This is a genomic window from Peribacillus sp. CSMR9, assembly GCF_033141925.1.
Taxonomy (GTDB): Bacteria; Bacillota; Bacilli; order Bacillales; family DSM-1321; genus Peribacillus; species Peribacillus simplex_A.
The window spans coordinates 1-57,671 of sequence record NZ_JAOPHO010000025.1 but is presented as its reverse complement, the minus strand read 5'-3'; the positions used below and the strand labels follow the sequence as shown (position 1 = coordinate 57,671).

General features: G+C 42.1%; 56 protein-coding genes, 1 tRNA gene, 3 pseudogenes and 1 riboswitch (1 of these 61 running past the window's edge). Of the genes and pseudogenes, 41 read left to right on the top strand and 19 right to left on the bottom strand.

What is annotated here, in order from left to right; translation table 11 throughout:
- The 4 genes from N9I19_RS13250 to N9I19_RS13235 all read left to right on the top strand — a co-directional run.
- Nucleotides 1–625 carry the 3' portion of an ABC transporter ATP-binding protein gene (locus tag N9I19_RS13250; protein WP_317778040.1) on the top strand. Its footprint begins 116 nt before the window's first position, so only the last 625 of its 741 coding nucleotides appear in the window; its start codon lies off the left edge, out of view; the stop codon is at nt 623–625.
- Nucleotides 552–1,742, top strand: a complete 1,191-nt coding sequence (locus N9I19_RS13245; RefSeq protein WP_317778039.1) for an ABC transporter permease — start codon at nt 552–554, stop codon at nt 1,740–1,742. The genes N9I19_RS13250 and N9I19_RS13245 overlap by 74 nt, the downstream gene beginning before the upstream one ends.
- Before the next feature lie 108 nt (nt 1,743–1,850).
- The gene (locus N9I19_RS13240) at nt 1,851–2,522 is read left to right on the top strand and encodes a response regulator transcription factor (protein WP_061465875.1); all 672 of its coding nucleotides are present in this window, start codon (nt 1,851–1,853) and stop codon (nt 2,520–2,522) included.
- A gap of 10 nt (nt 2,523–2,532) precedes the next feature.
- Nucleotides 2,533–3,771, top strand: a complete 1,239-nt coding sequence (locus N9I19_RS13235) for a sensor histidine kinase (protein ID WP_125159947.1) — start codon at nt 2,533–2,535, stop codon at nt 3,769–3,771.
- A 19-nt stretch (nt 3,772–3,790) separates the two neighbouring features.
- On the opposite strand, the pseudogene N9I19_RS13230 reads toward N9I19_RS13235, so the two are convergent.
- Nucleotides 3,791–4,219 (bottom strand): annotated as a pseudogene (locus N9I19_RS13230) (IS5/IS1182 family transposase); the annotation flags it as partial.
- A 545-nt stretch (nt 4,220–4,764) separates the two neighbouring features.
- Here N9I19_RS13230 and N9I19_RS13225 point away from each other — a divergent pair.
- The 3 genes and pseudogenes from N9I19_RS13225 to N9I19_RS13215 form a co-directional block, all read left to right on the top strand.
- On the top strand, nt 4,765–5,949 hold the full coding sequence (locus N9I19_RS13225; RefSeq protein ID WP_317778038.1) for a NupC/NupG family nucleoside CNT transporter: 1,185 nt from the start codon (nt 4,765–4,767) through the stop codon (nt 5,947–5,949).
- A 187-nt stretch (nt 5,950–6,136) separates the two neighbouring features.
- Nucleotides 6,137–7,096, top strand: coding sequence for a peptide-methionine (R)-S-oxide reductase MsrB (gene msrB / locus N9I19_RS13220; RefSeq protein WP_317778037.1), 960 nt, complete (start codon nt 6,137–6,139; stop codon nt 7,094–7,096).
- A 144-nt stretch (nt 7,097–7,240) separates the two neighbouring features.
- Nucleotides 7,241–7,481: pseudogene (locus N9I19_RS13215) on the top strand (STAS domain-containing protein); the annotation flags it as partial.
- 63 nt (nt 7,482–7,544) lie between these two features.
- Here the strand turns inward: N9I19_RS13215 and N9I19_RS13210 are convergent.
- From N9I19_RS13210 to N9I19_RS13195, 4 genes are all read right to left on the bottom strand, one after another.
- Nucleotides 7,545–9,197: a glutamine--tRNA ligase/YqeY domain fusion protein gene (locus tag N9I19_RS13210; RefSeq protein ID WP_317778036.1), complete on the bottom strand. Its 1,653-nt coding sequence runs from the start codon at nt 9,195–9,197 to the stop codon at nt 7,545–7,547.
- A gap of 334 nt (nt 9,198–9,531) precedes the next feature.
- Nucleotides 9,532–10,272 (bottom strand): amino acid ABC transporter ATP-binding protein, encoded by a 741-nt coding sequence (locus N9I19_RS13205; protein ID WP_061465868.1) that lies wholly within the window; start codon nt 10,270–10,272, stop codon nt 9,532–9,534.
- An 11-nt stretch (nt 10,273–10,283) separates the two neighbouring features.
- On the bottom strand, nt 10,284–10,949 hold the full coding sequence (locus N9I19_RS13200) for an amino acid ABC transporter permease (protein ID WP_061465866.1): 666 nt from the start codon (nt 10,947–10,949) through the stop codon (nt 10,284–10,286).
- A 26-nt stretch (nt 10,950–10,975) separates the two neighbouring features.
- Entirely contained in the window at nt 10,976–11,755 is a 780-nt protein-coding gene (locus N9I19_RS13195; protein ID WP_317778035.1) for a transporter substrate-binding domain-containing protein, read from the bottom strand.
- A gap of 496 nt (nt 11,756–12,251) precedes the next feature.
- Between N9I19_RS13195 and purU the strand changes: the two genes are divergently transcribed.
- Complete coding sequence (gene purU / locus N9I19_RS13190) at nt 12,252–13,154, top strand: formyltetrahydrofolate deformylase (protein WP_061465863.1); 903 nt, start codon at nt 12,252–12,254, stop codon at nt 13,152–13,154.
- A 60-nt stretch (nt 13,155–13,214) separates the two neighbouring features.
- Here the strand turns inward: purU and N9I19_RS13185 are convergent, their stop codons facing one another.
- The 3 genes from N9I19_RS13185 to N9I19_RS13175 all read right to left on the bottom strand — a co-directional run bounded on the left by N9I19_RS13185 (nt 13,215) and on the right by N9I19_RS13175 (nt 15,880).
- Nucleotides 13,215–13,874: an SIMPL domain-containing protein gene (locus tag N9I19_RS13185; protein ID WP_125159941.1), complete on the bottom strand. Its 660-nt coding sequence runs from the start codon at nt 13,872–13,874 to the stop codon at nt 13,215–13,217.
- A 187-nt stretch (nt 13,875–14,061) separates the two neighbouring features.
- Complete coding sequence (locus N9I19_RS13180; protein ID WP_061465859.1) at nt 14,062–14,256, bottom strand: YwbE family protein; 195 nt, start codon at nt 14,254–14,256, stop codon at nt 14,062–14,064.
- A gap of 103 nt (nt 14,257–14,359) precedes the next feature.
- Complete coding sequence (locus tag N9I19_RS13175; RefSeq protein ID WP_317778034.1) at nt 14,360–15,880, bottom strand: FAD-dependent oxidoreductase; 1,521 nt, start codon at nt 15,878–15,880, stop codon at nt 14,360–14,362.
- Between the two features lie 1,232 nt (nt 15,881–17,112).
- Here N9I19_RS13175 and N9I19_RS13170 point away from each other — a divergent pair.
- Both N9I19_RS13170 and N9I19_RS13165 read left to right on the top strand, forming a co-directional pair.
- Nucleotides 17,113–18,306: a ParM/StbA family protein gene (locus N9I19_RS13170; protein ID WP_284469144.1), complete on the top strand. Its 1,194-nt coding sequence runs from the start codon at nt 17,113–17,115 to the stop codon at nt 18,304–18,306.
- Nucleotides 18,307–18,314: 8 nt separating this feature from the next.
- Entirely contained in the window at nt 18,315–18,854 is a 540-nt protein-coding gene (locus N9I19_RS13165; protein WP_061465853.1) for a hypothetical protein, read from the top strand.
- 96 nt (nt 18,855–18,950) lie between these two features.
- Here the strand turns inward: N9I19_RS13165 and N9I19_RS13160 are convergent, their stop codons facing one another.
- On the bottom strand, nt 18,951–20,243 hold the full coding sequence (locus tag N9I19_RS13160) for an NCS2 family permease (protein ID WP_061465852.1): 1,293 nt from the start codon (nt 20,241–20,243) through the stop codon (nt 18,951–18,953).
- 305 nt (nt 20,244–20,548) lie between these two features.
- Between N9I19_RS13160 and N9I19_RS13155 the strand changes: the two genes are divergently transcribed.
- The 3 genes from N9I19_RS13155 to N9I19_RS13145 are packed head-to-tail and all read left to right on the top strand — an operon-like array spanning nt 20,549 to nt 24,346.
- Nucleotides 20,549–22,201 (top strand): DEAD/DEAH box helicase, encoded by a 1,653-nt coding sequence (locus tag N9I19_RS13155; RefSeq protein ID WP_317778033.1) that lies wholly within the window; start codon nt 20,549–20,551, stop codon nt 22,199–22,201.
- A gap of 15 nt (nt 22,202–22,216) precedes the next feature.
- Nucleotides 22,217–23,125 (top strand): phosphotransferase, encoded by a 909-nt coding sequence (locus N9I19_RS13150; RefSeq protein ID WP_317778032.1) that lies wholly within the window; start codon nt 22,217–22,219, stop codon nt 23,123–23,125.
- A gap of 33 nt (nt 23,126–23,158) precedes the next feature.
- Nucleotides 23,159–24,346, top strand: a complete 1,188-nt coding sequence (locus N9I19_RS13145; protein ID WP_317778031.1) for a class I SAM-dependent methyltransferase — start codon at nt 23,159–23,161, stop codon at nt 24,344–24,346.
- A 107-nt stretch (nt 24,347–24,453) separates the two neighbouring features.
- On the opposite strand, the gene N9I19_RS13140 is transcribed toward N9I19_RS13145, so the two are convergent.
- Nucleotides 24,454–26,004 carry an ABC-F family ATP-binding cassette domain-containing protein gene (locus N9I19_RS13140; protein WP_061465848.1) on the bottom strand — a complete coding sequence of 517 codons (1,551 nt, stop codon included), beginning with the start codon at nt 26,002–26,004 and terminating at the stop codon, nt 24,454–24,456.
- Nucleotides 26,005–26,265: 261 nt separating this feature from the next.
- On the opposite strand from N9I19_RS13140, the gene N9I19_RS13135 reads away from it, so the two are divergent.
- The gene (locus N9I19_RS13135; protein ID WP_317778030.1) at nt 26,266–28,458 is read left to right on the top strand and encodes a DNA topoisomerase III; all 2,193 of its coding nucleotides are present in this window, start codon (nt 26,266–26,268) and stop codon (nt 28,456–28,458) included.
- Between the two features lie 221 nt (nt 28,459–28,679).
- On the opposite strand, the gene N9I19_RS13130 is transcribed toward N9I19_RS13135, so the two are convergent.
- Together N9I19_RS13130 and N9I19_RS13125 are read right to left on the bottom strand one after the other, a co-directional pair.
- Entirely contained in the window at nt 28,680–28,847 is a 168-nt protein-coding gene (locus N9I19_RS13130) for a hypothetical protein (protein ID WP_284469149.1), read from the bottom strand.
- Nucleotides 28,848–29,155: 308 nt separating this feature from the next.
- Nucleotides 29,156–29,632 (bottom strand): GNAT family N-acetyltransferase, encoded by a 477-nt coding sequence (locus tag N9I19_RS13125; protein ID WP_317778029.1) that lies wholly within the window; start codon nt 29,630–29,632, stop codon nt 29,156–29,158.
- 411 nt (nt 29,633–30,043) lie between these two features.
- On the opposite strand from N9I19_RS13125, the gene N9I19_RS13120 reads away from it, so the two are divergent.
- Nucleotides 30,044–30,382, top strand: a complete 339-nt coding sequence (locus N9I19_RS13120) for a hypothetical protein (RefSeq protein WP_284469151.1) — start codon at nt 30,044–30,046, stop codon at nt 30,380–30,382.
- A 337-nt stretch (nt 30,383–30,719) separates the two neighbouring features.
- On the opposite strand, the gene N9I19_RS13115 is transcribed toward N9I19_RS13120, so the two are convergent.
- Nucleotides 30,720–30,950 (bottom strand): hypothetical protein, encoded by a 231-nt coding sequence (locus N9I19_RS13115; RefSeq protein ID WP_317778028.1) that lies wholly within the window; start codon nt 30,948–30,950, stop codon nt 30,720–30,722.
- Between the two features lie 175 nt (nt 30,951–31,125).
- Nucleotides 31,126–31,199: transfer RNA gene (locus tag N9I19_RS13110), tRNA-Arg, on the bottom strand.
- A 197-nt stretch (nt 31,200–31,396) separates the two neighbouring features.
- Between N9I19_RS13110 and N9I19_RS13105 the strand changes: the two genes are divergently transcribed.
- From N9I19_RS13105 to N9I19_RS13000, 22 genes and pseudogenes are all read left to right on the top strand, one after another.
- The gene (locus N9I19_RS13105) at nt 31,397–32,290 is read left to right on the top strand and encodes a polysaccharide deacetylase family protein (RefSeq protein ID WP_411730436.1); all 894 of its coding nucleotides are present in this window, start codon (nt 31,397–31,399) and stop codon (nt 32,288–32,290) included.
- A gap of 86 nt (nt 32,291–32,376) precedes the next feature.
- Nucleotides 32,377–32,552: riboswitch (cobalamin riboswitch) on the top strand.
- 162 nt (nt 32,553–32,714) lie between these two features.
- Nucleotides 32,715–33,680, top strand: coding sequence for a helical backbone metal receptor (locus tag N9I19_RS13100; RefSeq protein WP_317778043.1), 966 nt, complete (start codon nt 32,715–32,717; stop codon nt 33,678–33,680).
- A complete protein-coding gene (locus N9I19_RS13095) occupies nt 33,643–34,698 on the top strand; it encodes a FecCD family ABC transporter permease (RefSeq protein ID WP_317778026.1) in 1,056 nt (351 codons plus the stop codon). The genes N9I19_RS13100 and N9I19_RS13095 overlap by 38 nt, the downstream gene beginning before the upstream one ends.
- Nucleotides 34,699–34,704: 6 nt before the next feature.
- Entirely contained in the window at nt 34,705–36,177 is a 1,473-nt protein-coding gene (locus N9I19_RS13090) for a heme ABC transporter ATP-binding protein (RefSeq protein ID WP_317778025.1), read from the top strand.
- Nucleotides 36,174–37,139: an adenosylcobinamide-phosphate synthase CbiB gene (gene cbiB / locus N9I19_RS13085; protein WP_317778024.1), complete on the top strand. Its 966-nt coding sequence runs from the start codon at nt 36,174–36,176 to the stop codon at nt 37,137–37,139. Before N9I19_RS13090 ends, cbiB begins: the two co-directional genes overlap by 4 nt.
- Complete coding sequence (gene cobD / locus N9I19_RS13080) at nt 37,114–38,187, top strand: threonine-phosphate decarboxylase CobD (protein WP_317778023.1); 1,074 nt, start codon at nt 37,114–37,116, stop codon at nt 38,185–38,187. The genes cbiB and cobD overlap by 26 nt, the downstream gene beginning before the upstream one ends.
- Nucleotides 38,160–38,735 (top strand): bifunctional adenosylcobinamide kinase/adenosylcobinamide-phosphate guanylyltransferase, encoded by a 576-nt coding sequence (locus N9I19_RS13075; RefSeq protein WP_061465832.1) that lies wholly within the window; start codon nt 38,160–38,162, stop codon nt 38,733–38,735. Before cobD ends, N9I19_RS13075 begins: the two co-directional genes overlap by 28 nt.
- Nucleotides 38,732–39,523: an adenosylcobinamide-GDP ribazoletransferase gene (gene cobS, locus N9I19_RS13070; protein WP_089362064.1), complete on the top strand. Its 792-nt coding sequence runs from the start codon at nt 38,732–38,734 to the stop codon at nt 39,521–39,523. The genes N9I19_RS13075 and cobS overlap by 4 nt, the downstream gene beginning before the upstream one ends.
- Nucleotides 39,481–40,098, top strand: coding sequence for a histidine phosphatase family protein (locus N9I19_RS13065; protein ID WP_317778022.1), 618 nt, complete (start codon nt 39,481–39,483; stop codon nt 40,096–40,098). The genes cobS and N9I19_RS13065 overlap by 43 nt, the downstream gene beginning before the upstream one ends.
- Nucleotides 40,050–40,478 (top strand): bifunctional adenosylcobinamide kinase/adenosylcobinamide-phosphate guanylyltransferase, encoded by a 429-nt coding sequence (locus tag N9I19_RS13060; RefSeq protein ID WP_061465826.1) that lies wholly within the window; start codon nt 40,050–40,052, stop codon nt 40,476–40,478. Before N9I19_RS13065 ends, N9I19_RS13060 begins: the two co-directional genes overlap by 49 nt.
- Before the next feature lie 14 nt (nt 40,479–40,492).
- A complete protein-coding gene (locus N9I19_RS13055; protein ID WP_317778021.1) occupies nt 40,493–41,077 on the top strand; it encodes a cob(I)yrinic acid a,c-diamide adenosyltransferase in 585 nt (194 codons plus the stop codon).
- Between the two features lie 2 nt (nt 41,078–41,079).
- A complete protein-coding gene (locus N9I19_RS13050; RefSeq protein ID WP_317778020.1) occupies nt 41,080–41,574 on the top strand; it encodes an ECF transporter S component in 495 nt (164 codons plus the stop codon).
- Nucleotides 41,571–42,269, top strand: coding sequence for an ATP-binding protein (locus N9I19_RS13045; RefSeq protein WP_317778019.1), 699 nt, complete (start codon nt 41,571–41,573; stop codon nt 42,267–42,269). The genes N9I19_RS13050 and N9I19_RS13045 overlap by 4 nt, the downstream gene beginning before the upstream one ends.
- A gap of 498 nt (nt 42,270–42,767) precedes the next feature.
- The gene (locus N9I19_RS13040; RefSeq protein WP_317778018.1) at nt 42,768–42,968 is read left to right on the top strand and encodes a GntT/GntP/DsdX family permease; all 201 of its coding nucleotides are present in this window, start codon (nt 42,768–42,770) and stop codon (nt 42,966–42,968) included.
- A gap of 2 nt (nt 42,969–42,970) precedes the next feature.
- A pseudogene (locus N9I19_RS13035) lies at nt 42,971–43,326 on the top strand (GntT/GntP/DsdX family permease).
- A gap of 22 nt (nt 43,327–43,348) precedes the next feature.
- Entirely contained in the window at nt 43,349–44,893 is a 1,545-nt protein-coding gene (gene gntK / locus N9I19_RS13030) for a gluconokinase (protein WP_317778017.1), read from the top strand.
- A gap of 98 nt (nt 44,894–44,991) precedes the next feature.
- A complete protein-coding gene (gene ybaK / locus N9I19_RS13025) occupies nt 44,992–45,468 on the top strand; it encodes a Cys-tRNA(Pro) deacylase (protein WP_089362056.1) in 477 nt (158 codons plus the stop codon).
- Between the two features lie 89 nt (nt 45,469–45,557).
- A complete protein-coding gene (locus tag N9I19_RS13020) occupies nt 45,558–46,676 on the top strand; it encodes a PRK06851 family protein (RefSeq protein WP_317778016.1) in 1,119 nt (372 codons plus the stop codon).
- Between the two features lie 167 nt (nt 46,677–46,843).
- Nucleotides 46,844–47,710 (top strand): Cof-type HAD-IIB family hydrolase, encoded by an 867-nt coding sequence (locus tag N9I19_RS13015; RefSeq protein WP_317778015.1) that lies wholly within the window; start codon nt 46,844–46,846, stop codon nt 47,708–47,710.
- Nucleotides 47,711–47,737: 27 nt separating this feature from the next.
- Complete coding sequence (locus N9I19_RS13010) at nt 47,738–48,850, top strand: PQQ-dependent sugar dehydrogenase (protein WP_317778014.1); 1,113 nt, start codon at nt 47,738–47,740, stop codon at nt 48,848–48,850.
- A 98-nt stretch (nt 48,851–48,948) separates the two neighbouring features.
- Nucleotides 48,949–49,368, top strand: a complete 420-nt coding sequence (locus N9I19_RS13005; protein WP_317778013.1) for a MarR family winged helix-turn-helix transcriptional regulator — start codon at nt 48,949–48,951, stop codon at nt 49,366–49,368.
- Nucleotides 49,369–49,386: 18 nt separating this feature from the next.
- Nucleotides 49,387–50,592 (top strand): MFS transporter, encoded by a 1,206-nt coding sequence (locus N9I19_RS13000; protein WP_317778012.1) that lies wholly within the window; start codon nt 49,387–49,389, stop codon nt 50,590–50,592.
- A 146-nt stretch (nt 50,593–50,738) separates the two neighbouring features.
- Here the strand turns inward: N9I19_RS13000 and bshB2 are convergent, their stop codons facing one another.
- The 3 genes from bshB2 to pdxK form a co-directional block, all read right to left on the bottom strand.
- Entirely contained in the window at nt 50,739–51,404 is a 666-nt protein-coding gene (gene bshB2, locus N9I19_RS12995; RefSeq protein ID WP_061465804.1) for a bacillithiol biosynthesis deacetylase BshB2, read from the bottom strand.
- A 95-nt stretch (nt 51,405–51,499) separates the two neighbouring features.
- Nucleotides 51,500–51,847 carry a YojF family protein gene (locus N9I19_RS12990; protein WP_317778011.1) on the bottom strand — a complete coding sequence of 116 codons (348 nt, stop codon included), beginning with the start codon at nt 51,845–51,847 and terminating at the stop codon, nt 51,500–51,502.
- A gap of 122 nt (nt 51,848–51,969) precedes the next feature.
- Entirely contained in the window at nt 51,970–52,797 is an 828-nt protein-coding gene (gene pdxK, locus N9I19_RS12985) for a pyridoxine/pyridoxal/pyridoxamine kinase (protein WP_176431819.1), read from the bottom strand.
- Nucleotides 52,798–53,123: 326 nt separating this feature from the next.
- Here pdxK and mobA point away from each other — a divergent pair, with 326 nt between their 5' ends.
- Genes mobA through N9I19_RS12965 form a run of 4 tightly spaced genes read left to right on the top strand, consistent with a single transcriptional unit; the run spans nt 53,124 to nt 55,483 of the window.
- Nucleotides 53,124–53,759 (top strand): molybdenum cofactor guanylyltransferase, encoded by a 636-nt coding sequence (gene mobA, locus N9I19_RS12980; protein WP_317778010.1) that lies wholly within the window; start codon nt 53,124–53,126, stop codon nt 53,757–53,759.
- Entirely contained in the window at nt 53,749–54,213 is a 465-nt protein-coding gene (locus N9I19_RS12975) for a molybdenum cofactor biosynthesis protein MoaE (protein ID WP_061465799.1), read from the top strand. Before mobA ends, N9I19_RS12975 begins: the two co-directional genes overlap by 11 nt.
- Entirely contained in the window at nt 54,206–54,439 is a 234-nt protein-coding gene (gene moaD, locus N9I19_RS12970; protein ID WP_061465797.1) for a molybdopterin converting factor subunit 1, read from the top strand. Before N9I19_RS12975 ends, moaD begins: the two co-directional genes overlap by 8 nt.
- 24 nt (nt 54,440–54,463) lie before the next feature.
- Nucleotides 54,464–55,483 (top strand): MoeB/ThiF family adenylyltransferase, encoded by a 1,020-nt coding sequence (locus tag N9I19_RS12965; RefSeq protein ID WP_317778009.1) that lies wholly within the window; start codon nt 54,464–54,466, stop codon nt 55,481–55,483.
- A 74-nt stretch (nt 55,484–55,557) separates the two neighbouring features.
- On the opposite strand, the gene N9I19_RS12960 is transcribed toward N9I19_RS12965, so the two are convergent.
- Together N9I19_RS12960 and N9I19_RS12955 are read right to left on the bottom strand one after the other, a co-directional pair.
- A complete protein-coding gene (locus N9I19_RS12960; protein ID WP_061465792.1) occupies nt 55,558–55,905 on the bottom strand; it encodes a YflT domain-containing protein in 348 nt (115 codons plus the stop codon).
- Nucleotides 55,906–56,044: 139 nt separating this feature from the next.
- Nucleotides 56,045–57,478, bottom strand: coding sequence for a phospholipase D family protein (locus tag N9I19_RS12955; RefSeq protein ID WP_317778008.1), 1,434 nt, complete (start codon nt 57,476–57,478; stop codon nt 56,045–56,047).
- Between the last annotated feature and the right edge of the window lie 193 nt (nt 57,479–57,671).

Here is a 57,671-nt window from a genome sequence, read left to right as displayed (position 1 = left end):
TATCATCGGACCTTCTGGATCGGGAAAATCGACGTTCATGAATATGATTGGCTGTCTTGACAAGCCTGATACAGGTGAATTTCTTCTTGATGGAAAAGAAGTGGAAAAGATGAAGGATAATGAGTTAGCTGCCATTCGTAACATTAAAATAGGATTTATCTTTCAAAACTTCAACCTGTTGGCAAAACTGACAGCGTTGGAGAATGTGGAACTTCCCCTGGTTTATAGAGGGGCAAGTGTGAAGGAAAGAAGAGAAGTGGCCAATGCGTGCCTTGATATGGTGGGCCTGAGTGACCGGAAGAATCACTTGCCAACTCAACTTTCGGGTGGACAGCAGCAAAGGGTTGCAATTGCTAGGGCGCTTGCAGGCAACCCTCCCGTTTTATTGGCGGATGAGCCGACAGGGGCTCTTGATAGTAAAACAAGTAAAGAAGTGCTGCAAATGCTGAAAGATTTAAACGAAAAGGGACAAACAATCATTCTTATAACGCATGACTTGGAAGTGGCAAAAGAAGTAACTCGTGTCGTACGGATACAGGATGGTCAGCTATTTGAAAACGGAGGTGATTGGATTGAACCTGGGCGAATCAATGAAGATGGCTATACGCAGTATCAAAACCAATAAAGTCCGTGCATTTTTAACCATGCTTGGGATCATTATTGGAGTTGCCTCTGTAATCGTTCTGGTTTCGATTGGGCAGGGTTCCTCACAGTCCGTTCAGGACGAGATCAATAGCTTGGGAACGAACCTATTAACGGTAAGTGTCACGGATACCGACTCCGTGAAGCTGACGGATGACACAATTGAACAGTTTAAAGATCTGGACGGGATATCGGAAGTTGCACCTGTGGTCACCGGACGCGTTTATGCTAAAAACGGAGAAGCTTCGACACAGGTCTCAATGGTCGGTACAACTTCATCCTACTTAACAGTGAGGGATCTAAAGCTTAGTCAAGGTCGTTTTTTGACGGATATGGAAACGGAATTACGCTCTAAGGTGGTTGTCTTGGGGTCAGATACAGCCGACGCGCTTTTTGAAAATCAAAAAGCGGTGGACCAAAGCGTTCTTATCGGAGGTGTTTCCTATCGAGTGATCGGTGTTTTGAAATCAGCAGGCACCTCAATGGGACCGAGCGGGGATGATGTAATCATTGCACCGATCACTGCTGCAGAACGGGCTACAGGCAGCACGACAATCGGAACGGTATATTTAAAAGCGGAGAACGAGAATATCTTAGATAGGGCGATGTACCGGGTACAAGGTACGATGACCACATCATTTCCAGGTCAGAGTGATAACTATTCGGTGTCCAATCAAGAAGATCTGATGGATACAATGAGCTCTGTGTCGGATACGTTCACTCTCATGCTTGGCGGTATTGCGAGTATTTCGTTACTTGTAGGCGGAATTGGAATTATGAATATCATGCTGGTCTCTGTCTCAGAAAGGACGAAGGAAATCGGGATTAGAAAGGCAATTGGGGCAAATCGAAAATCCATTCTTCTTCAGTTTTTAATTGAAGCGATGGTCTTGAGCTGCTTAGGGGGACTGTTGGGAGTTGGAATTGGATTGGGGATCGCGAAATCGGTTTCAGTTTTTTCAAGTTTAACGATTAGTTATTCATGGTCGGTGACACTGTTCGCCTTCTTATTCTCCATTTTAATCGGTATAATCTTTGGTGTTTTCCCTGCCAATAAGGCATCCAAATTAAATCCAATCCAAGCACTGCATCACGAATGAACATACAATTTGAGAGAAAGCCGGCGATTAAAAGCCCGCTTTCTTTTGCCTATGAAAAAGGATAAAATCAACATATATCATAATTGAAATGGTTAGGAGGCACCCTGGATGAAGGTTTTGGTGGTAGAAGATAATGTTTCATTATTAGAATCGATCAGGCAAATCCTGACTGATGAATATGAAGTAGATACAGCGGAAAATGGGGAAGATGGACTATTCATGGCTCTGCAAAGTATCTACGATATCATCATTTTGGATGTAATGCTTCCGGGAATTGATGGATTTGGAATCGTACGGAAAATCAGGGAAGCAAAGATAGATACAAGCGTCTTGTTTTTGACGGCAAAAGATGCGCTTGAGGACCGTGTCAGAGGCTTGGAGATGGGTGGCGATGATTATTTGGTCAAGCCATTTCAGGCACCGGAACTTAAGGCCAGGATTCGTGCCCTGCTTCGAAGGAGTGGCATTATATCGCTTGCGCAGCATGTGAAATACCGTGGAATTGAACTGTTGGAAAAAGAAAAGGATATTTTGGTTGATGGAAAGATCATTAAAATGACCTTGAAGCAGTTTGAATTACTGGAGTATCTAATTCAAAATAATGGGAAAATATTGACCCGTGAGCAGATTTTTGACCGCATTTGGGGATTTGATTCAGATACGACGATTGCCATTGTTGAAGTGTACATCCATCATTTAAGAAAAAAGTTGGAACCTTTCAATTATCATAAGGATATTCAAACCGTTCGGGGTATTGGTTATATGCTAAAACAACCATAAGGGGATCATTATGTTCCAAAAAACACGGCTTCAACTAACATTATTGAATTCTATCGTCTTTATTGTCTTAATAGCCATATTAAGCAGAACGATTTATTTCTATACGGAAGATCAGATCTATAGGGATGTCAATGATTCACTTGAAAAGGATCACAGGGATTTCAATAATGGGGGCATGCCAGGCGGACGTCCGCAAGGTGAGTTTCTATTAGGTCCGGGGCCAAGCGTCATCGTTTGGGGACCGGATGATACGATTATTGAGCCAAGACTGAGCGAAGACAATTTCTTTAAGGTTAATGAATCGAAATTTTATCCTAAAAGATTTGATGAGATTGAAGAAATATCTGTAAATGGACCGACGTATCGTGCGCTTTCCACCAAGGTCAATACGGAATATGGAGAGATGACCGTACAATTCATCAGGAATGTGGATACAGAAAAAGAAATGCTCGATCGCTTGCTGCTCATATTGTTTGTTGGTGGGGGAATTGGAAGTTTGGTGGCGGTCGGCGCAGGCTATCTTCTTGCAGGACGGGCCCTTATACCAGTCAAGAAATCCTGGGATCAGCAGCAGCAGTTCGTCTCGGATGCTTCGCATGAAATTCGAACGCCACTTGCTGTCATTCAATCGCGGGCTGATTTGCTATTTCAATCACCGAACGCGACAATCGAGGAAAAAGCCGTTGATATATCCATCATTTCGAAAGAAGTCCGACGATTGAATAAACTTGTTAACGGACTTTTGACCTTGACTAGAACGGATTCGAATCAAATAGAGGTTAAGAAATCGAACTTTTTCCTTGATGACTTACTTATGGACATAGTTGAACAGTATACTGATATAGCTTCTTTTCAAGAAAAATCAATAATTAGCCATGCCCCCGAACAGGTGGTGTTTCATGGGGATAAAGAGAGAATTCATCAGCTATTGGTGATTTTGGTGGATAATGCCATGAAGTTCACGGAGGAAGGCGGGGAGATTTCCCTTTCCTGCATCAAGAATGCTTCATCCATCATTCTGTCCGTAGAGGATAATGGAGAAGGCATCCCACAGGAAGAAATCCCCTTGATTTTTAACCGTTTTTATCAAGTGGAGCAATCCCGTTCAGCAAATGAAGGCTCCGGTTTAGGCCTATCTATTGCCCAATGGATTGTTAACACACATCAAGGGACGATCAAGGTTACTAGTGAACAAAATGAACGAACCCGTTTTGAAATCACTTTTCCGAGAAATCAAAAGAAAAGTTAATTATGCCATCCAATCGCTTGACCATTGACCCTAGCACAAAACCATTGCGGTCTACAGCCGTGTGAAATGAATAGGCAAACTGTTTTGTCCGTTCATCTTTCACATAGTAACCACTCTCAGGATCTGTTGTACTTTCCTTAATCTCTTTGGTTTCTTCCTTATAAAATTTATCTGGTGGAAAAGGTTTCTTTCCATGGTTTTCACATCTTGATTTATTTCCTCTTGAAGGCGTTCTTGAAACGCTCGTGTTTCCTTGTGAACGACTTTCTTTGTGAACTTTCGCTTATTTGCACTGGCTTTCACATGAGTGGAATCAACGAATACATGCTCAGCACTTATTTAACTTTCTTTCGGAAGCTGTCATTAAGATGCGATAGAAAATCTGTTCAAACAGGTCAGTATCTTTAAAGTGTCGCTCGTGATTTTTCCCGAACGTTGAGAAGTGAGGCCTTTATCAATGATGTTTCGAAAGCATCGTCATCACCTCAAGTTTTATCCTATTTTAAAACAAAAAAGACTGTAGGCAAAAGCGGTTATATCTAATTGTTAAAACAAAGTTGAATGGAACGGAAGGTGCGAGACTCCTGCGGGAAAAGCGCGTCCAAGGGAGACCCCACAGGCGCAAAGGCGCCGAGGAGGCTCCCGGACCGCCCGCGGAAAGCGAGTGCCCTACGTTCTAATCAACGTTCGAATTTTTAAAACCCTCAAAAAAAAACTGTAGACAAACTCGATTTTCATCGAGTTTGTCTACAGTTTGAAGGTTCCTTTTCAAGGGAACTTTCTTTTTATTTCAGGAAAAACCCATTATTGTAATCAATTGTTATTTTAAAAAGTGAGATAACAATTGCACTTGAAAAAATATTAGTTTAATATAAACTTCTAGAGAGGTACGTACAAGTATTTTGGATAAAAGAGAAAACGTTTGCATAAAATTTTTGAGGGTACCCTACTAATAATGCACGATCATTAAATTCACCTTAGTGGAGGCAGAATATGAAATTTCTGATAGCAATTTTAGGACTGCTTATTGTTTTTGGACTAGCTATTTTAGTGAGTAGTGACCGCAAGAAAGTTAAAATTAAACCGATCATACTGATGGTGATCATTCAGCTTATTTTAACTTATTTATTATTAAATACGAAGTTCGGTTTAGTGATCATCAATTCGATTGCCAATGGTTTCGGAAAACTTTTGGAATGGGCAAATGAAGGGATCACCTTTGTATTTGGCGGGATTGTAAACGAAGGAGCATCACCCTTCTTTTTAAATGTCCTTCTACCTATCGTATTCATCTCAGCATTAATCGGGATTTTACAGCACTTCAAGATCCTTCCCTTCATCATGAAGTGGATTGGATTCCTGCTGAGTAAGGTGAATGGAATGGGTAAATTGGAATCTTACAATGCTGTCGCATCAGCAATAGTCGGCCAATCCGAGGTTTTCATCACCTTGAAAAAACAACTCGGTGCCATTCCTCCATCACGCATGTATACGCTTTGTGCGTCAGCCATGTCAACCGTATCGATGTCGATAGTCGGTGCTTATATGACCATGATTGAACCAAAGTATGTTGTGACGGCTATTGTTATTAACATGTTTGGTGGATTTATCATTGCATCCATTATTAACCCTTATACGGTAACGGATGAAGATGATATTCTCCCAGTTGAAGTAGGCGCAGAGAAGCAGTCTTTCTTCGAAATGCTTGGGGAATATATCATGGATGGATTTAAGGTTGCTATCACTGTTGCAGCGATGTTAATTGGTTTCGTGGCATTAATTGCAGGAATCAACAGCTTATTCGATATGATCCTCGGCATCAGCTTCCAAGAAATCCTGGGGTATATCTTTGCACCGTTTGCCTTTATCATGGGTGTACCGATTTCAGAAACCGTTACTGCAGGCGGAATCATGGCGACGAAGCTAGTGACGAATGAATTCGTTGCCATGCTGAGCTTAGGGGATGCATCATCGGCATTGAGCGATAGGACGATAGGGATCGTTTCGGTTTTCTTGGTTTCATTCGCTAATTTTTCATCTATTGGAATCATTGCTGGTGCGGTCAAAGGCCTGCATGAAAAACAGGGAAATGTTGTGGCTCGTTTCGGCTTGAAGCTGCTATACGGTGCGACTCTTGTCAGCATCCTATCAGCGATCATCGTAAGTGTAATACTTTAAGAAACCATAATGTTCAGTTTAATGATATGCAAGTGGATTTAACATAAGAGGTACTTGGGTTTACTCCTAAGTGCCTCTTTTTTATTTGTTCAGCAAAGATAAAGAAATCTATTGTTTTGAATTTGAAGGTATTTGGCTTGCTGGTATATAATACATGAAATCACTAGCCATGAAAGGGGAGTTGAGGATGACGATGAATGAGAAAGAAACAGCTATCTTTGCAGGAGGCTGTTTTTGGTGCATGGTTGCTCCCTTTGATGAAATGGATGGAATCATTAGCGTGACATCGGGTTATACGGGCGGTAGTTTTACCGCGCCTAGTTACAAACAAGTGATTACCGGTTCGACTGATCATGTTGAAGCGGTTCAAGTGGAATTCGATCCATCAATCATTTCCTATAAAGCGTTATTAGAGATATTTTGGCACCAAATCGATCCAACGGATGACGGTGGACAGTTCTCGGATAGGGGAGAGCAATACAAGGCAGCCATTTTCTATCTTAATGAACGTCAGAAACAGGAAGCAGAGCAATCCAAGGAAGCTTTAATGATAAGCGGACGGTTTAAGAAACCTATCGTTACGGGTATTTTACCCTCGGGGAAATTTTACGCAGCAGAGGAATACCATCAAGAATTCCATCGAAAAAATCAATTTCGCTATGCATTGTATCGTAAGGGCTCGGGACGGGATGCTTTCATTAAGGAAAATTGGCCTAAGGATAATGCGCGTCTTAGGAAGACCTTAACCGAGCGTCAGTTCCATGTAACCCAGGAAAATGGCACGGAGCCTCCTTTCGATAATGCTTATTGGGATCACTTTGAAGAAGGCATTTATGTGGATGTCGTTTTTGGGGAGCCCCTATTCAGTTCACGTGATAAGTATGATAGCGGTTGTGGGTGGCCGAGTTTCAAGAAGCCTATCATGTCGGCAAGTGTCAATGAAAAAATGGATCTCAGCCACCGAATGACCCGGACCGAGGTGCGCAGCAGGGACGCCGATTCGCACCTTGGACATGTTTTTCCTGATGGCCCCAATCCTAAAGGCACGAGATATTGCATAAACTCTGCGGCCCTTCGATTCATTCCTAGAAATGAAATGGAGAGAGAGGGATATGCAGACTTATTATTACTTTTTAAAATGAACTAACTAGTTGTAGGGGAACACAGCTGGATAAAGTGGATGAAAATTTATATCGATGCATCCTTGATAACTCTTCTAAGTTGGATCCATCTATTCAGCAGATTCCAATGTGGAAATTGAGAAGCTTCTAGGGAACAGAATGCATTGACCATCAAGAACTTATTCATCAATTTATCGGGAGTTTCCCTTTTAGACACGATGGTTGCCCATCAGATTTTTCAATTGATAAGTACCCTGCCTGTTGGGCATTGAATCGACCATTTCCGGTATTCGTCCTGATGTAGCCCAGACATCGATTCAGTTAGGACTTGATTTTAGTCAAGTTTCGACACATAGTACTCTTAAACAGGCCCTTTCCAAGCAAGGTATCAAACTTTACGAGAGAAAATGATATAAGGGTGCAGAGAATGAAAAGAACCAGATCCCGCTAGGAATCTGGTTCTTTTCAGTGACTCTATAACTTGAAGGAACTTTTCAAACCAACAATTTGGTTGAAGACCAATTGGCCGGGCGAAGTGAGTTTTGAATCAACATTGTAATACCCATGCCTGAAGAATTGGAATTTTTCCTGAGGCTTAACATCTTTCATGTTAGGCTCGACAAAGCCTTGTAAAATTTCTACGGAATCAGGGTTTACCCGCTCCAAGAATGATTTTTCTTCTTCATCTGCATTTTCCTTATCCAATATTAAAGGCTGATAGTTGCGGAATTCTGCTGAAACGGCCTGTGTAGCTTCGACCCAGTGCAATGTACCTTTAACTTTACGGCCAGTGAAGCCAGATCCGCTTTTCGTTTCAATGTCGTATGTGCAGCGAAGCTCAATGACGTTACCGTCTTCGTCTTTTATCACTTCTTCACATTTAATGAAATAAGCATGTTTTAAACGGACTTCATTGCCCGGGAAAAGACGGAAATACTTTTTCGGCGGGTTTTCCATGAAATCGTCCTGTTCGATATATATTTCACGTGAAAATGGGATTTGCCGTGTGCCCATTTCCGGAACTTCCGGATTGACCTCAGCATCAAGCCATTCAATCTCACCTTCCGGGTAGTTGGTGATGACCACTTTAAGCGGGTTTAGAATAGCCATGGTTCGCGGAGCCTTCAGCTTTAAGTCTTCCCTCACGAAATGATCGAGCATTTGAGAGTCTACAACACCGCTTGTTTTTGCGACACCTATCTCTTGGCAAAATGCACGAATCGCTTCGGGTGTATACCCGCGTCTTCGTAATCCCGAAACGGTAGGCATCCGTGGGTCGTCCCAGCCGTCCACGAAGCTCTCATCCACGAGCTGCTTCAGTTTTCGCTTGCTCATTACTGTATTAGTCAGGTTAAGACGGCCAAATTCATATTGTTTTGGTTTGCTGTCCATTTCACAATTTTCAACGATCCAGTCATAAAGGGGGCGTTGATCTTCGAACTCAAGCGTACAAATGGAGTGGGTGACTCCCTCGATAGCATCTTCAATAGGGTGGGCAAAGGCATACATCGGATAGATGCACCATTTGTTGCCGGTATTATGGTGTTCGGTATGGGAGATACGGTATATAACGGGATCGCGCAGGTTAATGTTAGGTGAGCTCATATCGATTTTTGCACGCAATACTTTTGCACCGTTCCCGAATTCGCCGCTGCGCATCTTTTCAAATAGTTCAAGGTTTTCCTCTACGGTTCTATTGCGGTAGGGGCTATCTTTCCCTGGCTCGGTCAGCGTTCCGCGATATTCACGGATTTGGTCGGCATTAAGGTCGTCCACATATGCCATTCCTTTATTGATGAGCAGCACAGCTCTCATATACATTTCATCAAAATAGTCGGAAGCGAAGAAAAGGTTATCCCAGTCGTAGCCGAGCCATTTTACATCTTCCTTAATGGAGTTGACATACTCGATATCTTCTTTCAATGGATTCGTATCATCGAAACGAAGGTTTGTTTTCCCATTGAAATCATCAGCCACCCCAAAATTCAAAATAATTGATTTGGCGTGCCCGATATGTAAATATCCATTAGGCTCAGGAGGGAAGCGGGTGATGACATGATCATGTTTTCCGGACTCTAGATCATCTTTTATAATATTTTTAATAAAATTCGAAGAGTTATTTTCCAACTGAATTCGACCTCTTTCATTTATATACTTCTTTTAATTTTACCTGTATATATACCATAAATACAGATATTTTTCCATGTTCGAGCCGGAATCAGGGTTTTGAGATATGTTCTGAAACAATTCATCAAGTATATATTTTGTACAGTCAGATTGAAAATATCCCTGAAATTTCAATCATATAAATGAAGAACTAGCTAACTGGCAAATAAAGAAAAAATGAACGGGTTTTACATGCAAAATAAGCAATACAGGAATTCACGCCTGTACTGCTTATAATGATGTCCGGGCTCAAGGCCGGATTATCGGCAGTGAAGGACGAATTCTTCCCGCCAAATCAAAAGACTGTCGTTTGCAGGAATTCTTTTGTACGCTCTTCTTTTGGATTGGTGAAGAATTCTTTTGGCGGGCCGCTTTCGACAACCCGTCCATTATGCATGAAGACAATCCAATCCCCAACTTCACGTGCAAAGCTCATTTCATGTGTAACGACTACCATTGTCATCCCTTCCAAGGCAAGTTCCTTCATCGTAGCAAGAACCTCCCCGACAAGTTCGGGATCCAGAGCGGAGGTGGGCTCATCAAAGAGTAGGATATCAGGTTTCATGGCAAGGGCGCGGGCTATGGCAACACGCTGTTTCTGACCACCTGAGAGCTTGCTTGGATAAACATCCGCTTTATCTGATAAACCGACTTTGGCAAGCAATGCTTTTGCTTCTTCAATAGCCTGGGCCTTAGGGATCTTTTTGACGTGAGTCGGTGCTTCGATGACATTTTCAAGTACGGTCATATGCGGGAAGAGATAGAAATGCTGAAAAACCATTCCGACTTTCTCGCGGATTTTATTAATATCATGTGTACCAGGTTTGATTTCCGTTCCTTCAATAAGGATTTGCCCGCTGTCCTTCTTCTCCAAATAATTCAAGCAGCGGAGAAGTGTGCTTTTTCCGGAACCGCTTGGTCCGATCAGACAGACAACATCGCTATCCAACACCTTCATATCGATATCTTTGAGTACATGTAGGTTTCCATAAGATTTATTTAAATTCCTAATGCGAATCATTTCTTTTTGTTCCATTTCAATTCCCCCTATCGATCACTAATGGACAGTTTCTTTTCGAATAAATTGACGATAATGGTCAGGAATGCCACTAGAATCAAGTAGTAGACCGCTACAATCAATAAATAAGTCATTTCATCGAAATTATTGGAACCTAACGTAGTGGCTACGTTAAACAGCTCATTCATGGATATGAAGGCTGCCAGTGATGAATCCTTCAGACCGATGATGAATTGGTTGCCTAGCGGCGGCAATGCACGACGGAAGGCTTGAGGTAAGATGATTCTTCTTAATGTGAGCGAATTGCTCATGCCAAGGGAGCGTCCGGCCTCCATTTGGCCTTTGTCGATGGATTGGATCGTACCACGTAAAATTTCAGAGATATAAGCTCCATTATGGAAGGCCAGGGCAAGTGACGCCGCCCAGAAGTCTGGCAGTAAGAAGAGATTGCTGATACCGAAATAGAGTATGAAAATCTGTACGATAAGCGGTGTACCCCGTACCAGGAATACATATGTATCTGAAATCCATGCAAGAATTTTTATATTTGATATTTTTAAAAGTGCAAATAACAGCCCAATGATGATTCCCACCAATATGGAGACTACCGTCAGTTCCAATGTTAGGAGCATGGCTCGGATGAATACATCCGAGGAGCTAAATAATGTATCAAAAAAATGTGAGAAACTTGGCAATGTAATGACTCCCTTTCTATCAATCTTTATTCAGGCTTAGTTGTGATATCCTCACCAAAGTACTTTTTACTGATTTTCGCAAGAGTTCCATCTTCCCGGAGGTTTTCAAGTGCTTCGTTGATGCGTGCAAGCAGCTGTGGGTTGTTGTTAGGCAGTACGATGGCCTGCTCGCTTCGTTCTATCAATTGTCGTCCTTTGATGTCGAAACCTTCCTTGGTCGCTTCCTTGCCGGTTACAAAGTCGGTGATGACGGCATCATGACGTCCTCCGCTCAATGCTTTCAGGGCGGTGATATCACTATCATAGGTTTTTACATTGGTTGTATACTTTTCGGCTGTGGTTGCGTAAGTGGAGCCTTTAGAAGCCGCAACTTCCTTTCCCTTTAAATCTTCGACCGTTTTAATATCGCTATCTGAGCGGACGAAAATTTGAGGACCTGAGTAGTAATAAGGGGTGGAGAAGGCAACATGTTTACTTCGTTGTTCATTAATTGTATGACTGGCAACCGCGGCATCTGCCCGACCGGTTTTGACACCTTCTACTATACCTTTGAATTTTATCCGTTTAGGTACTGGCTCTAGGCCGAGTTCTTTGGCTATTGCATCGCCAACTTCAATATCGAATCCTGTTACGGTCATGTCATCATTGACATAACTGAATGGCTTGAATTCGCCTGAGGCAGCGAATACAAACTGTTCCTTATTGATCAGCTTACTCCCATCCTCTAGCTGGTCTTTTTCAGCACAGCCGGACAGAAGACCAAGAATAACCAGAATGGATAGCATGAATGTAACTGATGATTTCATGATAATTTCATTTCCCCCTTTGAAAAAACTAATAGAATGGTCTATACCCTTATGAGGTAGTGAAATAACCTCATTCACTAGGGAAAATAAAACTGAAATAAAAAAGGGTGCCCAGATCATGCTGACATTTCATTCATGAATTCCTTCACTATGCACTTCTTAAAGGTTCTCGGCCATTGCCTTCATTTCCTCCCAAATTACCGGTAATTTCCTGAAAAAATGACAATAATTATTTAATAGGGTAAGAGATTTCGACTAGATTCAACTCTAGAAATGAATATAAAACAATTCAGGATGATGGTTTAACCTCTATCGAAAGAGAAAAATGGTTGAAAACCGTATCTATTGAAATGAAAGGAAATGAGATAAAACTGTGGGGATAACGAAAAAAGCTTCGTATTGTCTGCCAACAAAATCCTGAATTTGTTAACTGACTTTAATTTTGCCTATGAAGTGAAGTATAATATAGCAAAATAGAAGAAGGGCAGTTGGGAAAATGGTAAGCAACTTTGTGCAAGATCAATTACAGGAATTTCGCGAAAAAAATCAAGATAGAGGCCGCTTAATTATAAAATGTCCGGACCAGCCAGGAATTGTTTCAACAGTTACAGCCTTTCTTAAAGAATATGATGCAAATATTGTTGAATTGAGCCAGTATTCGATGAATCCTGAGGGCGGTACCTTTTTCACCAGGATTGAATTCGATTGTCCAGGATTAAAGGATAAGGCAAAGGATATGCAACTTGCATTTCAGGAAGTTTCGACAACATTTTCAATGCAATGGACATTTAACCATGTGAGTGATTTGAAGAGGACGGCAATCTTCGTTTCCAAGGAACCGCATTGTCTTCTGGAATTGCTATGGGAATGGCAAAGCGGGGATTTATTAGCTGATATTGCGCTAGTCATAAGTAATCATGAAGATACCAGGCAAATTGTCGAATCGATGGGCATCCCTTTTTATTATATTCCTGCAAATAAGGATATACGTAAGGAAGTTGAGACAAAACAGCTTGGACTTTTGGAAGAGTTCAATGTGGACCTAATTGTATTAGCTAGGTATATGCAGATATTGACGCCGGATTTCGTAGCTGCCCATCCAAACAAAATCATCAATATACATCATTCATTTTTACCTGCCTTCATTGGTGCCCGGCCTTATGAAAGAGCTTATGATAGAGGTGTTAAGCTGATTGGGGCGACTTCCCATTATGTGACGAATGATTTGGATGAAGGTCCAATCATCGAGCAGGATATTGAACGTGTGGACCATCGCGATTCAGCAGGGGATATGAAGAAAATCGGTCGTTCAGCTGAACGCAGAGTGCTGGCCCGTGCAGTTAAATGGCATTTGGAGGACCGCGTCCTCGTTCATGAAAATAAAACGGTAGTCTTTTAAAGTGAAGATCCCCCTTGGTTTGCCAAGGGGGTTTTTAGCATGGATTGGATAATGAAATGTTTAATACGTGTACACCACCCTGACTGAGGCGGTGATATTCAATTCTCCAGGCTGGATAGGGGTGGATGCCATTTTTGAAAAGGTGCTCGTTTGGAAAAGGATTGGCGTCGTGGTTTCTGATACTTCGTCAACTTGATTAGGGATTGGATTCAATGAGATTCCTATTGTTCGAGCCATGGAGAGTGCCTTTTCGTATGCCTTTTTTAAAGCGAGCGAAAGTGCCCGGTTATAATATGCTTCTGGATTGGATAAGGAAAAGCGGATGCTTGTGATCGAATTGGCACCGCTTCTGACTGCCGTGTCGATAATGCTGCCTATTTTTTCGATGTCTGTCGTTTGGGCTTGGATCATGTGCTGGACTTTATAGTTCTTGAACAATTCCTTTCCGTCGATATAATCATATTGTGGATCGATTCTATAATCACTCGTTTTCAATTGCTCTTCGGGTATGCCAGCGGATTTAAGTGATGCGATGACATTCGCGATTGCTTGGGAATTGGCCTGCTGGGCCTTTTGCGGGTCCTTATCCTCTGTTATGACTCCAAGGGTGATTATGGCTTGATCCGGGGCAGCTTGAAGCGTCTCTGAGCCGGAAACTCTTAATGTATGTTCATCATTGCGGTAATAATCCCTATCGGGGGCATTATATTCTTGATTCATGTTGACACCAGCCTTTTTAATGAGATCTCAACCCTATTGTACGAAGTATGAACGGGAAACATGATTGAAATATCTCCATCTTTATCGATACCGTCGAAAAACCCATAAAAAATTTCTATAATATATTCAAGAATATCTTCAAGCTTAAGATATACAAAAAAAACACTCGGCCTGGACCGAGTGCGCTTTACTTATGAATGACTTGAACCCTGCCAACCTGGCCATCAGTCAATCTTACTTTAATTCCATGAGGGTGACTGCTGGAGTTGGTTAAAATATCCTTTACAGTTCCGCTTGTCAGTTTTCCGCTGCGTTGATCTGCTTTAAGTATAATGTCCACTGAGGCACCAGGGGTAATGTCTTTCCGATTTTTACCGTTCATGTTCAATTCAATCCTTTTCAGAGTTATTTGCAATCATTCAATCATGCATAACTTCAGTATAAGGAAAACGGCGAACCCAGTCGACTATTACTAACATTGTCCATTAGCGTATTTTTTTCAATGGTTCGACGGCAGGACCATTTAATACTTCCCCGGTTATAGAGTAACGGGAGGAATGGCATGGGCAGTCCCAGGTACGGTCGCCGCTGTTCCATGCAACCTCACACCCCATATGGGTACATGTGGAATCGACAATATGCAGCTGACCATCATGATCTCGGTAGCACCCAGCCTTGTCTCCATTGACCTTCACGATTGCCCCTTCATCAATGCCTAAGTCTTCTGGCGTTTTAAGAATGGTGGCCAATTTGCCTTTTATCAAATGTTTCGCTACATCAGCATTAACTTGAACTATATTCTTCAAGCCTTTTAAACGGGAAGGGGCATACAATTCTGCATACCGGTTATCCCTTTGCAAAATATGGTCAGTCAAGATTTTAGCGGCAATCGATCCATTCGTCATACCCCATTTTGCATACCCCGTTGCAATTAGAACGTTTTGATGATTGGATGTCACTGGACCGACGAAGGGGATATTATCCGGTGACATAATATCTTGTGCTGACCAGCGATATGGAATATCCGTAACATCGAAATATTGGGAACTGAAGTCCTTTAAGGCCTCATAATGCTCGATAGTCGAGATTCCCTGGCCTGTTTTATGGCCTTCCCCGCCGACAAGTATAAGTTTTTCCCCATTTTCCAATTCCGTATAGCGAAGGGATCGGGTAGGGTTGTCTGCACTGTAATACATCCCACCTGGATATTCCTGATCAGTCTTAATTCCAAGTACATAGGACCTTTTTACATAAACACGGGCAAAGTATAAGCCCGTTTCATCATTGAAAGGGAAGTGGGAGGCAACGATTACCTGATTGCTTTTGATTGTATATCCAGTATCGGTTTGAACGGTCGGTGGGTCGCCGTCTTCAATCTTCATGGCCGTTGTCCGTTCATAGATTGTCCCTCCAGCTTCAAGAATCTTGGAGATGAGGGCAGTTAAATATTTTAACGGATGGAACTGAGCTTGATCTTTCATTATCACTGCAGCTTTACAAGGAATGGAGAAAGGGATACTCTCTGCATAATCCCCCCGAATGCCAAGCTTTTGATAGGCTTTCAGTTCATTTTGGACTTTGCTTTTATATTCATCGGTGTTCGCGTAAACATAGGCATCCTGTGCAGTCAAATTACATTCAATGGAATGTTCTTCTACCAAGTCTTTGATTAATTTCATTCCATCTGCATTCGCTTCATAATAGAGTTTGGCCTTCTCTTCTCCATGTTCGGTGATCAACTGGTCGTAAATCAGGCCATGCTGGGCTGTTATTTTTGCTGTAGTGTGTCCGGTTGTTCCAGTAAGGATTTCGCCTGCCTCAATCAGTGTGACTTTAATGCCTTGTTTAGCCAATAGATAAGCTGAAGTGATTCCAGTTATTCCGCCACCTACTATTAAAACATCAGTGGTTATATCTTTATCTAGTTTAGAAAACGAAGGGAAAGTTAACGCACTGCGCCAATAGGGTTCCGGAAATTGAGGAAGGTTTGTATTTTTATCAGTCATTTGAATACCTCCATACAGTTCATTAGTGAATCGTCCATTTATTACCATACCCAAATCCGCTATTTATACCCCTATTTTTTGTAAGAGAAATATTCAGAAAAATACATTATTAGGTTTGTTTACAAATATGTATACATGTAAACAAAAATAGTTTTGTTGTACACAAATATGTATTCATGTTTACAACCATGTACACATGGCTATATATAAGGTGTATACATATTTTTTCTATTGAAAACAAATTGAAAACAATTCGACAAATATAGCTACAACTAATGAAGGAATGACTATCGGGATAACTTTTTCAGCTTCCAGAATCGTGGGAAGGAGGGCTGTTAAATATCTTAAAGGAATGAAACTGTGCTTGGATCATAGAAGATTTACAAGCAGAAAGGCATTTCTTCTGCATAATCCCTGCGAATGGCTAGTTTCGATAGGCTTTTAGTTCTTTTTGAATTTTACTTTTATATTCATCAGTATTCGCGTGAATATAGGTATCCATTGCAGTCAAATTACATTCAATGAATGTTCTTCTACCAAGTCTTTGATAAGCTCATTCCGTCTGCATTGGCTACATAATATAGTTTGGCTTTCTCTTCACCATGTTTTAGTGATCAAACAAATCGTAAATCAGGCCATGCTGGGCTGTTATTTTTGCTGTAGTGTGTCCGGTTGTTCCAGTAAGGATTTCGCCAGCCTCAATCAGTGTAACTTTAATACCTTGTTTAGCTGAGTAATCCCTGTAATTCCGCCGCCTGCAATTAAGACGTCAGTAGTTATATCTGTATCTAGTAAAAGAAGGGAAAGTTAACGGACTGCGCCAATAAGGTTCCTGAATTTGGAGGTTTCTGTATTTTTCTCAATCATTTGAATACCTCTGTACAGTTCATTAGTGAATCGCCCATTTATTACTACAACCAAATTCACTATTTATACGCTTATTTTTGTAGGGGGAATGATCAATTAAAAATACAATATAAGGTTTGTGTACAAAAACGTATACGTGTAAACAAAAAAAGATGCATCGTGTACAATTACGTATACCTGTGTGCAAATGCGTACACATAGCTATATATAAGGTGTATACATATTTGTTCCTATTGTAAACAATTTGAAAACAATTCGACAAATCTAGCTATTACTAATGAAGGATTGACTATCGTGGAAACCTTTTCTATCCTTAAAGGGAATGGTTCACTATTTTTTTTCTATAAAAAAGGGGATGTTTTTAGATGAGTTCTAGAATCGCAGCAGTAGACGTAGGAAATGATGCTATCAAAGCTATTTTTGGAAAGCTAGAGTCTGAACTATATATACCAAATGTCATTGCAAAAGACATAGAGGACCGTCCGGTCATTGGGATTGAGGAACTTAATGAAAAAAACCCATTGGAAGGGATTCATATTAGGGTCCATTCACCGGCTCTACAAGACAATAATGCGATTTATCGCGTTGGGAACTTGGCGACAAAAAGTGATAATCCTACAGAACTGGATTTAGGAAGCAGTAAATCGGAAGAAGATCAAACATTAGTCATGCTTTTTGCGGCTCTTGCATTAGACGCTGCCAAGTTGGGGGACAACGATACATTCAAAAAAGTGAATAATGTTGTGGAAGCCAACTATACGCTTGGAACAGGGTTGCCACTTCGGGAGGTTAAAGAAGGGAAAGACGTCGGGTACCGCTCGAAATTACTTGGTTCAGTCCACCAGGTGGAATTTTTAATTACTCCTAAATACCAAGGCATGAAGGTTAATATCAAATTCGATGAAGTGAAAGTCTATCCAGAAGGCTTCGCTGCATACATAAATTTGGTCATGGATAAAGATTTGAATATCATTAACCGTGAATTAATAGATAGAAGAATACTCATTCAGGATATCGGTGGATTATCGACAGATATCGCGGTCATTAAAAACCGTAAAGTTGACGATGACAAAGCTCAAGGATTCAATTTGGGAGTAGCTGAAGCCCTTGAATCGATTCGTGAAGAAATCAGGAAGAAACATGGTGTCGAGCTGGATAGCAGACGCGACGTCGTTGAAATCATCACGAAGAAAAATGATCGCAATCATATTATGGTTCGCGGAAGCCGGACTAGTGTCCATGATATCGTTGACCGTATTTTGGGAGAACTGGCCAAAAAGCAATATCGCCACCTGCGCAATGTATGGCAAAAAAATTCCCAAACGGAAATCTGCTATTTCGTAGGCGGGGGATCAATTGTCCTGAAAGATTACTTGAAAACATTGAATCAAAATTTCGATGGCTACAATATAGACTTTTTCGAAGATGAGCGGGAAAGCGTTTGGATGATGGCAAACGCCTATTATAAATTGATTTCGGATTTTAAACGCCGGAATGCAAAGGAACAGAATCAGTCCCAGCAAAAGAAGAAAGAACAAAGAACGGGTTCCATTAAATAGGTGAGAGAATGAAAAAAACAGCTTCTTCTGAAATTAAAAGAGGGCAAGCCATCACTTTTCGTATCCCTTCGGATGTATCAGACTATACGTTAAGACAGCTGCAGAAATTGAAGGAAACGGAAAGAAGGAATTTTTCCAGTAAAATTGCCGAGTATGTTCTCGATGGAGTCGGGCAATCCACCCATCAGGATCGGGAAATGATTGCCCTGCCCATGCCGAACAAGCTAAGCAAATCTCAGCGTGATTGGCTCAAGCATTCCCACTCAGAAGCTATGCTTGGAACGATTATGTACAACCTTTTATCCGATCCTTTACGCGCTACGGCCTTGCTTGCCTCTTTGAACAGTAATGGATCGAATGAGGAATATATGCAAGTTGAGCTTGAAGAAAAGGAAGTGGAGGGGGTCAAGGAAGACTTGCCTAAGAGAGATCTGGATGATTTTGATTGGAGTTTGGAAGAACCCGAACAACAAGTGGAAGAACCCGAACAAGAAGAGGAAAATCTTGATGATCTCCTGGGTGATTTTCTTGATCAAATGAACCAGTAATATATAGGAGGATATCTGACGAAAAGTTGGATATCCTTCTTTTTATTGGAGAGCTGGTTAAAAAAAGAGGAACCACAGGGGTTTCTCTTGAAATGATCAAGCTAGGAAAATCAGTTGATAGAGGAATAGAATAGCAAACACGTACACGAACGGATGCACTTCACGGAACTTGCCTCTAGCCATTTTTAAAATGGGATAGGCGATGAATCCAAGTGCTATCCCGTTTGCGATGCTTGACGTTAACGGCATGGCGACAATGACCAAAAAGGCTGGGAATGACTCATCAAAGTGTGTCCAGTCAATTTCATTAATGCTTTTGATCATCATACTACCCACGATGATCAAGCTTGGTGCCGTGATTGCCGCTACATTTGAAACAGCCCCTATCAGTGGACTGAAGAAGGCAGTTATTAAGAACAGGATGGCCACAACTAACGCGGTTAAGCCTGTCTTGCCGCCTGCTCCTACCCCAGCTGAAGATTCAACTGAGGCTGCTGTCGGGCTTGTACCGAACATGGCACCAACGGTAGTGCCGATGGAGTCTGCAAAAAAAGCACTGCCGGATTTTTCAAGCTTATTATTCTTCAACAATCCGGCTTGACGAACAATGCCTAATAAAGCACCTGTCGTATCGAATAACATCACAAGTAAAATGGAGAAGACGACGCCATAAAGCCCGTAGTTAATGACATCCGCGATAGATGTGATTGGATTGGCGACTATTATCCCTTCAGGTAAAGTAGGAGTGGAAACAAGACCATCCACTTCCAATTGGCCTGTAAAGAAAGCGATTATGGCAGTCACGATCATCCCGATGAATATCGCACCCTGTACATTACGTACGATCAGCACGATCGTAATGACCAGACCAACCAATGTAAGTGCCACACTAGGGTCCCTGAAGCTTCCAAGGGTGACTAGGTTGGATTCATGCTGTGTTACGACACCTGACAAGCGAAGTCCGATAAAGGTGATGAAAAGTCCGATTCCGGCACTGATTGCATGCTTTAAGTTATTGGGGATGGCCTCAATCAATTTTGAGCGGAAAGAGGTAAGCGATAAAAGGATAAAGATGATACCGGTAACAAAGACTGCCGAAAAGGCAACTGTGTATGAGATATCATGGGTTCCCAGTACCGAGTATGCAAAATAAGCATTCAATCCCATGGCCGGTGCTATGATAATTGGGTAATTGGCTAAAAGGGCCATGCATAGGGTACCGACTATTATTGCGATTATGGTTGCTGTGAATGCCTGGTCGAAAGGAACTCCGGCATCAGAAAGGATCATTGGGTTTACAACGATGATATAAGCCAGTGTTAAAAAGGTTGTAAGCCCCGCAAGTACTTCGGTCTTAATATTTGAATTCCGTTCTTTTAATTTAAACATGCGGTCACTCCTTTTTTATATAAAAAAAATCCTTGCAAAACTCTACAAGGATAAGATGCTTACCCTTTTTCAAGTAAGCAGCTCGATAGTATGGATAATAAAACCTTATAAATTATATTAGAAAAATAACTAAAGTACAATAGCATGAAAAATTTTAAGTGACAGGTTTTCTCGAAAATAGATAATGATATACTAACAAATAGCTTAGACTAAGAAAAATGACCTTTAGTGAAGGAAGTGTACCCATTTCCTGAAGTTGGTTTACCAGTCAATAAAATGAAGAAATTCAGAAAGTAGGCAAATACATGACAAAATTCATCGACCTTGGCGTCAGCCCGGCGATTAACATGATATTAAAGCAAATAGGAATATCCAACCCCACCCCCATACAGGAGAAATCGATACCGGATATCCTTGCTGGAAGAGATGTCATCGCGAAGGCGCAGACGGGAACGGGGAAGACCTTGGCGTTTTTGCTGCCAATCCTGGAAAAAGTCGATCCTGCTGCATCCCACATACAATCCCTGATCGTCACGCCAACCAGAGAATTGGCTTTGCAAATCACAGCCGAATTGAAAAAATTCGCCAATGAAATCGAAGGACTTCAGGTGCTTGCAGTTTATGGCGGACAGGATGTCGAGCAGCAAATGAAAAAGCTGACAAGAAATATTTCTGTTGTGGTTGCCACACCAGGCAGGTTATTAGATCATTTAAGAAGGGGCACCATTGACCTTTCCCAAACTCGAACACTTGTGCTGGATGAAGCTGATCAAATGCTCCATATTGGATTTTTACCAGAAGTGGAAGAAATCATGGGTCAGCTTCCAGAGGAGCGCCAAACGTTGCTCTTTTCAGCGACGATGCCTGAACAAGTGCATCAATTGGCTAAGCGCTACATGAATAAACCATTAACCGCCGCTGTGAAGGCTGAGCAAGTAACGGTCGAGCAAATCAGACAGCTTGTCATCGAAACGACCGATCGTGCCAAACAGTCTTCATTAATTAACATAATTAAAGAAGAACAGCCATACCTGGCGATCATATTTTGCCGTACAAAACGTCGCGTTTCAGTTTTGAATGATGCCCTCAAGGCAGCCGGATTCAATTCTGAAGAACTCCATGGGGACCTTTCACAGGCAAAGCGGGAACGCGTCATGAAAAACTTCAGGGATGCCAAGCTTCAATATTTAGTGGCAACGGACGTTGCTGCACGAGGACTTGATGTAGAAGGTGTGACACATGTATTCAATTATGATGTTCCCGAGGACGCTGAAAGTTACATCCATCGAATTGGCCGTACAGGACGAGCGGGTGAGAATGGCTTGGCTGTAACCTTCATTGCCACGAAGGATCTTCAGCTTTTAAGCGATATAGAAAAAGGGATCTCCATGAAAATCGAAAGAAAGACGATAGAAGGAGTGAAAATGTTTCAACCTGATGAGGTGGGACAAAAAAAGAAACGTTATGATGATAATGCTGAAGTGGGTACCCGCCGACCGCCGCATTCAGGAGGGGGAAGGCGCCATCGGGAACGGATAGATACGAGAGGACCGAATCGAGGCAGTCACCGTTCTGTAAATCAAGCGGACAATCGTGAAATCGAGAGGGAGAAACCACGGGGAGGCCGGATGGAAAACAGCCGCGGACTTAAACGTGAGGATTCACGGGGAGGCCGGATGGAAAACAGCCGCGGATCTAAACGTGAGGATTTGCGGGGAGGCCGGATGGAAAACAGCCGCGGACCTAAACGTGAGGATTCGCGGGGAGGCCGGATGGAAAACAGCCGCGGACCCAAACGTGAGGATTCGCGGGGAGGCCGATCGGAAGACAGCCGTGGACCAAAGCGTGACAATCCACGAGGAGATCAAAGAGACAGCCGTAGAGCAAACAGTGCACAAGGGCCAAGTAATTTTAGGGGTGGATCAGGCAGCAGCCCCAATAGAGGGAGAAACCGGTAAAAGGGGGAGACTGGAGTGGAAAAGCCTTGGTTGGCAGAATATCCAGTTTCGTTGGAGCTTGCAGGAAAATTGATCATGCTGCAGTTTCCGGAAATTGAGTTGAAAGAGATCAAGCAGCTTGGGGAGGGGTTCGATAATACGGTCATACAAATCAATGGGCAATTTGTATTCCGTTTCCCTCGCCGCCCTATTGCAGTTACGTTGATTCAGTTGGAAAATCAGCTTTTGCCTTCAATTGCAGGGACCTTTCCGCTTGATATCCCTGAACCAATCTTTTTTGGGAAACCAAGTACACTATATCCTTATCCTTTTACCGGTTATAAAATGGTAAAGGGACACTTGCCTATAGAAGGAACAAAAGCAAAGAAGGCTAAATCGGCAAAAAGATTTGCCCATTTTTTGAAAGTTGTTCACCGTTTCCCTGTGGAAAGGGCTAAGCGTTTAGGTGTACAGCCTGATGGGATGATGAGGCTTGATGTATCCTATCGCAAGAAGTCGCTAATGGAAAATGTCTCAAATCTAATAAAGTTAGGATACTTTGAACAAGCTGATGCGGTTAAAGATTTTGTTGGAGGGCTAGGCGAGTTGGGTGCTCCGCAACCGAGTTCACTCGTTCACGGAGACATTCATATCCGAAATGTTTTACTTGATGACGAAGGCGTTCTTACAGGTATCATTGATTGGGGAGATGTGCATATCGGAAACCCTGCCATTGATTTATCCTTTTTATATAGTTATTTCCCAAGAGAAGCGCGCCGAGGCTTTTTTGAAATCTATGGTGAAATCGAAAAAGAAACGGAGAGCTTAGCCAGGTTCAGAGCAATATATATGCTTGTTACATTACTCGTTTATGGCATTGACCGCCATGATGAAGAGCTGATAGCCATTACGAGTACCGGTTTGAAATTTGCTATAGAAGAATAATTGTAATGCTCTTTTGATGTCTAGGAGGTTCATATGAAGGCAAGTTATTATCATGCAATCACATTAATGGGGAACATGTTGGAACAAGCTAATATTCCTTATCAATATACAGGTCGACCTGCTCTGTTCGTGCAAGGAGTGGATATTGATAATTATGAGAACATCGTCATTGATGTACAATGGGATCTTTTTGATGAGGCATTAGATCTTTTTTCCGAATACTCCCCGACAAAGCCTGAAAAAAGTCCTGAGACTGCCTCTTTTCAAATGGATGTCGAGGGGATTTCTGTCACTGTCCACTGCAGGTTTAACACGACCATTAAAACAGACCCTTATCGCTTGTCTATAAAGATGGGGGATATGGAGGTATGGTGCAGGTCGTTGTACAGTTATTTATACGATGAAGAAATGAGAAGGTACAGTGCCGAGATTCATGCTTACTTATTTGCCGAGCAGAAAGGGTTCACAGCGGAAAATGAACAGGCGTGGAACCAGAATAATTACTTAGCGCTTGTCAATCGTTATGGAAATCCTGCGGAACTGGCATCGAAAATCAAGCAAAACCCAAAATGGAGACTGCACCCTTTTTATAAATATATGGGGGACATATCCGGCAAAAAAATCACTCATTTGATGGGGTCGAACGGTGTCAAAGCAGTTGCGATGGCCATATTGGGAGCCACAGTGAAAGTTGTTGATTTTTCCCAGGAAAACGCAACGTTTGCAAATGAGCTGGCAAATGGGTCTGATGTCTCCATCGAGTATATTGTTTCCGATGTGCTTTCATTACCGTCGGAACATGAATCAGGGAATCAGGATTTGATCTTAATGGAGCTTGGCGTGCTTCACTATTTAATCGATCTCCAGCCGTTATTTGAAAAAATTAAATCGATGTTGAAACCCGGAGGCCGATTCGTACTGCATGAATTTCACCCGATTTCAACAAAGCTCATTACTTCGAATGGCAAAAAACATAAGATAACAGGAAACTATTTTGCCCCGGCAATCGAAAATAATGAGGTCGCTTTTTCCAAGCATATGCCGGATCAGGAAAAAGGGAGCCTTTCAAGAGTTGTACAGCGTAAATGGACAATCGGGGAACTTATAACGTCAATAGGTCAATCAGGGCTTGTTATTAAAGTACTCGAGGAAGAACCGAATCATAAAATCCACGATATTGGACTTCCGAAAACATATACATTGGTGGCGGAACGAGTTTAAGCTGCTGTTAAGGAAATAATGCTGACTGAATGAGTCTTTTCAGTCAGCTTTTTATTTACTTCATAATAAAAGGGGATGCCGCGTTCTGCGACATCCCCTAAAAAAAATTAATTTTGAGCCGACCATTCTTCTACATCCCATACTTTGGTAACCCAATCTTCATAGAAGTCAGGTTCATGGCATACGAGGACAATCGTTCCTTTATACTCTTTCAATGCACGTTTCAGTTCTTCTTTTGCAACGACATCCAAATGGTTAGTCGGTTCATCGAATAACAGCCAATTGCTTTCGGTAAGCATAAGTTTACACAGACGTACTTTTGATTGTTCACCACCGCTTAAATGGCTCATTGGACGTGTAATGTGCTCGTTTTTCAGACCGACACGGGCAAGAATGGCACGTACCTGTGGTTGGTCTAGATGCGGAAATGCATTCCACACTTCATCGATCGGCGTCGTATTGCCTGCTTTGACTTCCTGTTCAAAATAAGAAGAAAAAAGGAAATCGCCAAGTGATCTTTTGCCGCCTAGAGGATCAATTTTACCCAAAATCGTTTTTAAAAGAGTGGATTTTCCAACTCCATTACAGCCGACCACGGCGATTTTTTCTCCCCGTTCGATTGTCATGGACAACTTCGGAAGCAATGGGCGGTCATATCCAATTTCCAAATCCTCACCTTCAAATACATAACGGCTGCTCGCACGTGATTCTTTAAAGTCAAAGGTAGGTTTCATTGCAGTTTCTGGACGATCGATACGTTCCATGCGATTCAATTGCTTTTGACGGCTCTTTGCCCGACCGGTCGTTGAGTAACGGGCTTTATTTTTTGCAATGAAATCTTCTTGCTTTTTAATGAATTCACGCTGTTTTTCATAGGCATTGATGTGCTGATTTTTATTCAATTCGGCAAGCTCAAGGAATTTTTCATAAGTTGCCGTGTAACGGGTCAGTTTTGAAAATTCAAGATGGAAAATGACGTCGACGACGCCGTTCATGAACTCGGTATCATGCGAAATTAATAAGAAAGCATTAGGATATTCCTTTAGGTAGCTGCTCAGCCAGCGGATATGCTCTACATCCAAGTAGTTCGTCGGTTCATCAAGGAGCAGTACTTCAGGCTGTTCCAAAAGTAACTTGGCTAGTAAAACTTTTGTCCGTTGTCCACCGCTTAGGGCAGAAACGTCACGGTCCAATCCGATTGCATCCAACCCTAAACCGCGTGCCGCTTCTTCAATTTTAATATCCAGATTGTAAAAACCACCGGCTTCAAGCTTGTCCTGGATTTCACCCATTTGTTCCAAGAGTTCTTCAAGTTCTTCTGGAGTGGCTGTCCCCATTTTCTCTGTTACTTCATTCAATGCTTTTTCCTGCTCGAATAAAGGTAAGTATGCATCCCTTAAGACGTCGCGAATCGATTTACCTTTAGAAAGTATCGTATGCTGATCAAGATATCCATATTCGACACCAGGTGTCCATTCCACCCGGCCATCATCATGGATAAGCTGTCCTGTAATGATATTCATCATCGTTGACTTTCCGACACCATTTGCCCCGACCAGACCAACATGTTCGCCGGCCATCAGGCGGAAGGAAACATCCTTGAATAAGGTGCGATCGCCAAAGCTGTGTGCTAATTTATCTATAGAAAGTAAGCTCATTTATATTGAACCTCCCAATTAATTTGAAAAAATCCCTACGTTTCATCATACTAAAATCTGCACGGGATTGCTATCTAATCTATTAATTTACATATATGCCCTTTGGTGACAATCGAGCCCTTGGCAGGAAAAATCGTAATGATGAATATAGGATCTACACCTGTTGGACCTGTTTTTGGATGCCATGCCTATGCATTATCGCCCTGTTATAAATTATGTGAGATAATAGAGAAATCAGTTTAAAAGGGAAGGATGTTTACTATGAGTAAAACAGTCGTACTGGCCGAGAAGCCTTCGGTCGGAAGAGATATAGCAAAAGTGCTGAATTGCGGGAGAAAGGGTAATGGTTTTTTTGAAGGCGATCAGTATATCGTCACATGGGCTCTAGGTCATTTGGTGACACATGCAGATCCGGAAACTTATGATGAAAAATATAAAACTTGGCGCCTTGAGGACCTGCCCATGTTGCCGAATTCTTTGAAATTGGTCGTGATCAAGCAATCAGGCAAGCAATTTCAATCGGTTAAAACACAGCTGAACCGCAATGATGTCAAGGATATCATCATTGCAACAGATGCAGGCCGTGAAGGGGAACTTGTTGCACGCTGGATTCTCGAAAAAGCGAATGTGAAGAAGCCGATCAAGCGGCTTTGGATTTCCTCTGTAACGGATAAAGCGATCAAAGATGGATTTAAAAAGCTGAAGGATGGCAAGGAGTATGAAAATCTATTTGCCTCTGCTGTGGCCAGAGCGGAAGCGGACTGGATCGTTGGGATGAACGCGACACGCGCCCTTACAACCAAGCACAATGCCCAGTTATCCTGCGGTCGGGTCCAAACGCCGACACTTGCGATGATTGCAAAAAAGGAAGAAGAAATAAAACAATTCCAGCCTAAGAAATATTATGGCGTTTCGGCAAATGCAGAATCCGATTTGCGCCTAATCTGGCAAGATGCCCAATCAAAAGATATACGCACATTCGATAAAGTCAAGGCAGAAAAGGTTCTAGCAGCCGTGAAGGGGAAAAAGGCAGAAGTGGTGGAAGTGAACAAAGCCCATAAGAAAAGTTTTGCCCCTTCTTTATATGATTTAACGGAACTTCAACGGGACGCCAATAAGAAATTCGGCTATTCGGCGAAAGAGACATTATCGATCATGCAGCGCTTATATGAAAGCCATAAAGTCTTGACGTACCCAAGGACGGATTCACGCTTTTTATCAACGGATTTAGTTGATACGCTAAAAGAAAGATTACAGGCCGTCAGCATTAAACCATATGCCCAGTATGCATCGAGGATCCTGCGCAGTCCGATTAAGGCCAATAAATCGTTCGTGGATGATAGTAAGGTATCGGATCATCATGCAATCATCCCCACTGAGCAAACGCCGCTACCGGGAAAACTGAGCGACAAAGAATCGAAAATCTATGATCTGGTCGTTAAAAGGTTCCTTGCCGTATTGATGCCGCCTTTTGAATATGAGCAAACGACCATAACCGCGAAAATGGGGCAGGAGACGTTCATGGCAAAAGGGAAGGTCGTCCTGAAATCAGGCTGGAAGGAAGTCTATGATCATCAATTTGATGAGGAAGAAGCTAAAGATGGCCTTGCCGAGCAACTGCTTCCGAACGTTCAAAAAGGTGACAGTTTAACCATTTCGACTGTGAAACAAACAGAGGGTGAAACGAAACCGCCGGAACCATTCAATGAAGGCTCACTTCTTTCGGCAATGGAAAATCCTGCTCGTTTCATGACAGGGGAAAGCAAAGAACTCATCAAGACTCTGGGTGAAACTGGCGGAATTGGGACTGTTGCAACGCGTGCTGACGTTATTGAAAAACTGTTCAATAGCTTCCTGATCGAAAAGAGAGGGAAGGACCTTCATGTTACTTCGAAAGGAAAACAACTCCTTCAATTGGCACCTGAAGACTTACGATCTCCAGCACTGACAGCTCAATGGGAGCAAAAGTTAACAGCAATTGCAAAAGGAAAGCTAGCAAAACAGGCTTTCATCGGCGATATGCGCGCCTACGCTAAAAATATCGTTCATGAAATCAAAAATAGTGACCAAAAATTCAAGCATGATAACGTGTCAGGAACGAAATGTCCTGATTGCGGCAAGCTGATGCTTGAAGTGAATAGTAAAAAGGGGAAAATGCTTGTCTGTCAAGATCGTGAATGTGGCCACAAAAAAGGTGTTTCACGTGTAACAAATGCCAGGTGTCCACAATGTCACAAAAAGATGGAAATGCGCGGTCAAGGAGAAGCACAGACATTCACATGTAAATGCGGTTTTCACGAAAAACTTTCCTCTTACAATAAACGGAGAGGGCAAAATAAAAATCAAAAAGTATCAAAAAATGAAGTCTCCAATTATATGAAAAAGCAAAATAAAGAAGAGCCGATCAATACTGCATTAGCGGATGCTTTGGCCAAACTGAAATTCGATAAATAAAAGAAATGGGTCCTTCACTATTAGTCTTTATAGTGAGGGCTCTTTTTATGGGGTTATTTGTATGGGCAGAGTGGGCATAATCCTTGCTGTTTTCTGCCTTCTCAGGGCCATCTTTCCTGACAATACGATTGCCGCTTAATGAAGTGGCGAAATTCATAAAAAAAGACAGTGGAAAGGGATGGAGCATTCGCTCCATCCCTTTCCATATATCGCGGCTACGACTAAATTTCATTCAGTACGGTCCCTTGCAATTCATATTCAAGTGTTTTGTCAGTTTTTTTTGTGTGTTTATCCGAATCCACTAGTGTAAGCGTACAGAATGGCTGCTGATCACCCGGACTGAAAATTGCTTCATCATTCTCTGGATTCCATAGGCTGTAAATACTCATGATCAGTATCCTCCTTTGGGTGAGAAGACTAGTAATTCCCATTTTGATTATCATCTAACTCTTCAATTGACTCTAACGCTGATCACCGGGACTAAACACCGCTGCGTCATTCTCTTTGTTCCATTGGCTTCTGATTGTACTCATCGTGCACATCATCTCCTTTGGTGAGAATGTCTTACAGTATTTGTATACCCGGCTGGGACAGGTTCAAACATTTCTTTTAAAAAAAAGTGTAATTATATACCAGCTGTAATGTATATCCATTATTTTTCTGCAGATATTTATCGAAATTAAAAAATGAATATGAATTAAATGGTTAAATTCATAATATATTGTTCGCCGATATTTCCAAACTTTCTCAAACCCGTATCATGAAATCCAGCCCTAACATACAGCTTTTGTGCGGGGATGTTCTTATGATTGACAGCTAATACAATTTCATCGCAATTAGGAAATTCTGATTTAACAAACCCGGCAAGTAGGAACATCCCTTGTTTTGCATAGCCTTTTCCCTGCTGCTCACGATCAACTGATAATGCGGTCAGCAACATGGCATTGGGGTTAGTCGAATATTCTTTTACGCGATCTGTTGAATGCAGTAAAAAGAAACCCACAGGTTCATCATCACTTAAAATAACAATACGATGCTGCCCTTTTGTTACGTCTGTAAACTTGTTTGGCAAGGCAGTAAATAGACCTTGTTCTTCAGGCAGTTCAAACTGATTTAGCTTTTCGGAATGTTCATCTGAAAAATGCTTTAACTCAACGAAATTTACCTTTTCCATAAAATGCTCCCCCTAACCCTTCTTCTATATATTACCATTAAGAAGCCAGCTATCTTCTTAATTTAAATAATTAGTGCCATTTAAAATTAATGTTCACCGAATGTTCAAGAATGGTAATATTTTAGATTTTTAATTATTATTTACCATCCAATTTCAAAGATTTATCCGATACATATCATGATAACTACAATTTGAATTCAAAAAAGGGAGGTAAAGCAGAAAGCTTTATCAGACGAATCAAATGTTCATTCTGAAGGACCTACAACAATAGAATTAAGCGATGGTTCATCTGTTGAACTTAGTTCAACAGATGAAGTTGATAACAGTAATTCAAGAAGCATACAGGCTCTGGCAATTACCTCTACAAAGATGGGGCCATGGCGTCATGAACCTAAAGATTATGGAGAAAGATTGTATACTGCTTGGGTTAAATTAAAAAGTGTAGGGGTGGTTGTTGCTACCTTAAAATTAGGTAATCATTATTCTGTTGGTAATTATGGGTTGAAAATGAGATATTGTTCTGTAGCAGGAACAAAAGGTACTACTTGGTCAAATGTAGATGCTTCATGTGATGTTACTGATTCAAAAGCTGAAAAAATAGGTTATGATATGAATGCTGTAGGAAATTATAAATTGAGTGGTAGCGTTTCTAATGGCTATGTAAGTCTTACTAGTTCTCTCAAACTTACTCTTTTAAATAAAAATAGTAAATATGCTCGTGTTTATCAAAAATATTCATATAGAGATTAAAATTTTTAATGGAGTTGAATTAAAATGAATGTATCGCCTTCTTATTTTATATTTGGTTTAATAAACATGATTTTAATGATTGGAGCTATACCAGCTATCATATACGCTTTATATTTATTAAGAAAAATTTCAAAAAAATAAAGTGAAAAAGGAAGAGGGACTTTTGTAGTCCCTCTTCCTTTTTTTGTGCCTTTGTTTCTTCAGCCAATTACAATAAGGGTCATTAATCCCCTCCAACTTGATCGAGTAGATATTAATGAGATTCTTCTAACTGGTTCTATGTTTCATGCTTGGCTCCATCGTGCAGGTTACATGGACCCAAAAGCGACTAGTTTTTTCATTTCATAAAAGACGGATGATAAACAGATAAGTATTCCGTTAAATACCTTATGTGCCGTACATATTCGCCTAATGTTCGCTGTCGGACACCTTCAGCAACTTTTGCACGGAGAAAAATATCTAAGGCTTCTTGCAGTGTGTATTCAATCGTGAAACTATCCGTAGCCTTACTGTCCAATTTCCGTTCCTTTATCGCAGTTCCACGCTGTTTAATAACGTGTTTCTTCATGAAAAAAAGCACCTCCAGACATAGAAAAATAATAGTGAAATGGAATATCACTGTTTCCTACGTACAGAAATGCTTTTATCCTACATGCAATTTACGGCTTTTAACGGTCATACCAACAGAAAAAACCCTGCTACAACACGGAAGAACCGCATTATAACAGGGTTTATAAAATTAGCGTCCCAGATAGGAATCGAACCTACGACCTACAGCTTAGGAGGCTGTCGCTCTATCCTGCTGAGCTACTGGGACATATAAAAAAGTCGACGACTTATTTATTATATTTCTTATAGGCAAACTTTTCAAGTTAATAGCAATAATAATTATGAAAAAAAACATCTAGACGCTTAGGGGGCACTCAGCTCTCCTGTTTCCTTACTCTTCATTAAATGGAATACTTTATTATTTCCTGGTTTTCTGGTACTATTATGCTAGAAAAAATTAGGAGAATGATAGTGGGGAATTATAGAGTTTTATGGATGGTGACGCTGCTGGGGATTTTAATTTTACCGGCATGCTCACAAGGGATTTTAGAGGGTATAGGCACAAAGACGGCTGCACCGATCACGAAAGATAACATTGAAGTGGCTGCAGCAGCGGAGAATGACACTGGGCAGGATTCGGAGGACGAATTATATACTGAACGAATCGATACGAGAGACTGGATAACGGCCGAGTCCGCGGTACAGCTTCCAATATTGATGTATCATAGCATTTCTGAAGGCAATGGCCTTCGGGTACCAAAAGAGGAATTCCGATTACAAATGACTTGGCTTCGGGAAAATGGTTACTATACATTATCCCCTGAAGAAGCATTTCTCGTTTTAACCGAAAATCGGATGCCAAGTGAAAAGTGTGTCTGGCTTACTTTTGATGATGGCTATACAGATAACTACACGGACGCTTTCCATATACTAAAAGAATATGATATGAAAGCGACTGTCTTCATGATCGGGAAGTCCATCGATAAAGGTCATCACCTGACTGAAAATCAAATGATGGAGATGAGCGGGAATGGGATTTCGATCGAAAGCCATACTATCAACCATTTGGAGCTGAACCGAATGACGGCAGAGCAGCAAGAAGCGGAAATGGTCCAGTCAAAGGATCTGTTCGATCGTATCCTGCAACAGGACACGACAGTGCTTTCCTATCCAGTTGGTCGTTATAATGAAGAGAGTCTCAGGCTTTCAGAAGAAGCTGGATACAAGATGGCAGCCACTACTGAACCTGGAGGAGCTTCAAGGGAACAAGGGATGTATGCCTTGCATCGAGTTCGGATTTCACCTGGATTATCAGTCGGTGGGTTCGCGTCGCTGATAGAAAATGCTTCAAATCATTGAAAATGGACGGTGCATTTCAAACTTGTTCAGAAAAATCATATAATAATCGATTCTTACATGGTGTATAATGAAGGCAGTGAAAATTATATACATATGAACGATTTGGTGTCTTAATGACTTAAAAGGGAAGTTGGTGAAATGCCAGCGCGGTCCCGCCACTGTATTTGGGAGCTGAAGGCTGTGTACCACTGTATGGGGATATGGGAAGGTGCCGTTGACGATGACCATGAGCCAGGAGACCTGCCAAGATTCGTACACCTGTAACCTACGCGGATGGGAAGGTGTGTGGCAGACCCTAAGAGTCCGTAATGATATTGTTGCCATACAAGCATCTTCCGTTTAACGGGAGGTGCTTTTTGTTTTGGGTGCATCTTCCGAGATTATTAGGTGAAGAAATTAAATGAAAAGATTGTGGGGAATGAAAATGAAGAAGATTTTTGGTTTGATATTGTTGATGTTGCTTACTGCAGGCATGATGGTTGGCTGCAGTGACGCTACTGATGAAGGAAAAGAAAAGCAGCAAACGAATCATGCTCAACACGACGCTTTCCCGATTACGATTAAAGATGCAACGGGCGAAAAAGTAACGATAGAACAAAAACCGAAGAAAATCGTTACGTTGATACCAAGTAATACAGAAGTGGTCTTTGCACTTGGTTTGGGTAAAAAGGTCGTTGGTGTTTCCGACAATGATAATTACCCGGAAGAAACGAAAAAAATTAAAAAAGTTGGCGGAATGGAAATGAACACGGAGCTGATTGTCTCCATGAAGCCTGACCTTGTTCTTGCCCATGCATCAAGTGCCCATAATTCGAATGAGGGATTAAAGCAGCTTAAGGATGCTGGAATAGATGTCCTTGTAGTCAATGATGCACAAAGCTTTGACCAAGTCTATGAATCTATTGAAATGATTGGAAAGGCAACGGGAGAAAATGATAAGGCAAGCGAAATCGTTGCGGATATGAAAACGAAGCTCAAGGATATTCAGGAAAAAGCCAAATCCGTTAAGGAAGCGGATAGGAAGACCGTTTTAATTGAGGTTTCGCCATCACCGGATATATATACACCTGGAAAAAATACCTTCATGAATGAAATGCTTCATATTATTTCAGCGGATAATGCTGCTGCTGAATTGGACGGCTGGGCAAAAATTGATGAAGAGTCGATGATTGCTGCAAATCCGGATGTCATCATTACAACGTATGGTAATTATACAAAAGATCCAGTAAGTGAAGTGACAGGCCGAAAAGGATGGCAAGACGTAAATGCCGTTAAGAATGGCCAAGTCTTTGATGTCCCTTCTGACTTGGTGACCCGTTCCGGTCCACGCTTAATAGAAGGAGTAGAGGAACTTGCAAAAGCAGTCTATCCGAACCAATTTGACAACTAAATGGGCGTTTGCTTATTTGATTGCGTTGTTAATTTTGTTATTCGCAATGACGATAGGCATTTCCTTTGGTTCGGTGCCAGTTCCGATTCCCGTACTTATACAAATAATCGGCAAGGAGATTTTCCACTTGCCGATTTCTGCTGATCCGGATGTGATGCTTACGAATATCGTGATGAACATCCGCTTGCCGCGTGTGCTGCTCGCTGGTTTGGTTGGGGCATCACTTGCGATTGCCGGGGCAGCCTTTCAGGGACTGCTCCGGAACCCGCTCGCTGATCCTTACACATTAGGTATTTCTTCAGGAGCATCGGTCGGCGCCGTATTGACAATATTCTTGAATATATCACTGCCATTCATCGGTTTATATACTCTTCCGGCATTGAGCATCTTATGTTCAGTGCTCACGATGCTCTGCGTACTGACTTTTGCAAAAAAAATGGATCGGTCGATGAAAGTGGAAACGATTATCTTAACGGGAATCATTTTCAGCTCGTTTTTAAGTGCCTTCATTTCATTGATGATTGCGCTGACGGGTGATGAATTAAGACAAATCATCGGCTGGCTGATGGGAAGCGTCTCAATGCGCGGATGGAATTATATCGTAATCATTTTGCCGTTTTTTATCATTGGTTCGTTGACCTTGATCATGAATGCAAGCGAATTGAATGCGATGACTTTCGGGGAAGACCGGGCAAAACACTTAGGTGTGAACGTGAAGCGGCGGAAAATGTGGATCTTGATAGCCGGTTCGACATTGACAGGGGCAGCCGTTGCCGTTTCAGGGGCGATTGGTTTTGTAGGATTGGTCATTCCTCATTTTGTCCGGAAGATTTGGGGACCTGACCATAAACATTTGCTTCCGTTGTCATTGTTGATAGGAAGCGGATTCTTAATATTGGCGGATTTTGTAGCACGAACGATCATTGCCCCAGCGGAACTGCCGATCGGGGTGATCACCTCACTTATCGGGGCACCGGCATTTGCGCTGATTTTATTAAAGAGACGGAGAGAAGGGTAAAAACGGATGCTTGAAGTAAAAGGGTTAACAGGTGGATATGACAACAAAGCTGTTTTGGACTCTGTCTCTTTTGATGTACATAAAGGGGAATTATTCGGGATCCTTGGTCCTAATGGCAGCGGAAAAACGACGCTTTTAAGCATGCTTAGCGGGGTGCTTGATTATAAGGACGGAAGCGTACGGATAAGAGGCAGGGATTTGAAGGAATATTCATCAAAACAACTTGCACAGGTCATTGCCGTGCTCCCTCAACATTCCTCATTAGCTTTCTCCTATACAGTAAAAGAGACGGTCTCACTTGGGAGGTATGCCCATCAAACGGGCTGGTTCCATAGTTGGTCCGCAGAAGATGAAATGATCGTCCAACGGGTTATGGAACAAACGGGAGTAGCGGATTTTCAGGATCTTCATTTTGAACGATTGTCAGGTGGGGAGAGACAACGGGTCTTGCTGGCACAGGCCCTTGCCCAGGAACCGGAAATCCTTTTTTTGGATGAGCCTACAAACCATTTGGATCTTTCCTATCAAAAGGACCTTCTTGATCTAATGAGAAGAATGGCAAAAGAACAGGAGTTAACCGTTATTTCAATTTTTCATGACTTGAATTTGGCTGGATTATATTGTGATCGGCTTATGTTGCTTGAAAAAGGGCAAATTCAGGTTGTTGATGTGCCGAATGAAGTGCTCCAGAAGGAACGGATTCAAGGTGTATATCATACGACGATCGAAAAACATCCACATCCCGCACTTCCGAAACCTCAAATGTTGATCGTTCCGGAGAAGCATGGCAATGACACTATCCCATTGGAAATTGATGAATCTTATCTGACAGTGGGACCCGAGATGATTCAATTGAATTCTCCGATCCCGCTTAGAACGATGTCTTCTGGAGTGACCGGTTCGGGTACGGGCTGGCATAAATATTTCGTGAATAGGCATGTCCATCATGATTATAACTGCGAGGATCATCATGTTGAAATGGCCGGCTATTTAAGAACTCATGGATTTGAACCACAAGAAACGGTGGGGATGATGACAGCCGTCTTTCTCGATACGGTTGCCTTCAAGTTAATGAGAGCTGAAGATTTCTCGGTTTTTATCATCGTGACGGCTGGTGTAGGGAATGCCATCGACGCTTCTTTAGCTGACCGACATTCTTGGAGTGCCGCTCCAGGAACCATAAATACATGGATATTCATAAATGGACATTTAGCAGAAGAGGCTTTCATACACAGCATAGTTACTGCAACCGAGGCAAAAGTAAAGGCCCTTCATGATTCGCATGTCATGGATAAGGTGACGAATACATGTGCAACAGGAACATCGACCGACAGTATTTTGATTGCAGCGTCCCAAAGAGGGAAGGTGCTTCAATATGCAGGCACCATCACTCCGCTAGGGAAGCTGATCAGTCGCGGTGTATATGATTGCACAGTGGAAGCCTTAACGAATAATCGGAAACGGGTTGAGGATCTATGATTTACCATCATCTTATTGCAGTTACACTGGCGTTTTTCCTTGATTTATTAATTGGTGATCCGCCAAATTGGCCGCATCCAGTTAAATGGATAGGAACGATGATAAGCAAGTTGGATCAGGCATTCAATAGAGGGGCATATAAGAAACGGAATGGACTCTTCATGTTGATCATCGTCTTAGCGATGGTGATATTGATTACAGGTCTAACCGTCTACTTGGCTTATCGGATCCATCCGCTTGCAGGTATCCTTTGGGAAGCTGTTGTCATTGCCACTACGATAGCTCAGAAGGGCTTAAAGCAAGCTGGAATGGATGTGTGCCATCCGCTGAATGAACGGGATTATCCTGAAGCGAGGCTAAAACTTTCCTATATCGTGGGCCGTGATACTGCTGATCTTGATGAATCCGAAATCGTCAGGGGGACGGTAGAAACCGTAGCAGAAAATACCAGTGATGGTGTTACTGCCCCAATGTTTTGGGCAGCTGTTGGCGGTGCGCCGCTCGCGATGGTGTACAGGGCAATTAATACCTGCGATTCCATGGTTGGGTACAAAAATGATAAATATGGGCAATTTGGCTGGGCTTCAGCTAAGCTCGATGATATCGTGAACTGGATTCCCAGCCGCCTCACTGGGTTCCTGATGTTGCTGAGCTCAAAATCCGGCTATCATGGATTTGGTGCTAGATGGAAGATATTATTCAATGATGCTAAAAAACATCCAAGTCCGAATAGCGGGTGGTGTGAAGCAGGCGTTGCTGCCATTTTGGGAATACAGCTAGGCGGCCGGAATATGTACAAAGGAATTGTTTCCGACCGTGCGAGGATGGGCGTTCCGCTTGTTCGATTAGAAGCAAAACATATACCAAAAACGATTACCATCATGCATCGGTCATCTTTTCTATTTCTACTGATGCTATGGCTAGGGGGACTTATTCTTGACATTACCTTCTCATGGCTCTAATCCTCATTATCTTTACGAAGCGCTGGAAATCGAAATGCCTGAATCTGTTCTCGATTTCAGTGCTAACATCAACCCATTGGGTCCGCCTTTACGTATAAAGGAACAGTGGCCTGAATTTTTCGAAGGAATCTTACATTACCCAGATCCGCATGCGCTTGAACTGACAAAATCAATTGCAAAAAAAGAAGCGCTTCCTGAGCAATCCGTCTTGGTGGGAAATGGTGGTGCAGAAATAATCATGTTGGTAGCGAACAGGTTAACCAATCAAAGGGTGTTGATCATTCAGCCGGCATTTGCGGAATATGCAGAAGCTTGTTTGGCAGCAGGATGTGAGGTCGATTTTTATCAGCTTGATGCACCTGAGTGGAAACTGGACTTGGATCGGTTGATTCCTAGATTATCCGAATATGATGCAATTTTCTTATGTACGCCTAATAATCCGACGGGTGTTTCATTTAAGAAGGACGAAGTTAGGGAATTGATCTTTGAATGTCAAAAATCGGATTGCCTGGTTGTCATGGATGAGGCTTTTTATGATTTCACGGAAGATGCCTTTACTTATGCTTCTTTAATCAATGAATTTCCACATTTACTCATTCTAAGATCAATGACTAAAATCTTTGCAATTCCGGGTTTGAGACTAGGCTATTTGCTTGCGGCACCTGACATCATAACCCGTGTAAGAACTTATAAACCGCATTGGAGCGTCAACCATGTGGCATTGGAAGTAGGGAAAATCTGTCTTGCTGAAGAAGCATATATGAGAAAAACAAGAGACTATATTCAATTGCAAAAGCAGAAACTATTCCGGTTTTATGAGGAACAAGGGTTGAGTGTCTCTGATAGCGCAGTTAATTTCTATTTAGTGAAAGATGAATCCTTATCCCTTTTTCCCTTTTTGTTAAAAAAAGGAATAGTACCGCGCCATACCTATAATTTCCCGGGGTTGGATGGAAAGTGGCTTCGGTTTGCAGTGAAGAGTGAACGTGATAACGAAGCGCTGATGGAGGGGGTAAGACAGTGGAGAAAGCAAGGCTCTGTTTTATAACCGGGGGTGTCCGGTCCGGAAAAAGCAGTTTCGCGGAAAGAAAAGCCCTTGAATATGCACTTCAAACGGATGGGAACTTGCATTACCTCGCTTGCGGCCGTGTCAGTGATGTTGAAATGGGTGAACGCATCCTTAGGCACCAGAAAGATAGAGAAAGCTGCCCAATCGCCTGGAAGACTTCGGAATACGCAACGGATATTACACGAATAGGAGCGGACATTAATCAGGATTCCATAATCCTGCTCGATTGTCTGACAACCCTGCTTGATAACGAACTATTTGGCCCAGGTGTTCCGCTTGAAAAGGAGTTTTTACAAAGCGTTTTTTCAAAAATAATAACCGGGATCAATGAGATAAGAAAACGATCCAGCTGTTTAATAGTCGTGAGCAATGAATTGGTGCAGGAACCGATTTTCCAGAATGATTTCCTCCATATATACGGAAAAACATTAGGCCTGCTTCATCAAACGATCGTCGGGCAGGCGAATGAAGCCTATCTAGTTGAATCGGGAATCCCATTGCGGAAGAAAGGGTGCATGCAGGAATGAACGCAGTGATTGGATTTTTAATTAACCTGCAGTTCTTTACAGTTTTTCCAATTAAGAAGCAGCTTCCTATGGAGAAGAAATATATACACCGTGCCATTCAAACCTTTCCACTAGTTGGTCTTTTACTAGGCTTGATATTGGGCGGTGTTTTATATGCACTAGTGGAATGGACCCCATTGTCATCGCTTGCAATTGCCTTTTTCCTTTGGTTTTTGACGATGGCATTAACGGGAGGTTTGCATCTCGATGGCTGGATCGATGCAAGTGATGCTTTTTTTTCCTATCAGGATAAAGAGCGGCGATTGGAAATCATGAAGGATTCAAGGACAGGTGCATTCGGTGTCATCTCCGTCATTGTCCTTTTGGCCGCCCGGTTCATATTTATCTATGAAATTGTCGAAAGGGTCAATGAATGGACATACTTCTTGATCATTGCCCTTCCACTCTTAAGCAAATGTGTGATGGGTTATTTACTTATCCGGATGCCACTGGCTAAAAAAGAGGGGCTCGGCGCTTTTTTTCAAAGTGCAGTAAAGAAAAGCAGTTTGCCCATTTATTTGCTGTACCTCCTTGTAAGTCTGGCGATCGCCTGGATCATCGATTTTAAGCTTGTCACCTTATTTTTCATCATGTGTCTGGCTGCACTGTTTTTCCTGTTTTATATAAAACGTAAAGTCATCAGTTGGTTCGGTGGGATAACGGGGGATGTACTGGGGGCATCCGTAGAAGGGGTTGAGCTTTGGTTATGGCTGATATTGTGGCTATTACACTACTTCGCCATGGGCTGACAGTAGCAAATGAGCGAAAGGCCTATTTAGGCTGGACGGATTCTCCATTAAGTACCGAAGGAGAAAAGGAAATTCTAGACTTAAGGGGTTCTTACCCACAGTATGAAAAAATTTACACGAGTGATTTGCCTCGTTGTGTGGAAACTGCAAGACTGCTGTTTCCAGATATAGTTCCGGTCAAAAACGCTTCGTTCCGTGAAATGAATTTCGGCAGTTGGGAAGGGCAGACGTATGATGATTTGAAGGCAGATGAAGATTATCTTAATTGGCTGGAACGTCCCATGGAGGCATTGGTGCCTGGGGGTGAAAGCTATCCGGGATTTTCCGAACGTGTTAATAATGGCTGGAAACAATTGATTGCCTGTAAGGAGAACCGATTTGCCATAATGACACATGGTGGGGTAATTCGTGACTTATTGGTCCGCTATGCCCCGAAGGAAAAGAATTTTTTTGATTGGGGGATTTCCCATGGCAGGGGATATGAGCTGATATGGGAAGACCGGAACAGCTTAAGGAGGGGAGAACGATGCACTTTGTTACAGGCGGCGCCTATAATGGGAAAACTAAATGGGTAAAGCAATTGTATGGTCTGGAAAGTGATGTCCTTTGGCTATCCGGTTATCGAAAAGAACAGCCGGAATTGATTGATTTTCAAGGCAATACTGTTGTATTGCAGGGGTTGGATGCATGGATACAACAAGATGCAGAAAAGATGGATTCTGATTCGATTCGAAAAAGGTGGAAGGAAATCATGGCTGACTGGCGAATATGGGAGAAGGAAAGGGATGAACACCATTTCATTGTGATCGGCTCTGATATTTCCAAAGGCATTGTCCCGATGGAAGCAAGTGATCGCAGATGGCGCGATGCCTGCGGATGGGTCTTTCAAGATGTAGCATCCATATCAAGGCGCGTTGACATCATTTGGTACGGAATTAACCAAAGAATAAAATAGAGGAGGCAATTGGGATGAAAATCTATACACGTACAGGGGATAAGGGACAAACAAGCGTAATCGGAGGCCGGCTTGACAAGGATGACATCCGTGTTGAATCGTATGGAACAGTGGATGAAGTGAATAGCTATATCGGTCTTGCGGTGACAGAATTGGATCCCGCTATATTTACGGATGTATTGGCCGATCTAGAGAAAATCCAGCATGAGTTATTTGACTGTGGCGGTGATTTGGCAACCGTTTCCGAGAAGGCACCACAAAAGCTGACGGATGAGGCCATTACCTATTTGGAAGAACGAATAGATGCCTTCATACTCGAAGCGCCGGAATTGGAAAAATTCATCCTGCCTGGCGGCTCAAAAGCGTCTGCAACCATTCATATTGCCCGAACGGTTACACGCAGGGCGGAGCGGTTGGTCGTTTCATTGATCAAGTCGGGTGCGGCAGTTTCACCATTATCTCTACAATATTTAAATCGTTTGTCGGATTACTTCTTTGCTGTTGCACGTGTGATCAATTTCCGCCTTGGTGTGAAAGATGTGGAATATATCCGCAGTGCAAATGTATTCCGTGGAGGGAAAAGAAAGGAAAAAGAGTAAACATGGACGTAAGAAAAATTAGTGCAATAGCTATATTCATTGCCTTATCGGCGGTGGGGGCGATGATTAAAATCCCTTCCCCAATCGGCAGCATCGCTTTGGATAGTTTTCCGGCCCTTTTGGCGGCTGTCATACTTGGCCCGGTATCGGGGGCTATTGTAGCGGGGCTTGGTCATATCATCTCAGCGTTCATCGGCAGCATGCCACTTGGGCCATTCCATTTTTTGATCATGGCCGAAATGGCAGTCCTCGTATGGATGTTCGGCATTTTATATATACACGGGAAAAAAATAGGCTCATTTTCCCTCTTCTTCATCGGTAACGCCTTCATCTTGGCCCTGCCCTTCGCCTTTCTGGTCAGCACGGGCTTTTACACGTTGCTTGTTCCGGGATTAACGGCGGCGACGGCGGTAAATGTAGTATTGGCAGCCATTTTACTGCCACGCTTGGAGCCTGTTTTGAAAAAAATGATTTTTGAAGATGGACTCGTAGAATGAGTGATTCATTGATTTTACCATTTTCCGAATCAGATTCATTGATTGTTTCAAGTGATAATAGTGGCGGAATCGGTCTGAAGGAAAAAGACCTGGTCCATGTCCCTTATGGGGTCGTTGGATATTATTCCTTTCGGGTTGCCGTCATGGAATGTTTGGGCGTTGGCGGAAGTCCAGTATCCGTCGTTCTAAATAATTTCTGCGGTGATGAAGCCTGGGAGGACTTGACCAGGGGTGTCAGGGAGGGGCTAAAAGAATTGGGAATGGAGGGCCTTCCCATTACTGGCAGCACAGAAAGTAACATGCCGCTTCTTCAATCAGCAATTGGTCTTATGGTGATTGGTAAACGAAGGAATGAAGGTGTTAAAAAGCAACATCCTTTACAGAAAATCGCTCTCATCGGCAGGCCGCTCGTTGGAGAAGAAGTTATGGAACAACAAGATTGGATCGCCCCATTATCTTTATATAAAAGCCTATGTGAAATGGAAGAAGTTCAGGCACTTCCAGTCGGTTCAAAAGGGATAGCGTATGAGTGGAAGCATCTGGACCCAAGTGGTGAAGGTGTTTCTATCCATATAAGTAATAAAGTCGATATCGAAAAATCGTCTGGACCATCTACCTGCTTCCTCATTGCTTATCCTGAACATCTGGAGGAAGAAATCAAGCTCCAATCCGGTCCTCTTTTTATTGGTGAATGATCATTTCATGAATGAATCAGGTATCGGGTTCCAGTTCACAATGAACTGGGTCGATGCTTTTTTCATTTAGGTCATACATTTAATGCTTCATGAGAAAAGCGTTTGAATTCTCTATTATGTTATTTTTTCATTATAAAATATTATTCTGATTTTGCCTTATATACATAGAGAGATTATAAGGGGTTCCAAAGGTTCGGGCTGGCTTAGGAATGACAAACAATCATAACGGTCTTTTTAATCAACATCAAAAAGAGTTGCGTTTATTTGGATTGATCCATAACAATAGTTTATTGATTTATGGCCCAGTTTTAGGATTTTCTTGATCATTATCATCCAAAAGCTAAATGTCACCAATGGTTACTGCTTGCTTCTGTCATTTTAAGGATTGTCGCAGGTATGGATGTTCCGGATGTTGCAGATGCTGTTCAGACAGGGGCAGTAATACTCCCTGCTTTCGACATTGCCTTAATCACGTGTTAAAGCAGGTTGGTGCTTTCGATGCCGTGTTTGCTGAAGAATGAATTGGCATGCCTTCATTTGAAAAATAATCATCGCCCACATGGTCTCTGTGGGGTTGCATTCTTTACATTAGGTTACACCAGACGTTTTAATAAAGAAGAAATAAACCAATTTATATCCGCCTGTCTTGCTCCAACCGCGTCCATTATTTTGAATATCGGAGCTGGCGAAATGTATTGATCATGAGTGGAGTCGTGAAGCCATTGCAAGTTAATGGGCTTCCTTTGATATTTCACCGATTCTGTTTGGTAGTTATGATTCAAGAGGCCACAGGTTCAGCAACTGTCGTGATGACAGCTGCGGCAGGTAGTGTACTGCCAATCATATCTTCTTTTCCAGGTGTTAATTTTAAATCGCTGGTCCTTGCTATCAGTTTGAGTTCATTAATTCCATCCCACTTGAATGATGAGGATTTGAGATGATCGAAGAGTTCCTTAATTTAACAGTCGCACAAACGGCAAAATCTTGGACGGTTATGGAAACGAATATATCAGTCGTTTCACTTATCCTAATCTTACTATTGAATTCAATTGTTTAAGAGAAAGGAGCATGATGTAAGTATGAAACATTCAGGTTATATGATGGGAATCGATATTGGTACGACGAGTACGAAGGTTGTTCTTTTTTCAAAAAGGGGGGAAGTTATCCAATCTTGTTCGAAGGGATACCCTCTTCACAGTCCAACTCCTTCCGTTGCGGAACAAGATCCCGAAGAAATTTATAAAGCGGTCATCATTACTATAGGCGAGGTCATGATTGCAAGCGGTATAGAAAAGGATGAACTGGGTTTCATATCGTTCAGTTCGGCAATGCATAGCTTGATCGCCATGGGGAAAGACGGTAATCCGCTAACGAATAGCATTACTTGGGCGGATAATCGAAGTGTTTCTTATGCGGAGAAATTGAAGGCTTTGGAACAGGGGATGCAATTGTATCATAGGACGGGAACACCCATTCACCCAATGTCCCCAATCACGAAAGTAATGTGGTTAAGAAATGAGCATCCTGGGGTTTTTAACGAAACGGACAAATTCATAGGAATTAAAGAATACATCATCTATAAATTTTTCAATGAGTACGTGATGGATTATTCGCTTGCTTCTGCAACGGGCATGTTCAACCTGAATGACTTGAAGTGGGATGAAGAGGCACTTATCATTGCCGGTATTGGGGCTGACAAGCTGCCAACGCTTGTCCCTACAACGCATACCCTCTCAGGTTTAAGTGAGGAATTAGCTGCAAAAATGAACATTCGGGCAGGTACCCCGTTTGTGATTGGCGCGAGTGATGGTGTGCTTGCCAACTTAGGGCAAAACGCCATCAAGCCAGGAGTTCTGGCAGTGACAATCGGAACGAGCGGTGCGGTAAGAACCGTCAGTGACCGACCGATTACCGATCCGAAAGGCAGGACATTCTGCTATGCCCTTACTGAGAATCATTGGATAATCGGCGGACCGGTCAACAATGGGGGAATCACCTTCCGATGGGCACGCGATCAATTAGGCCGTGTGGAAATTGAAAAAGCGAAGGCTTTGGGCCAGGATTCCTATGAGATACTGACGGATATGGCTTCCAATATCGCACCTGGATCCGATGGGCTAATATTCCACCCGTATATGGCTGGGGAACGGGCGCCATTATGGAGTGCCGATGCGAGGGGCTCCTTCTTTGGACTTGCGCTTCATCACACTCGTGATCATATGGTCCGGGCAGTGTTGGAGGGTGTGATGTATAACTTGTACAGTGTCCTTCTAGCTGTAAAGGAACTGACTGGTGCTCCCAAGAAAATTCATGCAAGCGGTGGATTTGTCCGCTCAAAGCTCTGGCGTCAAATCATGGCTGATATATTCAATCAGAATGTGACAATTCCTGAAAGCTTTGAGAGTTCGAGCTTAGGTGCCGCCGTACTTGGATTATACGCTTTAGGGGAAATCGAAAGCCTCGATGAGGTTGAGGGTATGATCGGTGAAACGAATGAACTTGTCCCAATCGAAGAGAACGTTAAAGTGTATGAAGAATTAATGTCGATTTATTTATCCGTGAGCAGGCAATTGGAAGGCGACTACAAGCGGATTGCTGATTTCCAAAGACGTCATTTAGAATGAATTTAAGGGAAAGCACAGGTGTATAAGCACTGTGCTTTTCTTTTTGCCTTGTATTTAAAAATGGTAAGATGGAAGAAAACGATAGGGAGAATATTAATATGGGAGCAAGTAAAACGAATGCAATGCGTATTCTTGATAACAAACGTATAGAGTATGGCATGATGAGTTATGATGCCAATGATGGAAAAATTGACGGAATCACTGTTGCGGACAAAATTGGAAAAACTCCAGAAACCGTTTTTAAAACACTTGTTACCCATAGCGGACCGCAGCAGCTTTATGTATTCGTCATTCCTGTAGCCACCGAACTGGATTTAAAAAAAGCAGCGAAGGCGGCAGGTGCAAAAAAAATTGAAATGCTCGCGGTTAAAGACCTGCAAAAATATACAGGTTACATTCGGGGAGGCTGTTCACCGATCGGAATGAAAAAGCAATACCCCACCTTCATCGATGAAAGTGCAACCAACCTGCCTGAAATCATCGTAAGCGGAGGGCGGATCGGTACACAGATAGTTTTAAAACCGTCAGAGTTCCTGGAAATCACACAAGCGGAATCTGTAGCCCTTATAAAATAGACTGTTTATCTTTAGGCATTCACCTAATAGGTTTTTTCTGCATACGCTGTCTTGAATATCACATCTGTATTGTGAGGGAGAGTGTAAAAGTGACAGGAAAAGTGATGCATTATTTCGCTGGAGGCAATACGGCTAAAGGTTTTTATAGTTTATATGATTCCAATTTAGCAGGTTTGGAAAGATTATTCATATTAAAAGGCGGACCTGGTTCCGGTAAATCGACCATTATGAAAAAAATCGGCCAAGAATGGCTGGATAAAGACTATGACATCGAGTTTTTACATTGTTCTTCCGATAATGATTCCATTGATGGAGTAATCATACCGGCTTTGAAGATTGGACTCGTGGATGGGACAGCGCCGCATGTGATTGAGCCGAAGGCACCAGGGGCCATTGAGGAATATGTCAATCTAGGGTCTGCTTGGAATTCCCAGCAGCTGGCTTCCGAAAGAGCGGCAATCATAAGATTGACGAATGCGAGAAGCAAGAGTTTTGATAAGGCATATGCCCTTTTCGCTGAAGCATTGAAGATACATGATGAATGGGAAGACATTTATAAGGCAAATATTGATTTCGTTAAATTGAATGGGTTGACCAATAAATTGATAGAAGGCTTTTATAGAGATATCGTCCTTAACAAGAAGGCTGATGTTCGTCATCGGTTTTTAGGTGCCGCTACACCAAAGGGTGCAGTTGATTTCGTTCCCAATATTACTGAAGGAGTACAAAAACGGTACTTTTTAAAGGGGCGTCCGGGTTCCGGTAAATCAACGATGCTGAAAAAGATTGCAAAGGCTGCGGAGCAAAGAGGCTTTGATGTGGAAGTATATCATTGTGGTTTTGATCCGCATAGCTTGGACATGGTAATCGTCCGGGAAGTAGGGATTGCCATTTTTGACAGCACCTCCCCTCATGAATATTTTCCGAGTTGTGAAGGTGATGAAATCATTGATATATATAAAACGGCCATCTTGCCAGGAACAGATGAAATTTATGCTGATCAGATAAAGGATGTTTCCTCCAGGTACAGGACGAAAATGAATGAAGCTACAGCAAGTCTTGCTAAAGCAAAAGAGCTGCATGACGAACTTGAAAAGATTTATGTGAAAGCGATGGACTTTACAGCAATCGATGACATTCAAAGCGACATCCACCAACAGATTATTGAACGGGCACAGGAAGTGGATAACCACACGATTCTACATTAAGAGAACAAACTGCACCTTTCTTCATAGGTGCAGTTTATTTATTTACATAATTGGACTTTTTAAATGACTGAAGCTACACCAAGAATCAAGACGAGTTTGTAAAACGTGTTTATCCATGCTCTTTCGGTTAAAATAGGGATTATATTGAAAAAAAGGAGCCGGTAGAATTGATAAAGACGATCGCAATTGATATGGACGGAACATTGTTAAACAAAATGCAAAAGGTCAGTAAGGAAAATAGAGACGCAATCCGGAAGGCGCAAAGTGAGGGAGTGGAAGTGATCATTGCTACTGGCAGATCTTATGTGGAAGCAAGGTTCGCTTTAGATGAAGCAGGCATCGTTTGTCCTGTCATCTGTGTAAATGGTGCTGCACTCTTCAGGGAGGATGGAAAGATTGCTGCTTCCAATCCAATGTCTGCCGCCACTGCTAGCATGGTAGGTGAATTCCTCGAAGAACAAGGAATTTATTTCGAAATATATACGAGTCAGGGAATCTATTCTAAAGACTATGAAAACGCAATAGCTGCTTTGGTGGATGTATTTGTTACAGCCAATCCGGAGATTGACCCTGAGAGAATGAGGAAATTTGCAGAGGAGCGTTTACAGCTTGGGCAGGTGACTTCCATTTCCGATTATTCCGAGTTATTTCGCCATTCGAATGTGGAATATTATAAAATTCTCAGCTTCTCAAAAGATTTAAGTTTATTAAATCAAATTGCTTCTAAATTGAAAGGAAAGGGAGTTACAGTCACTTCATCGGGACGGGGAAATGTGGAAATCATGAGTGGGGCAGCTCAAAAAGGTACGGCGCTTGAAACTTATGTAAATGAAAAATCCGGCTTGATGCAGGAAACCATGGCCATTGGGGATAATTATAATGATGTATCCATGTTTGAACGGGTAGGTTTGTCTGTTGCAATGGGAAATGCCCCGCTCGATATTCAAAAACTGTGTGATGAAGTAACAGGTAAGAATGATGAATCCGGTGTAGCGGAGGCCATTTTAAAGGTACTTAAACAGTCAGCCTATTAAACTAATGAATCGAAAGGGGAATGACTTTTGAAAAGATGGCTCTTATTTTTCCTTATGGCTACATTGACTTTAACTGGCTGTAACATGAATAAAGAGGACAGCAAAACCCAGCCGAAGCCTGATAAAGAAGTGACGGGCACTTTAGGAGAAGATCCGGATGTGCTAGTAACGAACCTGCATTCCCCATGGTCGATTCAGAAGGATAGGGACACAATGTATGTATCAGAGCGGACAGGAACCATCGTAGAATGGGACAAGGGGAAGATGACAAGGCAAAAGGTCCATCTTAAAAAGACATTGTCCGCAAAAGCGGAAGCGGGATTACTTGGATTTTTGTTAACTCCCGATTTCTCCAAGAGCGGGCAAGTTTTCGCCTATTATACGTATGAAGAAGGCGGGGATTCCATCAATCGAATCATCATTTTACAAAAAGTTGGTGATAAATGGAAGGAGATGGAGACCTTGATTGACGGCATACCAAGCGGGGAATACCACCATGGTGGCCGGATCAAGATTGGAGCGGATAAGAAGCTATATGCAACAACAGGTGATGCAAGAAAGCCGGAAATCGCACAGGATATTAATTCCTTAGGCGGGAAGGTTTTGCGCATGAATCTGGATGGCACCATTCCGAAAGATAATCCTTTCGGGAATTCATACGTTTATTCATACGGTCACCGCAATCCACAAGGTCTGGCGTGGGATGAATCCGGACAGTTGTATGAAAGTGAGCACGGGGACTCGGCTCACGATGAATTAAATAAGATTGATCCAGGTAAGAACTACGGCTGGCCAGAAATTGAGGGCGATGAGCAAAAACCTGATATGGTAAATCCATTGATTCATTCCGGTGAGAAAACATGGGCCCCTTCTGGAATGGCCTATTTTGACGGAAAGCTTTATTTTGCTGCCTTAAGGGGCGAATCGGTTAAAAGTTATGATGTACAGAGCGGCAAGCTGACTAATATCATTACGGGTTTTGGGCGGATACGTGATGTATCCGTAGATGGAGAATTCCTTTATTTCATAAGCAACAATACGGATGGCCGAGGAAATCCTGATGAAAAGGATGATAAGCTTTATCGTGTGCGTAAAACAGCAAAACTCACGAGTAAACGTGCGGAATTCACGAGTAAATGATCCAAACTCACGACAAGTGTTTTCTTCATCGAAGGCTGGACATTTCTAAAGAATAAGTGTATAGTTACCTAGGTAACTAATTAACAGGAGGAATACCTTTGTCCTTTCATAATGGTTTTTTTCATCATAACTTACAATTTTCAAGGTCATTTACCAAAAAGTTAAATGAACAATTGGCTAAGGTTGATCTTTTTCATTCCCAGTGGCTGATTGTATATTATCTGAATCAGTATGGCTGTTCTACGCTTGTTGAAATAAGCACTTATCTAGATGTGGAGAAGCCGACGGTAACCCGGACGGTAAACCGTTTGGAAGAACTTGATTTGATTGAACAAATCCCAGGAAAAGATAAGCGGGAACGGAGAATACAGTTAACGGAAACTGGTGTAAGGACTTTTCAAGAGGCCAAAAAAGTGGTTGATGAGTTTGAACTTCAATTAATGAGTGGTTTGGCTGAAGAGGATCGTGAGGCAACGTTACGAACTTTGATTTTCCTGAAGGAAAAATTAAAACAATAGTAAGGAAGAAGGATTGAAATGAATGACAAACCGAAATTGTGGACGAAAGACTTTCTGATTGTCTCGTCTGCGAACTTTTTTCTTTTTTTAACTTTTTATGTCTTGATGGTGACATTGACCATTTATACGATGGATAGCTTTCATGCGTCGCAAGCACAAGCAGGACTTGCCTCAAGTATCTTTGTCCTCGGGGCAGTGCTTGTCAGACCGATTGCAGGGAAAAAAATTGATAAGATCGGCCGCAGAAAGATGTTGCTTGGATCCTTGATTTTATTCCTGGCCGCATCCATTGGCTATTTCCTGGTGAATAGTTTACCCCTCTTATTGATCGATCGTCTTATTCATGGTTTTGCTTTTGGCCTTGCCACAACGGCAACTGGAACGATTGCTGCAGATATCATTCCGAATGAAAGACGCGGGGAAGGTACAGGCTACTTTGCCATGAGTACAAACTTGGCAATGGCATTCGGTCCGTTTATTGGATTGCTGATCACACAGCATTTTAGCTATTCGATCATTTTCTATGCTGCCTCTTTATTTGCCGCATTTTCTTTAGTCGCATCGCTGTTCATGAATGTACCTGAAGGGGAAAAAGGCAGAGCTCTACCACAAAAGGGATTTAAAATCAGTGATTACTTTGAAAAAAGGGCCCTGCCCATTTCCACTTTTATCGGATTTGCCGGATTTACCTATTCGAGCATCTTGTCCTATTTAACATCTTTTGCAAAGGAAATCGATTTAATGGATGCGGCGAGCTTTTTCTTTGTCGTATTTGCTGTATTCCTTTTGGCATCCCGCCCGTTTACAGGACGAATGTTCGATGTGAAGGGGGAGAATGCAGTCATTTACCCATCGCTCTTCCTATTTGCCATGGGTATGGTCATCCTCAGCCAATCCCATCATGGTATCACGCTTCTGATTGCCGGTGCCTTTATCGGAGTGGGATATGGTACGTTCCAATCAAGCTGTCAAGCGATTTCTATCAAGGAATCCCCATCAAATCGGATGGGATTAGCCACATCCACGTTTTTTACAATGTATGATTTTGGTATTGGTGTTGGCCCATTCCTATTGGGCTTCCTTATCCCATTTACCGGGTTCAAAGGGTTATTCATGGGAATGTCAATCTTTGCATTCGCCCTTATCGGGATTTATTATGTGGCACATGGAAAAAAAGCCTCGGCAAGAAAGAAAATGCATCATGAGGAACGTTTGTCTGCTTAATTTTTTTATATGTCTGTATAAAATAGGAAATTTAGGGGATGCTTTATAATGATTAATTTTCCAAAATATCCCCCTTTTCTCCGCCTGTAATCAGCAGGCGCTTTTTTTATGGCATAAACAAAGAAACCGCCATATTGGCGGTTTCTTTAAAATTTATAGGTCCATAATCGTTCTTTGCGGATCCAGTCGAGAAAATCAGCATCCTGATTTTCGAATTTCTCTTTCCAATCGATCACCATTGCTTGCGTTTGCGAACGATGGGCAGTGAATGCAGCTACCTTTTTTTCTTCTACGGCAGATATATCATGGATGATGTCGGGCTGTCCTAACTCATCGATGCAGTTATTGGAGAACGCGACACAATGAAGTTTAGGTCTCTCTTTTTCTTCGATTCTTTCCACAGCCCGAACCACAGCCCGTGCTGTTGCTTCGTGGTCTGGATGGACACTGTATCCTGGGTAAAACGTAATGATCAATGAAGGATTCAATTCATTGATAGCATCGGTAAATAATGAAGTCAGCTTTTCATCATCTTCGAATTCGATTGTCTTATCACGCAAACCGAGCATGCGTAAGTCCTGGATTCCAATCGCATTTGCTGCATCGATTAATTCCTTTTTACGAATTTTAGGGAGCGATTCTCTTGTTGCAAATGGAGGATTTCCTAAATTACGTCCCATTTCTCCTAAAGTTAAGCATAAATAGGTGACGGGAGTGCCCTCTTCTCTATGAAGGGCAAGCGTTCCAGAGACCGAGAAGGCTTCATCATCGGGATGTGGGAAAATAACTAATACATGACGTTCTTTTTCCAAGGTATATTTCTCCTTCCGTTCTACTTACAGTGAGTATGGTTATCGGTGAATGGGAGTATTCATCGGAATAATATTACATATCAAGCAAGTTGTAATCATTCAAAGGGAGTAGGGCTGAGCTGCATGGAGACAGCAAGCTTCCCGGAAAAATCAAGTCCTGCCAACAGCAACCTACCTTGTTCATCCATTTCGAAGTGGTTAACGCCTTCTGCATATACCCAGCCAATATTGAGCTTTAAGCCGATGCGGTAGGGTCCATCCCCAACTATCTTCCCGTGTTCATACTGTATTAATGCATTACGAATATAAGCACCTGCCGAAAAGAAAGCTTCATCTACATGAGTGGCATAGGCACCATTTGTCGTTTCAAGGTGAAGATATACATCTTGTCCGGCGAAAGTATCAACAGCATTTTGCACCTCTGTACGGTCTATAGGTTTCATTCTATATTTTCCTCCTTAACTGGGCGGCTAGATAAGCTTTTCCTTCTTTCTAGTTTACTAAATAAAAACAAAAAAAGCGAAAAAGGCCGCTCGATGAATTTGAGCGGCCACTAAACTTGATGTTATTTTTGGGTGTTTTCAGCAATTCCATATTTATGGTATGCACCATGGTTGACAGGTCCTACATAGTCATTCATCTTCCAAGAATGGCGAACCGCTTCGGTAATGAAGTCCTTCGAAATGTGGATAGCCTCACGAGGACTTTTCCCTTCAGCCAATTGAGCTGCAATAGCTGCTGAAGATGAACAGCCGGCACCATGTGTGTTGGTTGTTTCGATTTTCTCGGATTCAAGGATCTCAAATTCTTTTCCATCATATAGAAGGTCGATGGCTTTGTCATTCCCCAGCTTATTACCGCCTTTGATCAAGACATATTTAGCACCAAGTGCATGAATCTTTTCAGCTGCACCCTTCATATCATCGATCGTCTTGATAGGTGCTGTCCCAGCTAACTGGGCAGCCTCGAACAGGTTTGGCGTAACTACTGTTGCACGTGGAACAAGAAGTTCACGCAAAGCTACAGCTGTTTCAGGGTGCAGCACTTCATCTTCACCTTTACATACCATAACTGGATCGATTACGACTTTGTCCAGTTTCAACTCGTCTATTTTACGGGCAACAAGTTCAATGATTTCCACTGATCCAAGCATTCCCGTTTTCATGGCATCAATGCCGATTGATAAAATCGTTTCGATTTGGGCTTCCAAAACCTCAACCGGTGTAGGGAATACATTATGGGACCACCCATTCTTAGGATCCATCGTCACGATTGTCGTTAAAGCGGACATACCGTAAACGCCGAATTCTTGAAATGTCTTTAAATCTGCTTGAAGACCCGCTCCGCCGCTCGAATCCGATCCGGCAACTGTCATAGCTCTTTTCATAGTCATTATGTGACCTCCTCAGGAGAATTAGATATCGATATTATCAGCATACCAGGTAATATCCTATTTTTAGAATATACCAAAATTTCTTTTATGTAAAACTTAGTTGTCACCCTATATGAGTCCTTTAATAAGGAAATGGAAAGGCCTAGTCTGCTCCTTGGAAATATGCTTTGTCCAAACTTTTGATATATAAGCAAAGATGTGAAAGTGTCATTATTTTCAAAGTTGATTTAAAATATTTAAATATAGGGACGCTTCATTAGGGGATGCATTTATTATAGCTTTACCGTTGGGTGCGGGATTAAACCCAAAATAGGGAGGTGATTCGTTTGGAATGGACTATGTTACTTTTAGCTGGTGGGAAATCAAGTCGTATGGGAGTGAATAAAGCTCTGTTGACCATAGGCGGCGTTACGAACATTTCAAGAGTGGCAGCCGAATTGAAAAAGGTGTCAGAAAACATTCTGGTCATTACCAATACTTTTGAAGATTATCGTTTTCTGCAACTTCCGTTAATACCGGATATACATAAAGATCAAGGACCTCTTGGCGGATTGCATGCAGGGATGACCGCTGCGAAAGCGGAGCTTCAATTCCTTACGGCCTGTGATATGCCCTTTGTGAATGCGGCTGCCATAAATGATATCATTTCCTATTATGAACCTGAATTCGATGCTGTCATTCCGGAAATAAATGGCAGGATCCAGCCGCTTTTTGCTGTTTATCATAAAAGGTGTCTTCCTGTACTGACGGAGTGCTTATTAAAACGCGAGTTGAAAATGGGTCTATTTTTGGAAAAAATTTCGGTGAAAATCATGAAGGAAACCGACTTTAAGTTATATCACGAGAATCCTGAACATCTTCAACACCTTTTTTTCAATATGAATACGAGGGAAGATTATAAAGAGGCAGGGTATATTGATCAAACTGAATTATATATAAAGGATGGTAGACATGAATTATAAAATTTCAAAAGAGCCGATTGTCATCCAGGAAGTGATTGATAAAGTAGTAGAGCGGAATGCAGGTGCCGTCACGACCTTTATTGGTACAGTGAGGGAAATGACGAAAGGAAAAAAGACTCTTTTCTTAATTTACGAAGCATATGAACCGATGGCCATTAAGAAATTAGAGCAAATCGGTTCTGAAATTAAGGAGCGGTGGCCAGATTCAGAAACGGCAATCACCCATCGTGTTGGAAAACTTGAAATCACGGATATCGCAGTCGTTATTGCCGTTAGTACGCCACATCGAAATGATGCATATGAGGCAAACAGGTATGCGATTGAAAGAATAAAAGAAATTGTCCCTATATGGAAAAAGGAACATTGGGAAGATGGGGAGACATGGGTCGGAAATCAGTTGGAAACAGTTCCATATCCAAAAGGGAAACCGGAAGAGGTGGATATCAATGATTAATGTACTTTTATTTGCCCAATTGAAAGATGAGTTAGGCAAAGAGACTCTTTCTATAGAAGGAAATGGAATGAGTGTGGCCCAGCTTAAAGGCAAAATGAGGGTGGAATTTCAATTGGAAGGTCTTGAAACCGTGATGACAGCGGTCAATGAAGAATTTGCTGACGATGACACGATTCTATCTGATGGAGATACAGTGGCTTTCATTCCACCTGTCAGTGGAGGCTGAGCAAATCGGATGGGAGGGTTCATAGTGCAAGAGCGATATTCAAGACAGACTTTATTTTCCCCCATTGGTGAAGGGGGCCAATCGAGAATTTTGAAGAAGCATGTCTTACTTCTAGGGGCGGGGGCATTGGGGTCTGCTAACGCAGAGGCCCTTACTCGTGCGGGAGTAGGGAAGCTTACCATTGTCGACAGGGATTATGTCGAAACCAGTAATTTACAGCGTCAACAAATGTATACGGAACGGGATGTCGAGGAGAAACTGCCAAAAGCAGAAGCGGCAAAGCGCCATCTATTTGATATCAATCATGAAGTCGAAGTCAATGCCATCATTATGGACGCAACCGCCCAGAACCTTGAACAGCTGCTTGGTGATGTTGATTTGATATTGGATGCGACCGATAATTTTGAGACACGGATGATTATTAACGATCTGTCACAAAAGTTACTGATACCATGGATTTATGGGGCATGTGTGGGGAGTGTGGGCATGACTTTGACCATCCTTCCAGGACAGACGCCATGTTTGCACTGTTTACTTAAAGCTATCCCCATTCAAGGAATGACCTGTGACACAGGAGGAATCATATCACCAGCTGTAACGATGGTAGTGGCACACCAAACTGCTGAAGCTTTGAAAATCCTCGTTGAAGATTGGGAATCGGTTCGACCTGCACTTGTTACTTTTGATCTGTGGAGGAATCAATACCAAACCGTAAAATTAACAAAAGCGAGAAAGAAAGATTGTCTCTCTTGCGGAGATCAGAGGACATATCCCTTTTTAACTATGGAAAACGCAACGAAAACTGCGGTTCTTTGCGGTAGGGATACTGTACAGGTCAGACCGCCAAAACCTTTGAAACTGCAACTCGAGAAATTAGCCAAAGATCTGAACGGCAGTGGTTATTTGGTGCAATTCAATCCATTTCTTCTCTCTTGTGAAAAAGATGGGAAACGTATTGTCATTTTCGAGGATGGCCGGGCGTTGATTCACGGAACGAAGGATATGGTCCATGCAAAGGCCACATACCAAAGTATCCTGGGATAATGAATATAAAAAGCGAGGCTGCCGGTAGGGTGCCTCGCTTTTTATGAATCATATAGGGTAGTGGTTATCGGGTATTAGTGTGTAACACCGTCTTTATTATCTTGTTTGGAAGCAACGATGACGACTTTGCCTTCGTCAAGCACTTCCTCGTAACGTTCTGCTTCCATATCGCTAAGACCAAGGTTACTCATTCGATTACGAAGTTCGTCTCCACGTGATTTAAAGAGATTTCCAACGGTATCAAGAAAGCCTTGTTCCTTCATGCCTACATCTTCTGTATTTGTATTCTCGGTAAGGTGCTTCGAACGGGTTTTATCATGGGCAAACAAATATACATCGTCCTTCGTATATCCTGATGTAGTTAATTCATCGATTTTTTCCTTTGCTTGTAAACCGTTTTCTACTACATGTACTTGATACATATAAACTCCTCCTTGAATTTCAGTGTAAGATTCTCTTGGATATGGGTAAATGGAATCTTGCTTTATCATAGTTGTTGATTGGTTATAGTAGTATATAACCTTAATTGGGCATGTATAAACATTTTATATCGAAATATATTTAATAAGTGGTGAAGCGGAACACCTTTTGTATGCGGTAGGTCAAGTATTTGAAGACAGGTAGTTTCTTTTGATATTCACTGTAATCTACCGTGTATGTTCCATTTTGATTTGTCCAAAGTCTTTGAAAATAGTTATCGACATCATAAGAAACGTCCGCATCATTTGGAGCGTGGATTTCAACATTTGCTTCAAGATTGTAGTCATCCAGATTGCGTGAGGTATAATTAGCCGATCCTCCAAGAATAATCGTTTCATTAGCCTTTTGGATCATCATCAACTTTGTATGGAACTGTTCTTTCTCTGTTTTGTACCAGCGGATCGAAATGTTTTCATCCCCCAGTTTTTCGAATTCAGCGGCAACTGGAAGATTAGGAAGACCGATTTTCTCACTTCCGAAAGCGTTTTGATTCGGATCCAATATCATTTGAATCTTCACACCCCGTATAGCTGCATCGGTTAATGCCTCGACAACATCGCGATCGGCAATGTAGAACATGGCAAGATGGATCTTGTCGCCTTTTTGTGCATCCTTTATTGCCTTAAGGACATGTTTATTGATTTTTCCTTCCGTTAGCAATTGTACCGATATTGGTCCTTTATCTGCAGATATCCCTTTTAATTCAGGAAATGACTTTGGGCCACCCGAAAATTTCGAAGTGGCTTCTTCTGCTTTAACAAAGTCGCCGATGATATTCCCATCCATCTGAAATGCAATATTAGAATGGAATCCACTCGCGTCATGAGGATTGGCTGATGAAATGATGGCCGTTTTTTCGGTAGCGACCACTTTTCTGTGATTGGCTTTAATGTTCATCAGTCTTAGATAAGAACGTAAGGTGACCTTTGGTGCGCTTCTAGCCATTGGATTCACAATCCATCCTTTCCCGCTTTCACCGAACCATTGGAAAAAGGTCCGATATACACCTGAATAGAGAGGATTCGGATCCCGAAGCCGGTCTAAGTTGGTAACGATGACCTCAATGCCATTTTTCTTCATCGTTTCCAATGCTTCTAACTGGTAGGCATTATAGGAAGTATTCACTTCATCAGTAATGAATATAACCTGGAGGTCAGGTTTCTTTTTCTTCTGTTCAACCAGTTTATCCTTCAGATTCTCGGTTAACTTTGGAAAGTTTATCTTTTCATCATAAAAAGCATTAAACAAAAACATATCGATTACGACAAAAGAATCTGCGTCTTCTATGGCTTGATATATGGTTTGGAAAATTCGCTGCTCATGTTGCAGATTCCCTTGCTCATCGTGATAGGAAAGGTCATAAATGAAATCAATATCCTCGACATGATGAACCTTCCCTTCATAAGAAATGCCATCAGGGAGAGGCTTGTAGCTGTTATAGTTGATTACGGCTGTAATGACGATCACAATGCTGACAAGCAGATAAAATCGTTTTCTTTTGTACCATTTTTTCATAGGGAATCCTCCAACATGAATAAATTGATTGCTAACTATCTAATTTCCCACTTTAGGGGTATATAGAAACATAAATCGTAATCTATGGAAAAAGGTAAGGCGATTAAGTTTGATATAATATAGTTTCAAAAAGTGGAAAGGGGCTGTGGCAAATGGAAAATCAATTATTAACAAATGATTGGTGGCCTCTATT

What these genes read in the sequence shown, in the direction of transcription:
- N9I19_RS13175 (WP_317778034.1), bottom strand. Translation starts at nt 15,880, where the DNA reads ATGACTGATAAAAATACAAACCTTCCTCAATTTCCGGAACCCTATTGG.
- N9I19_RS13140 (WP_061465848.1), bottom strand. Translation starts at nt 26,004, where the DNA reads ATGAGCTTACTTTCTATAGATAAATTAGCACACAGCTTTGGCGATCGC.
- N9I19_RS13165 (WP_061465853.1), top strand. Translation starts at nt 18,315, where the DNA reads ATGAAAAAAACAGCTTCTTCTGAAATTAAAAGAGGGCAAGCCATCACT.
- N9I19_RS13040 (WP_317778018.1), top strand. Translation starts at nt 42,768, where the DNA reads ATGCCGTGTTTGCTGAAGAATGAATTGGCATGCCTTCATTTGAAAAAT.
- N9I19_RS13180 (WP_061465859.1), bottom strand. Translation starts at nt 14,256, where the DNA reads ATGAACGGTAAAAATCGGAAAGACATTACCCCTGGTGCCTCAGTGGAC.
- cbiB (WP_317778024.1), top strand. Translation starts at nt 36,174, where the DNA reads ATGATTTACCATCATCTTATTGCAGTTACACTGGCGTTTTTCCTTGAT.
- N9I19_RS13115 (WP_317778028.1), bottom strand. Translation starts at nt 30,950, where the DNA reads ATGAAGAAACACGTTATTAAACAGCGTGGAACTGCGATAAAGGAACGG.
- pdxK (WP_176431819.1), bottom strand. Translation starts at nt 52,797, where the DNA reads ATGACTATGAAAAGAGCTATGACAGTTGCCGGATCGGATTCGAGCGGC.
- N9I19_RS12990 (WP_317778011.1), bottom strand. Translation starts at nt 51,847, where the DNA reads ATGAAACCTATAGACCGTACAGAGGTGCAAAATGCTGTTGATACTTTC.
- N9I19_RS13105 (WP_411730436.1), top strand. Translation starts at nt 31,397, where the DNA reads ATGATAGTGGGGAATTATAGAGTTTTATGGATGGTGACGCTGCTGGGG.
- N9I19_RS13170 (WP_284469144.1), top strand. Translation starts at nt 17,113, where the DNA reads ATGAGTTCTAGAATCGCAGCAGTAGACGTAGGAAATGATGCTATCAAA.
- N9I19_RS13100 (WP_317778043.1), top strand. Translation starts at nt 32,715, where the DNA reads ATGAAGAAGATTTTTGGTTTGATATTGTTGATGTTGCTTACTGCAGGC.
- N9I19_RS13060 (WP_061465826.1), top strand. Translation starts at nt 40,050, where the DNA reads ATGCACTTTGTTACAGGCGGCGCCTATAATGGGAAAACTAAATGGGTA.
- N9I19_RS12960 (WP_061465792.1), bottom strand. Translation starts at nt 55,905, where the DNA reads ATGTATCAAGTACATGTAGTAGAAAACGGTTTACAAGCAAAGGAAAAA.
- N9I19_RS13065 (WP_317778022.1), top strand. Translation starts at nt 39,481, where the DNA reads ATGGCTGATATTGTGGCTATTACACTACTTCGCCATGGGCTGACAGTA.
- N9I19_RS13090 (WP_317778025.1), top strand. Translation starts at nt 34,705, where the DNA reads ATGCTTGAAGTAAAAGGGTTAACAGGTGGATATGACAACAAAGCTGTT.
- N9I19_RS13125 (WP_317778029.1), bottom strand. Translation starts at nt 29,632, where the DNA reads ATGGAAAAGGTAAATTTCGTTGAGTTAAAGCATTTTTCAGATGAACAT.
- moaD (WP_061465797.1), top strand. Translation starts at nt 54,206, where the DNA reads ATGATTAATGTACTTTTATTTGCCCAATTGAAAGATGAGTTAGGCAAA.
- ybaK (WP_089362056.1), top strand. Translation starts at nt 44,992, where the DNA reads ATGGGAGCAAGTAAAACGAATGCAATGCGTATTCTTGATAACAAACGT.
- N9I19_RS12975 (WP_061465799.1), top strand. Translation starts at nt 53,749, where the DNA reads ATGAATTATAAAATTTCAAAAGAGCCGATTGTCATCCAGGAAGTGATT.
- gntK (WP_317778017.1), top strand. Translation starts at nt 43,349, where the DNA reads ATGAAACATTCAGGTTATATGATGGGAATCGATATTGGTACGACGAGT.
- N9I19_RS13185 (WP_125159941.1), bottom strand. Translation starts at nt 13,874, where the DNA reads ATGAATCAAGAATATAATGCCCCCGATAGGGATTATTACCGCAATGAT.
- N9I19_RS13240 (WP_061465875.1), top strand. Translation starts at nt 1,851, where the DNA reads ATGAAGGTTTTGGTGGTAGAAGATAATGTTTCATTATTAGAATCGATC.
- N9I19_RS13145 (WP_317778031.1), top strand. Translation starts at nt 23,159, where the DNA reads ATGAAGGCAAGTTATTATCATGCAATCACATTAATGGGGAACATGTTG.
- N9I19_RS13155 (WP_317778033.1), top strand. Translation starts at nt 20,549, where the DNA reads ATGACAAAATTCATCGACCTTGGCGTCAGCCCGGCGATTAACATGATA.
- N9I19_RS13000 (WP_317778012.1), top strand. Translation starts at nt 49,387, where the DNA reads ATGAATGACAAACCGAAATTGTGGACGAAAGACTTTCTGATTGTCTCG.
- N9I19_RS13055 (WP_317778021.1), top strand. Translation starts at nt 40,493, where the DNA reads ATGAAAATCTATACACGTACAGGGGATAAGGGACAAACAAGCGTAATC.
- N9I19_RS13130 (WP_284469149.1), bottom strand. Translation starts at nt 28,847, where the DNA reads ATGAGTATTTACAGCCTATGGAATCCAGAGAATGATGAAGCAATTTTC.
- N9I19_RS13135 (WP_317778030.1), top strand. Translation starts at nt 26,266, where the DNA reads ATGAGTAAAACAGTCGTACTGGCCGAGAAGCCTTCGGTCGGAAGAGAT.
- N9I19_RS13235 (WP_125159947.1), top strand. Translation starts at nt 2,533, where the DNA reads ATGTTCCAAAAAACACGGCTTCAACTAACATTATTGAATTCTATCGTC.
- cobS (WP_089362064.1), top strand. Translation starts at nt 38,732, where the DNA reads ATGAACGCAGTGATTGGATTTTTAATTAACCTGCAGTTCTTTACAGTT.
- msrB (WP_317778037.1), top strand. Translation starts at nt 6,137, where the DNA reads ATGACGATGAATGAGAAAGAAACAGCTATCTTTGCAGGAGGCTGTTTT.
- N9I19_RS13050 (WP_317778020.1), top strand. Translation starts at nt 41,080, where the DNA reads ATGGACGTAAGAAAAATTAGTGCAATAGCTATATTCATTGCCTTATCG.
- N9I19_RS13225 (WP_317778038.1), top strand. Translation starts at nt 4,765, where the DNA reads ATGAAATTTCTGATAGCAATTTTAGGACTGCTTATTGTTTTTGGACTA.
- N9I19_RS13205 (WP_061465868.1), bottom strand. Translation starts at nt 10,272, where the DNA reads ATGGAACAAAAAGAAATGATTCGCATTAGGAATTTAAATAAATCTTAT.
- purU (WP_061465863.1), top strand. Translation starts at nt 12,252, where the DNA reads ATGGTAAGCAACTTTGTGCAAGATCAATTACAGGAATTTCGCGAAAAA.
- N9I19_RS12955 (WP_317778008.1), bottom strand. Translation starts at nt 57,478, where the DNA reads ATGAAAAAATGGTACAAAAGAAAACGATTTTATCTGCTTGTCAGCATT.
- N9I19_RS13045 (WP_317778019.1), top strand. Translation starts at nt 41,571, where the DNA reads ATGAGTGATTCATTGATTTTACCATTTTCCGAATCAGATTCATTGATT.
- N9I19_RS13195 (WP_317778035.1), bottom strand. Translation starts at nt 11,755, where the DNA reads ATGAAATCATCAGTTACATTCATGCTATCCATTCTGGTTATTCTTGGT.
- N9I19_RS13160 (WP_061465852.1), bottom strand. Translation starts at nt 20,243, where the DNA reads ATGTTTAAATTAAAAGAACGGAATTCAAATATTAAGACCGAAGTACTT.